This window comes from Streptomyces roseirectus, assembly GCF_014489635.1.
In the GTDB taxonomy this organism is placed as follows: Bacteria; Actinomycetota; Actinomycetes; order Streptomycetales; family Streptomycetaceae; genus Streptomyces; species Streptomyces roseirectus.
In genome coordinates, this window is record NZ_CP060828.1 from 230,687 (window position 1) to 287,034 (window position 56,348).

The window sequence follows — 56,348 nt, forward strand, 5'->3', positions numbered from 1 at the left end:
CGGCGGTGGCGCCGGACGCGGTGAAGCGGCTGCTGGCCGACGCGGAGCGGCTGCTGTCCGGGCACGGCGAGTGGTTCGGAGTGGTCCGTGACGACCTCGCCGACCCGGACTGGTGGTACGACCCGAAGACCGGGCGCCGCGCGCCGTGGGGGTACGCGTTCGACGTGCCCTACCGCGACGAGGACGCGATCGGGGACGTCAAGCAGATCTGGGAGCCCTCACGGCACCAGTACCTGACCGTGCTCGCCGCCGCCTACGCCCTCACCGGTGACGAGCGGTACGCGGAGCGGGTCGCCGCGCACCTCAGGTCGTGGTGGGCGGCGAACGCGCCGCTGCGCGGGGTGCACTGGACCAGCGGGATCGAGCTGGGCATCCGGCTGCTGTCGTGGGTATGGATCCGCCGTCTGCTGGACGGCTGGGCGGGCGCGGCGGCCCTGTTCGAGGGCAACCCGGTCGCGCTGAACCAGATCTGGCACCACCAGCGCTGGCTGGCCGCGTTCCCCAGCCGGGGCTCCTCGGCCAACAACCACGTGATCGCGGAGGCCGCCGGGCAGGTGGCGGCGGCGTGCGCGTTCGGCTGGTTCCCCGAGTCGCCGCGCTGGCGGGCCGACGCGCTGCGCTCCCTGGACCGGCACCTGCGGGCCAACACCTTCCTGTCCGGCGTCAACCGCGAGCTGGCCTCCGAGTACCACGGGCTGGTCCTGGAGCTGGGCCTGGCCGCGCTCGCCGAGGCGGACACCGCGCGCGTCCCGGTCCCGGCGACGGTCCGGCTGGTGCTGCTGCGGATGACCGACGCGCTCGCGGCCGTCGTCGACGACCGGCTGCGCCCGCCCCGGCAGGGGGACGCCGACGACGGGCACGGGCTGGTCCTGGACGGGGCGGGCACCGGCCGCTGGGGTTCGCTGCTGGCCACCGGCGAGGCCGTGTTCGGGCGGCTCGACTGGTGGCCGCGGGTGACCGGCACCGACGTCCGCACCCCGCTGCTGGCCTCGCTGGTGACGCCGTTCACGGCCGGGGTCCGTCCCGCGCGGCGGCCCGCGCACTTCGCGGACGCCGGGCTGAGCGTGCTGCGCGGGCCCGGAGGGATCTGGGTGCGGTGCGACGGCGGGCCGCACGGGTTCCTGTCGATCGCCGCGCACGCGCACGCGGACGCCCTGTCCGTGGAGGTGCGCCACGACGGGGTGGACGTGCTCGCCGATCCGGGGACGTACTGCTACCACGGGCAGCCCCTGTGGCGGCGGTACTTCCGCTCGACCCTCGGCCACAACACCCTCGAACTCGACGGCGCCGACCAGTCCCTCTCAGGCGGCCCGTTCCTGTGGACCCGGCACGCGCGCACGCGCGTCCTGGCCGCGACCGACCAGCGATGGTGCGCCGAGCACGACGGCTACCTGCCCTCCGTGCACCGCCGCCGCGTCGAGCTGACGGGCCGCGAGCTGAGGGTCGTCGACGAGGTGAGCGGCGAGCCGCGTGCCGTGCGGCTCGCGTTCCACCTCGGGCCGGACGTCCGCGCGGAGCTGGCCGGGGAGCGGGCCCGGCTGACTTGGAGCCGGGACGGCGAGGAGCGCTCGGCGACGCTCGACCTGCCCAGGGAGCTCCAGTGGCGGGCGCACCGTGGCGAGAGCGATCCGCCCCTGGGCTGGTACTCCCCCGGCTTCGGCCGCAAGGAGCCCGCCACGACGCTCATCGGCACCGGACACAGCGACGGCGCGCGGGAGTTCACGACCGTGCTCGCGTTCCACGGCCAGGACTAGGAGAGGGGAGGGGAGACGTGGGGATCTCGTGGCGGGCCTGGCCCGTGGCGGCGCTGGCGCTGCTGGCGGTGGCCGGCTGCGACGACGGACCGTCGGACACGCGCGCGGAGCGGGCCTCGGCCGCGCCGACCGCCGTCTCATCCGGTGTGGCCCAGGTGTGCGACCGGCCGGCGTCCGGTCCGGCGACGGCACCGAAGGGCGCGGTGAGCGTCGACCCCGCCGTCCCCGGTGACCTGGCCGCGAAGACCAGGGCGCACCCGGCGCGCACCACGTTCTGGCTGCGGCCCGGCGTCCACCGGCTCCCGCCGGACCGGTACGCCCAGGTGATCCCGAAGGACGGGAACGTCTATCTCGGCGCGCCCGGCGCGGTGCTCGACGGCCGCAAGGTGAACCAGTACGCGTTCGGGGGCGGCGCCCACGACGTCACCGTCCGGTATCTGACCGTGCAGGGGTTCGTCGCGCCGCACGACGAGGGTGTCGTCAACCACGACTCGGCCGACGGCTGGGTGATCGAGCACGCGACGATCCAGCACAACTCCGGGGCCGGGCTGATGGCGGGGGCCCGGCAGCGGGTGCGCGGGAACTGTCTGCGGAACAACGGGCAGTACGGCATGAACGCCTACAAGAACGGTGACCGGATCACCGGTCTGGTCGTCGAGGGCAACGAGATCACCGGCAACAACACCGGGGACTGGGAGCGGAGGAAGGAGGGCTGCGGCTGCACCGGGGGCGTCAAGTTCTGGGCGGTGGACGGGGCCGACGTGCGCGGGAACTGGGTGCACGGCAACCGGGGCACGGGGCTGTGGGCGGACACCAACAACAACGACTTCCTGATCGAGGGCAACCTGATCGAGGGCAACGACGGGGCCGGGCTGATCTACGAGACCAGCTACAACGCGGTGATCCGCGAGAACACGTTCCGGCGCAACAACTGGGTCGAGGGCCGCCGTTACGCCGAGCGGGGCGACACGTTCCCGTTCGCGACGCTGTACCTGTCCGAGTCGGGCGGCGAGCCGCGCGTGCCCGCCCGGACGGCGAAGATCGACGTCCACGGGAACGTCCTGGAGAACAACTGGTCCGGGATCACCCTGTGGGAGAACGCCGACCGGTTCTGCAACAGCCCGGCGAATACGTCGTCCGGTGACTGCACGCTGCTGGTGCGCGACACGGCCCGCTGTGTGCGGCCGGGGATCGCGCGGGCGCCGCTGTACGGGGACTGCCGGTGGAAGACGCAGCGCGTCGACATCCACGACAACCGGTTCGTGCTGGACAAGTCGGTCGTCGACTGCGCGGCGATGTGCGACCGGATGGCGGTGCTCGCCAACTACGGCACCTACCCGGACTGGTCGCCCTACCAGGGCGAGCGGGTCGCCGAGGCGATCACGGGCGCGCAGCACAACCGCTGGCACGACAACGAGTACGTCGGCCCGTGGACGTTCGTCGCGCACGACCCGAGCCGGGTCCTGGACGTCGGGCAGTGGCGGGGCGCGCCGTACCGGCAGGACACCGGCAGCACCTTCCGCACGCGGGACGGGGGCTGAGATGGGTACCGGGCGCACGTCGAAGGTGGTCGGGCTGGTGTGGGGGCTGCTGATCCTCAACACGCTGGGTTCGGCGGGGGCGAAGACGATCGTCCCGTTGCCGCGGTCGCTGATCCAGATGGCGACGATGGGGGCGCTGGTCGCGGCGTTCGCGCTGGCGCTCGCGGTGAACGTGCGGCTGCGGGTGCGGCCCAGCGCCTATCTGCTCCTGCTGACGCTGCTGCTGGTGCCGAGCGTGCTGGCGAGCGCGCATCTGGAGTCGGGGTTCGGTGCGCTGTTCCGGTGCGCGCGGCTGGCTCTGTTCGTCGGCACGCTGTGGCTGCTGAGCCGGTGGTGGGACGGGGGCGAGACGTTCGTCCGGCATCACATCCGGACGTACTTCGTGGTGCTGGGGTCGGTGGCGGCCGGGCTCGCGGTGTCGCCGGGGGCGGCCATGCCGGAGCTGTACGGGGGGCGGCTGGTGGGCGCGCTGTGGCCGCTGACGCCGCCGCAGATCGGGCAGTACGCGGCGGTGATCATCGGGCTGACGGTGCTGCTGCTGGTGGGGCGGCGCACGGGCGGCCGGAGCGCGGCGCTGGTGATCGTGCCGTCGCTGGTGTTGCTGGCGCTGACGCACACGCGGACGGCGACGCTGGGGCTGCTGGTGGGGCTGGTGGTGGCGGTCGGGTCGCTGGTGCTGACCAGCGGGGCCGCGCGGCGGTTCTTCACGGGGGCGGTGGTGATCACGGTGGTGGTGGCGGTGGGGTTCGCGCCGCTGGTCCAGGCGTGGTTCCTGCGCGGGCAGAGCCAGGAGAACTTCACGAGTCTCACCGGGCGGGCGAAGGTGTGGGACGCGCTGCTGGCCGCGCCCCGCTCGACGACGGAGCACCTGTTCGGGGCGGGGCTCGGCGACAAGTCGTTCGCGGGGCTGCCGATCGACAACAGCTGGCTGGCGGTCTACCACGAGCAGGGCATGACGGGGGTCGTCCTGGTGGGGGCGTTCCTGGTGGTGCTGGGTGCGGTGGCGCTGCTGCGGCCGCCGTCGCTGGGGCGGGCCTGCGCGTTGTTCCTGATCACCTACTGCGCGATCGCCTCGTACACGGAGGCGGGGCTCGGTGACGCGTCGCCGTATCTGCTGCACCTGGCGGTGGCGGCCTCGCTGCTCGCGACGCCCGCCGCCACCCCGGCCGACCGGCTCCCCCAGCCTCTCGGCCCTTCCCAGCCCCTCGGCCTTTCCCGGCCGCCCCTCGACACAGAGCGGAGGTGACGTGAGCATGCACGTCCTCGTGGTGCACAACCGGTACGCGTCGGCGCAGCCGAGCGGGGAGAACAGGGTCGTCGACCAGGAGGTGGCGCTGCTGCGCGGGGCCGGGCACCGGGTCGAGGTGTTCGAGCGGCGCAGCGACGACATCCCGGGCCGGTCCCTGCCGGGCAAGGCGGCGCTGCCGTTCCTGGTGCCGTGGAACCCGGGCGTCCGCAAGGAGCTGGCCGCGCGACTGCGGGCGGCGCGGCCGGACGTGGTGCACGTCCACAACGTGTTCCCGCTGCTGTCGCCGGCGGTGCTGGCGGCCTGCGCGGACGCCGGGGTGCCGGCGGTGGCGACGCTGCACAACTACACGCAGGTCTGTCCGCCGGGCACGCTCCAGCGCGACGGCCGCCCGTGCGCGGAGTGCGTCGGGGGTTCGCCGCTGCCCGCCGTGCGACACGGCTGCTACCGGGGGTCGCGGCTGGCGACGGTGCCGCTCGCGGTGAGCCTGTCGGTCAACCGGCGGCGCTGGTGGTCGGGGGTGGAGCGGTTCTTCTGCATCTCGGCGGCGCAGCGCGAGGTCCTGGTGCGCTCCGGGATGCCCGCAGGGCTGCTGGCGGTGAAGCACAACTTCGTGCCCGATCCGGGGAGTTGCCGCAGCGGGCCCGGGGAGCACGTGCTGTATCTGGGGCGGCTCGCCGAGGCCAAGGGCCTGCGGCTGCTGATGGCCGCGTGGGACGGCCTCGCCGCCGGCGGCGGGGTGGGCGTGCCGCTGGTGATCGCCGGGACGGGGCCGCTGGAGGCGGAGGTGCGGGCGTGGGCGGCGGGCCGGGACGACGTGCGTTTCGCCGGCCTGTACGACACGGCCCAGTGTCAGGACGCCGTCGCGCGGGCGGTCGCCGTGGTGGCGCCGTCGACGTGGCTGGAGACGTTCGGGCTGGTCGTCGTGGAGGCGATGGCGGCCGGGGTGCCGGCCGTCGCCGCGGGCCACGGGTCCTTCGTCGAGCTGATCGAGGACGGGGTCACGGGGCTCTTGCACCGGCCGGGCGAGTCCGGCTCGCTCGCCGCGTGTCTGCGCCGGATCACGTCCGACCCTGCGTTCGGCAGGGAGCTGGGCCGGGCGGCCCGGCACCGCTACGAACAGGGCTTCAGTCCGGCCGTCGGGCTGGAGCGCCTGCTGGAGGGGTACCGCGCCGCGATCGCGGGGCGGACCGGATCACTTGGGGGGCAACAGAAATGACAGGATGCCGGCTCTGCGGTTCGGCGGCGCTCGCGAGCGTCGTCGACCTGGGGGCGACACCGCCGTGCGAGAGCTTCCTCGCCGCGGACGAACTGGACCGGCCCGAACCGGCGTACCCGCTGCACCTGCGGGTGTGCACGGAGTGCTGGCTCGCGCAGATCCCGCCGCTGATCACACCGGAGGAGACGTTCACGCAGTACGCGTACTTCTCCTCGTACTCGACGTCGTGGGTGGAGCACGCGCGCGCCTTCGTCGACGGCGCCGTGCGGCGGCTGGGGCTTGGGCCCGACGCGTTCGTGGTCGAGGTCGCGAGCAACGACGGATATCTGCTGAAGCACGTGGTGGACCGGGGGATCCGCTGCCTGGGCGTCGAGCCGTCGGTGAACGTGGGCGCCGCCGCGCGCGAGGCGGGGGTGCCGACGCTGACCGCGTTCCTCGACCCGCGGACGGGGGCGGAGGTACGGGCCGAGCACGGGCCCGCCGATCTCGTCGTCGCCAACAACGTGTACGCGCACATCCCCGACGTCGTCGGTTTCACGCGGGGGCTGCGCGCGCTGGTCGCCGACGACGGCTGGGTGTCGATCGAGGTGCAGCACCTGCTGACGCTGATCGAGGAGAACCAGTACGACACGATCTACCACGAGCACTTCCAGTACTACTCGGTCGCCGCCGCGATCCGGGCGCTGGCCAGCGGCGGGCTCACGCTCGTCGACGTGGAGCTGCTGCCCACGCACGGCGGGTCGATCCGGCTGTGGGCGCGCCCGGCGGAGGTGGCCGGTGAGCCGTCGCGGAGAGTCGCCGAGGTCCTGGACCGGGAGAAGGCCGCCGGGCTCCAGGAGCTGTCCGGGTACACGCAGTTCTCGGCGCGGGTGGCGAAGGTGCGCCGCGATCTGCTGCGGTTCCTGATCGACGCGGCCGAGCGCGGGGAGACGGTCGTCGGGTACGGGGCGCCGGGCAAGGGCAACACCCTGCTCAACCACTGCGGGGTGCGCCCCGACCTGCTGCCGTACACCGTCGACCGCAACCCCTACAAGCACGGCCGGTTCACGCCGGGCGCGCGTATCCCGATCCTGGCGCCGGAGCGGATCGCCGCGGACAAGCCGGACTACGTGCTGGTCCTGCCGTGGAACCTGCGCGCCGAACTGACCGAGCAGTTGTCGTTCGTCCACGCGTGGGGCGGGCGGCTCGTCTTTCCCATACCGGAACTGAGCGTTGTCGGGGGCACCTCATGAAGGTCGTACTGTTCTGCGGCGGTTACGGGATGCGGATGCGCAGCGGTGCCTCCGACGACGTGCCCAAGCCGATGGCGATGGTCGGTCCCCGGCCGCTGATCTGGCACGTGATGCGCTACTACGCGCACTTCGGGCACACCGAGTTCATCCTGTGCCTGGGCTACGGGGCGCACCACATCAAGGACTTCTTCCTGCACTACGAGGAGACGACGTCCAACGACTTCGTGCTGCGCGGCGGGCGCACCGAGCTGCTGTCGACGGACATCGCGTCGTGGACGATCACGTTCGTGCAGACCGGCGTCGAGTCACCGATCGGGGAGCGGCTGCGGCGGGTGCGCGAGCACCTGGACGGCGACGAGATGTTCCTCGCCAACTACGCGGACGTCCTCACCGACGCCCCGCTGCCGGAGATGATCGAGAAGTTCGCGGCGCGGGACGCGGGGGCGTCGATGATGGTGGTGCCGCCGCAGTCGTCGTTCCACTGCGTGGACCTGGGCGACGACGGACTGGTGGGCGGCATCACCCCGGTGAGCGAGCTGCCGCTGTGGGAGAACGGCGGCTACTTCGTGCTGCGTCAGGAGGTCTTCGACCACATCCCGGAGGGCGGTGACCTGGTCGCCGACGGGTGCGCGGAACTCGCCAAGCGGGGGCGGCTGGTGGCGCACCAGCACCGGGGGTTCTGGAAGCCGACGGACACGGTGAAGGAGCGGGCCGCCCTCGACGAGGCGTATGCGCGCGGCCGGCGTCCGTGGGCCGTGTGGGAGCGGGTGTGATCCGGCTCGGCGCCGGGCCCCTGGAGCGGGTGGTCGCGGTGGGCGCGCACTGCGACGACATCGCGATCGGCGCGGGCGGCACCCTCCTCGCCCTGTGCCAGGGGCGTCCCGGCCTGCGGGTGGACGCGCTGGTCCTGTCCGGCGGCGGCGGTCCGCGCGAGCTGGAGGAGCGGGCCGCGCTCGCCGCGTTCTGTCCGGGCGCCGACCTGCGCCTGACGGTCCTGAAACTGCCGGACGGCCGGGTGCCCGCGCACTGGGACGAGGCGAAGGGCGCCGTCGAGGAGCTGCGCGCCCGCACCGAACCGGACCTGGTGCTGGCCCCGCGCACCGACGACGCCCACCAGGACCACCGCTGCCTGGCCAAGCTCATGTCGACGGCGTTCCGCGACCACCTCGTCCTCGGCTACGAGATCGTCAAGTGGGACGGCGACCTCGGCCGCCCCGCCGCCTACCAGCCGCTGTCACCGGAGACCGCCGAACGCAAGGTGGCCCTGCTCCAGGAGCACTATCCCTCGCAGCGCCACCGGCCCTGGTACGACCGGGAGGCGTTCCTCGGCCTCGCCCGGATCCGCGGCATCGAATGCCACGCCCGCTACGCGGAGGCGTTCGCCGTCACCAAACTCACTCTCGACCTGGGGGAATGAACTGTGCGCGTACTGCTGACCGGGCACCAGGGCTATCTGGGCACCGTGATGGCCCCGGTCCTCGCGGCGGCCGGCCACGAGGTCACCGGCCTCGACGCCGGCCTGTTCGCCGGCTGCGTCCTGGGCCCGGCGCCCGCCGACCCGCCGGGGCACCGCGTCGACCTGCGTGACGTCACCGCCGAGCACGTCGCCGGTGTCGACGCCGTGATCCACCTGGCCGCCCTCTCCAACGATCCGCTGGGCTCGCTGGCCCCGCAGCTCACCTACGACATCAACCACCACGCGTCCGTGCGCCTGGCCCGGCTCGCCCGGGACGCCGGGGTGAAGCGGTTCCTGTACGCGTCGACCTGCTCGGTGTACGGCGCGGCGGGCGGTGACGCGCTGGTCGGCGAGGACGCGCCGCTGCGCCCGGTGACGCCGTACGCGGAGTCGAAGGTGCGGGTCGAGGACGACCTGCACACGCTGGCCGACGGCGACTTCAGCCCCGTCTACCTGCGCAACGCGACCGCGTTCGGCTACTCGCCCCGGCTGCGTGCCGACATCGTGCTGAACAACCTGGTGGGGCACGCGCTGCTGTCCGGTGAGGTGCTGGTGCTCTCGGACGGCACGCCGTGGCGTCCGCTGGTGCACGCCGCCGACATCGCGCGGGCGTTCACCGCCGCGCTGGAGGCGCCGCGCGAGGCGGTGCACGACCGGGCGTTCAACATCGGCAGCGAGGTCAACAACGTGACCGTCGCCGAGATCGCCGGGCAAGTCGCCGAGGCGGTGGCCGGCGCGAAGGTCGTGATCACCGGGGAGAACGGCGCCGACCCGCGCTCCTACCGGGTCGACTTCTCCCGCTTCCGGGAAGCTCTCCCGGGGTTCGACTACGAGTGGACGGTGAAACGCGGCGCGCTCGAACTCGCCGACGCCTACCGGTCGTTCGAGCTGACGCGGGAGGACTTCGAGCAGCGCTTCACCCGCCTCGCGGTCCTGCGCGCGGCGTCCGAGGAGGGCGCGGTGGACGAGACGCTGCGGTGGCGCCGGTGAGCGGGCCCGGCGACGACATGTACGCGCTGGTGGAGCGGCTGTACCCGCTGTGCCGCAGCATCACCGGCGACGGGGTGCGCGCCACCTTGGAGATCGTCGGCGAACTCCTCCCGCTGACCGTGCACGAGGTGCCGACCGGCACGCAGGTCCTGGACTGGACGATCCCGCAGGAGTGGAACATCCGGGACGCGTACGTCGCCGACGCGGACGGCCGGCGCGTCGTCGACTTCGCCGCGTCGAGCCTGCACGTGCTCGGCTACAGCGTGCCGGTGCACCGGACGATGCCGCTGGCGGAGCTCCGCGCCCACCTGCACACGCTGCCTGAGCATCCCTCCTGGGTGCCGTACCGCACCAGCTACTACCAGCCCGCCTGGGGTTTCTGCCTGGCCCAGGAGACGCTGGACGCATTGCCGGACGGCGACTACGAGGTGCGGATCGACTCGACGCTGGCCGACGGCCACCTCACCTACGCCGAGCACGTGATCCCCGGTCAGGTCGCCGACGAGGTGATCGTCTCCTGCCACGTCTGCCATCCGTCGCTGGCCAACGACAACCTCGCCGGGATCGCGGTGGCGACGTACCTGGCCCGCGCGCTGGCCGAGGGCAACCCGTACTACACGTACCGGTTCGTCTTCGCGCCCGGCACGATCGGCGCGATCACCTGGCTGGCCCGCAACGCGGACCACGTCGACAAGGTCAGGCACGGCCTGGTGCTGGCCTGCGCCGGGGACGCGGGGCAGCTGACGTACAAGCGGTCCCGGCGCGGCGACGCCGAGATCGACCAGGTGCTGCGGCACGTCCTGGCCGCCTCCGGGCGCCCGCACCGCGTCACGGAGTTCACCCCGTACGGGTACGACGAACGCCAGTACTGCTCCCCCGGGTTCGACCTGGGTGTGGGCTCGCTCAGCCGGACCCCGTACGCGGGGTATCCCGAGTACCACACGTCGGCGGACGACCTCGGTTTCGTCTCACCGGCGGCGATGGCCGACACGCTCGCCGTGTGCCGGGAGGCGTTCGCGGTGCTGGACCGCAACCGGCGCTACGTCAACCTCAGCCCGTACGGGGAGCCGCAGCTGGGGCGGCGCGGGCTGTACGACGCGCTGGGCGGGCGCAGTGACGCGAAACAGGCCCAGATGGCGATGCTCTGGGTGCTGAGCCTCGCGGACGGGGAGCACGGTCTGCTGGATGTCGCCGAGCGCTCGGGGCTGGCGTTCGACACCGTCGCCGCGGCGGCCGACGCCCTGTGCGGCGCCGGGCTGATCAAGGCGTGACGGCGGTGCGCGCCACGACCGGGGCCGGGTCCGCGAAGTCCGCCGAGCCTGCCAGGTCCGCCCGGCGGGCCCTGGTCGGGCGGCTGTCGTGGGGGCTGGCGGACCAGGCGGCGTCCAGCGTCTCCAACTTCGTGGTGGGCGTCTACGTGGCCCGCTCGCTGGGGGTGACCGCGTTCGGGGTGTTCAGCCTGGCCTGGGTGACCTACGGCGTGGTGCTGAACGTGTCCCGGGGGCTGGCCACCGATCCGCTCGTGGTGCGGTTCAGCGGTGTGCCGGAGTGGTCCTGGCGGCGCGCGGTGGCCCGTGCGACGGGGACGGCGCTCGGGGTGGGGACTCTCCTCGGCGCGGTGTGCCTGGTGACGGGGCTCGCGCTCGGCGGGCAGGTGGGAGCGGCGTTCGCGTGTCTGGGCGTCCTGCTGCCGGGGCTGCTGCTCCAGGACGCGTGGCGGTTCTCGTTCTTCGCGGCGGGCGCCGGGCGCAAGGCGTTCGTCAACGACGTCGTGTGGGCGCTAGCGCTCGTCCCGGCCCTGCTGATCGCGGCTCGGGTGGGCGGCGTGGGCGCGTTCGTGCTGGCGTGGGGGGCGTCGGCGGCGGTCGCGGCCGGGTACGGCGTCGTGCAGTGCGGGGTGCGGCCCCGGGTCGGTCAGGCGCGCGGGTGGCTGCGCGAGCAGCGCGACCTCGGCTACCGGTACCTGGTGGAGAACGTCAGCCTCAGTGGGGCGAGCCAGGTGCGGGCGTACGGGCTCGGCGTGATCGTCGGGGTCGGCGCGGTGGGGGCGGTGCGGGGCGCGGAGCTGCTGCTCGGGCCGTTCCTCGCCGTCCTCATGGGCCTGTCGCTGGTGACCGTCCCGGAGGCGGCGCGGGTCCTGCGCCGGGCGCCGCACCGGCTGGGCCGGTTCTGTCTCCTGCTGGGCGGCGGGCAGGCCGGCGCGGCGCTGCTGTGGGGCGGGGCGCTGCTGCTGATGCCGGGCCGGGTGGGTGAACTCGCCCTCGGTGACGTCTGGCAGTCCGCGTCCGAGCTGATCGTGCCGATCACCCTGGGGGTCGCGGGCGCCGGGCTCGGCACCGGCGCGGCGGCCGGGCTGCGCGCCCTCGGCGCCGCCCGCCGCAGCCTGCGCTGCCAGCTCTACGCCTCCACCGCCTACGCCGGGGGCGGCCTCGGCGGCGCCGCGCTGGCCGGCACGGTCGGCTCGGCCTGGGGGGTCGCCGCCGCGACGCTCAGCGCCTCCGCCGTGTGGTGGCTCCAACTGCGCTCCGCCCTGCGCGCGCACCGCCCCGACACCGATCCCGAAACTCCTGAAGTTCCCGAATCGAGGACCTGATGACCGACCGTCCCAGGCTGAGCATCGGCCTGCCCGTCTACAACGGCGAGGAGTACCTGGCCGAGTCGTTCGACGCGCTGCTCGGGCAGACGTACGAGGATTTCGAGCTGGTCGTCTCCGACAACGCCTCGACCGACGGCACCGAGGACGTCTGCCGCCGGTACGCCGCGAAGGACTCCCGTATCCGCTACCTGCGGCTGCCCCGCAACATCGGCGCGGCCCCGAACCACACCTACGTGTTCACCCAGTGCCGCGGCGAACTCTTCAAGTGGGCCTCGCACGACGACCTGTACGCCCGCGACCTGCTGCGGCGCTGCGTCGAGGCGCTGGACGAGCGGCCCGAGGTGATCCTCGCCCACGCGGACCAGGCCGTCATCGACGGCGACGGCCGGGTGACCGTGCCCTACGCGTACACGCTCGCGACCGCCTCCCCGCACGCGCCGGAGCGGTTCCGCAGCTTCCTGTTCGAGGCCGGCGGCGACGACTTCTACGGCGTGATGCGCGCCGACGTGCTGCGCCGTGTGAAGCCGCACGACAGCTACCACCACGCGGACCGCACGTTCGTCGCCCAGCTCGTCCTCAGCGGGCCCTTCCACCAGGTGCCGGAGCTGCTGTACTTCCGGCGCGACCATCCCACGCGGGCCGAGCGGGCGAACCCCTCGAAGCGGTCCCGGTGCGTCAACCTGGATCCGCGCCGGGCGGGGTTGCTGCATCCGACGCCCCGGCTGCTCGCCGAGTACGTGTGGGGGTTCGTCTCGGCGATCCGGCGGGCGCCGCTGTCCGCGGCGGACCGGCGGGCCTGCTACAGGCATCTGGCGGCGTGGATGAGCAGCAGGGCGCGGCCGGGCGCCGGGGAGCGGGTGGAGGACCGGGCGCCGGTCGATCCGGCGTCGCTGACGGTGTCGGTGGACGCGCTGGTCGCGGGCCGGGAGGGGCGGGGGACGTGAGGTCTCGCACTCACCGGCCGTCCCGGCAACGCCCCGTGCGCGTCGGCGTGTTCGGGCTGCTCGGCTCCGGGAACCTCGGCAACGACGGGTCCCTCGAAGCGCTGCTCGGGTACCTGCGTGCCGCGCGCCCGGACGCGGTCGTGGACGCGCTGTGCGGCGGGCCCGAGGCCGTGTCCGCGCGGTTCGGGATCCCGGCGACGCGGCTGCACTGGTACCGGGGCGAGTACCGGACGGCGTCCCGCGCGGGCGCGGTCGTCGGCAAAGGGATCGGGAAGCTCGTCGACGCCGTCCGCACCGCCGCCTGGGTGCGCCGGCACGACGTGGTGATCGTGCCGGGCATGGGCGTCCTGGAGGCGACGCTGCCGCTGCGGCCCTGGGGGTTCCCGTACGCGCTGTTCCTGCTGTGCGCGAGCGGGCGGCTGACGCGGACGCCGGTCGCGCTGGTCGGGGTCGGGGCCGCCCGCATCGGGAGCCGGCCGGTGCGGACGCTGGTGCGCTGGTCGGCGCGGCTCGCGGCCCACCGCTCCTACCGCGACGACCTCTCGCGGGAGGCGATGCGGGCGATGGGCGTGGACACCTCGCGCGACGCGGTCCACCCCGACCTGGCGTTCGCCCTGCCGGCGCCGCCCGCAGGCCCGCCGTCGGACGTCGTCTGCGTCGGCGTGATGGCCTTCCACGGCGGCAACGACGACCGGGCGCGCGCCGAGGAGATCCACCGGCGCTATCTCGACGGGACGGTCCGGTTCGTGCGCGCGCTGGTCGCCGAGGGCAGGCCGGTGCGGCTGCTCACCGGGGACGGCGTCGACGCGGCCGTGGTCGAGACGATCCTCGGCGCGGTGGACTCGCCGCTGGTCAGCGCCGCCGAGACGGCGTCGCTCGCCGACCTGATGAAGGAGACGGCCGCCGCCGGCGCCGTCGTCGCGACCCGATACCACAACCTGATCTGCGCGCTGCGGGCCGGCACCCCGACGCTCGCCCTCACCTACGCGGCGAAGAGCGGCGCGCTCATGGACCGCATGGGGCTGGCCGCGTACTGCCACCCGGCCGACGAGGTCGACGCCGAGCGGCTGCTCGCGCGGTTCCGGGAGCTGGAGAAGAACGCCCCCGACCTGCGGCGGGTCCTCGCCGAGCGCAACCTCGCCGCCGCCCGGGAACTCGACGCGCACTTCACCGCCCTGACCATGGCCCTGTTTCCTGCGGAGGTTTCGTGAAAGCGACCGAAGTACCGGCGATCGCCGGCGCGTTCCTGTTCGAGCCGACGCCGTACGCCGACGAACGCGGCTTCTTCTGCCGCACGTTCGACGCCGAGGTGGTCCGCTCGGTGGGCCTCGACCCGGACGCGTTCGTGCAGGACAGCCTGTCGCGGTCGGTGCGGGGCGTGCTGCGCGGGCTGCACCTGCGCTCGGGCGCCGGGGAGGCGAAGCTCGTGCGGTGCTCCTACGGGCGGGTCTTCGACGTCGTCGTCGACCTGCGCCCCGACTCGCCGACCTACCTGGGGCAGGCGCACGTCGAGCTGTCCGGGGAGACGCAGGTGACCCTGTACGTCCCGGCGGGGTGCGCGCACGGGTTCCAGGCGCTCACCGAGACCGCCGACGTCTCGTACCGCATCGACCGGCCGCACGACCCGTCCGAGGACGTCACGATCGCGTTCGACGACCCCGAACTCGCCGTGCCCTGGCCACTGCCGGCCACCTCGGTGTCCCGGCGCGACCGCGAGGCACCGAGCCTCGCCGACGTGCTCAAGCGCAGGGAGGGCTGACATGGACGCCGGAGAACCGCGCCTGCCCCGGTCCCGGGCCGCCAACGAGCGGCTGCACGCCCTGGTCCCCGGGGGCGCGCACACCTACGCCAAGGGCGACGACCAGTACCCCGAGCACCTGGCGCCGGTCATCAGCCACGGGCTCGGCGCGCACGTGTGGGACGTCGACGGCAACCGGTACATCGAGTACGGCTCCGGTCTGCGCTCGGTCAGCCTCGGGCACGCCCACCCCCGGGTGGTCGAGGCCGTGCGACGGGAGGTCGGGCGGGGCACCAACTTCGTGCGGCCGTCCTTCGTCGAGGTCGAGGCCGCAGAACGGTTCCTCGCGACAGTGCCGACCGCCGAGATGGTCAAGTTCGCCAAGAACGGCTCCGACGCGACGACCGCCGCCGTCCGCCTCGCCCGCGCCGTCACCGGGCGCCCCCTCGTCGCGCTCTGCGCCGACCATCCGTTCTTCTCCGTCGACGACTGGTTCATCGGGACGACGCCGATGTCCGCCGGGGTGCCGTCCGCGACGGGCGCGCTGACCGTGACGTTCCCGTACGGGGACCTCGCCGCCACGGAAGCGCTGCTGGCCCGGCACGCCGGGGAGATCGCCTGCCTCGTCCTGGAGCCGGCCACCCACGCCGAGCCGCCGCCCGGCTATCTCGCCGCCCTCCGCGACCTCGCCCACCGGCACGGGTGCGTCCTCGTCTTCGACGAGATGATCACCGGGTTCCGCTGGTCCGAGGCGGGCGCGCAGGGCCTCTACGGCGTCACCCCCGACCTCTCCACCTTCGGCAAGGCCCTCGGCAACGGGTTCGCGGTCTCCGCGCTGGCCGGACGCCGCGAACTGATGGAACGGGGCGGGCTGCGCCACCCCGGCGAGCGGGTGTTCCTGCTCTCCACGACCCACGGGGCGGAGACCCACTCACTCGCCGCCGCCATGACCGTGCAGGCCATCTACACCGAGGAGGGGGTAACGGCCCGGCTGCACGCCCTCGGGGAACGGCTGGCCGCCGGGGTCCGGGAGGCGGCCGCCGCTGCGGGCGTCGGTGACCACGTCGTCGTGCGGGGGCGGGCCAGCAACCTCGTCTTCGCCACGCTGGACGAGGAACTGCGGCCCTCCCAGCCCTACCGGACCCTGTTCCTGCGGCAGTTGCTCGCGGGCGGGGTGCTGGCACCGTCGCTCGTGGTCAGCGCCGCGCTGGACGAGGCCGACATCGACCGGACCGTCGAGGTGGTGGGTCAGGCGTGCGCGGTCTACCGGAAGGCACTGGACAGCGGAGGGCCGGGGGCATGGACCGGGGGGAGGCCGGTGAAGCCGGTGTTCCGGAGGCTGGCGTGAGGGGGGCGGTCCGGGGCCGGGCGGTGTTCCGGAGGGCGGCCTGAGCAGGGCGGTCCGGGGCCGGGCGGTGTTCCAGAAGCCGGCCTGAGCAGGGCGGCCCGGGGCCGGGCGGTGTTCCAGAAGCCAGCCTGAGCAGGGCGGCCCGGGGCCGGGCGGTGTTCCAGAAGCCGGCCTGAGCAGGGCGGGCCGGGGCCGGGCGGTGAGGCCGGTGCTTCGTGGGTCGGCCGAGCGGGGCGGGCCGGGGGCAGAGGGTGAGGCCCGTGTTCCGGAAGCTGGCCTGAGCGGGATGGGCCGGGGGGCAGGGCCGTGACGGAGGCTGGCCTGAGCGGGATGGGCCGGGGCAGGACGGTGAAGCGGTGTCCCGGAGGCCGGCGTGAGCGGGGCGCTCCGGGGGGCCGGGCGGTGTTCCGGAGGGCGGCCTGAGCGGGGCGGTCCGGAGCCGGGGGGTGAGGCCGGTGTTCCGGGGGTCGGCTTGAGTGGGCTCGTCCGGGGGCGGTGGGGTGGGTGGCGTGGTGTCAGCGGGGGTGGTGTGGGCCGGTGTCGGGGGTTCGGTCCGGGAGTCGGGCCGCCGTGCGGTCCACCGCCCAGGCCGTCGCCGGGGTCGCCGCCAGGGCGGTGCAGCAGCCGCCGAGGACGTCGGTCGGGTAGTGGGCGCCGAGGACGACCTGTGCCCAGCCCATGAGGGCGCCGGCGGCCAGCGCCGAGCCGAGGACGAGTGCCGTGCCGGCCGCCCGTCCGAGGCCGAGGCGGCTCGCGGCGAGCAGGGCGACGGCCAGGGCGAGCGCCGTGAGGAAGGCGGTGTGGCCGCTGGGGTAGGACAGGTTGCCGGCGCCGTGGATGGTGCGCCCCGACACGTGCTTGAGCAGCGTCGCCGCGACGACACTCGTCCCGGTGCCGGCGACGACGAGCACGGCCGCCCTCGGCCGCCGCACCACCAGGCACCCGAGCACGGCGGCCCCGATCAGCGGCACCGCTCCCCCGGGCTCCCCCAGGAAGTCGACGGCGAGCGCGAACCGCCGCCACGGCTCCCCCACCCCCTCGACGGCGGCCCAGATCCGCTCGTCCACCGCGCCGGGCTCCCCGTCACCGGCGAACAGCACACCGAGCACGGCGACGACCGTCGCGGCGAGGACCGCGCACAGCACGAGCGGCACCCACAACACCGGACCGACGAGGGGACGACTCGCCCTCAGCTCCCCCGCAGCCGTACGCCCGCCGCCCATCAACGCCCCCTCGCCGCCGCCGACTTGGCCCTCCCCAGGAGCCACGGCCACCCTAACCGCCGCACGGCCCCGCCCCAGGGCCACGGCATCGGGTTTCCGTCATACCGGGGTCATCGGTGACGGACGGACTTGGCGCCCTGATCCGACCCGACACCCCCGCGACGCGGCTGCGGTGGGTCACCTGGCCACGCTCCCACGGCCCGCCGTCGGTTCACCCCCGGTCCGGGCACGTGCGCCGGTACGGGATGCCGGGCAGGTGCCGGCGCCACTCCGCCGCCGAGAGGCCGTCGGCCACTCGCCGGCAGACGTCCCGGGCCGCCCGGTCCGGGGCGAGGCCGTAGGCGCGCGGTGGGGTGCGAGCGCCCGCCACGCGGAGTTCCGTGCCGTCGGGGCTGAAGGCGAGGGCCCGGACGGTGTCGCCGGGGGTGAGGAGGGGGAGGCCGATGCGCTGGCGGGAGGCGGTGTCCCAGAGCCGGATGAAGCCGTCCTCGAAGCCGACGGCCAGCATCCTGCCGTCGGGTGAGAACGCCAGCGCCGACACGTACCTGTCCGCGACCCCGGCGAGGACACCCAGCCGGCGGGTGAGGCCGCCGTCCCACAGCATGGTCCGTCCGGACGCGTCCCCGGCGGCCAGGTAGTGCCCGTCCGGGCTGAAGGCGAGTGCCGAGGTCTGCCCGGGACTCTGTGCCTCGGGCGGACGCACGCCGCTGGGCAGGGCGACCGCCTGGCCGCTGGAGGTGACGAGCAGACGCCCGTTGGGGCGCAGCGCCAGGTCCCCGTTGACGTGGGGCATGGTCTTGACGAGGGTGCTGCGGGCCGGGTCCCAGACGTCCGTCGCGCCGTACATCGGGACCTGCGAGGTGATCAGTGACGCGTCACGCGGGCCGAACACGAGCGAGACGATCAGGTCCTGGTCGTAGGGATCGTCCTTCACGAGGCGCGGTGAGGCTGTCACACGGCGGCAGGACATGTCCCACAGCGATACCCGCGGGGGAGGCTTGAGGCTGAGGGGGTTCTCACTCACGCCGTAGGCGAGAGTCCTTCCGTCGGAACTGAAGGCCATGAGCACCTCGCAGTGATTCGGATGGTTCGCGCTCACCTTCCGGCACGGCACCGCCGGCAGTTCGACGTCGCCGACACGGAAGCGGACATGGCCGGTTCTCTCCATGACCTGGGCTGTCGCCAGCGTTCTTCCGTCGGGGCCGAAGAGCGCCTTCTGCGTGTCGGGACGCCAGTCGTCGGTGAAGACGTCGCGGAGACCGAGGGTCCGTACGGCGGATCCCCAGTCACCAAGTGGTCCGCCGATGTACCGGATCCAGCCTTCTCCCGGGTCGACTCTGAGGTCACTGACGGCCTCTGCGGGCAGCTCGTACCGGAAGACGGGGGCATCCGGGGTGTCCGTCCGCCACAGCTGGATCTCGTCGACGCCGGCTGCCGCCAGGAACCGGCCGTCCTCGCTGAACGCGATGGTCTGCACCGCCTCTCCTTCGAAGACCACCGCTTCCCCGCCTGACCGGATGTCCCACACGCGGACGTCGTCTTCGGTGACCAGGGCCAGTCGGTGACCGTCCGGGGTGAAGTGCACCCGCTCGTTCTGGCACTGGTACCGCGAGGGGCGAGGAGCCCACGGCGTGGGGAGCCTGCGGCGTTCGGCGATGTCCCAGAGTTGCAGAGGCTGTCCCGGGACGCACAGCGCCAACAGGCGGTCATCGGTGGTGACGGTGGCGTCCGGGTAACCCGCGCTGTCCGGGTATGTCCTCCTCTCTTTCCCCTTGCGCAATGCCTGGGCGATGGTGAGTTCCCTACCTGCGGCGGACGCTCGACGCGGCGTCCCGATATCGAGCAGGACTCGCCTGCGCTCCGTGTCCCACAGCCGGACCCGGTGCTCGGACCGGGTGTGGTCGTACGCGATGAGGCTGCGCCCGCTCGTCCCCATCTCGACCCCCTCGTCGGCGGGGCCCAGCGCATCGCCGTCCTGTCTGCCCGTGGACAGGTCCACGAGCGCGACCTTCCCGGCCATCTGGCCGTACGGGTCGACGAAGAACGGCAGCCACCCCCCGTCCGCCCGCATCGCCGCCACCGACTCCCGCCGCGCCCCCAACCCCGGCATCACCGCCACCTTCCGCCGCTCCCCCACATCCCACCGGGCCACTTCCCGCTCCCCGACGCTGACCAGCGTCCGTCCGTCCGCGCTGAGGTGCCGCATCGTCCCCGTGGAGCTGTCGGGGTCGGTGAACGCGTCCTGTTCGGGCTGGGCCATGGCCCCGAGGAGCGCGGAGCGGGTCTCGGGGAGGTCGGCGATGCGCCAGGCCGCGACGCTGAGCCGCATGGCCGTGCGGGGATCGGACGTGCGGAGGCTGTCCGCGACGCCGGCGACACGGCGGGCCTCGGCCTCGGTGCGGCGGCGTTCGCCGGCCTGGTTCTGCTGCCAGGCGACGAGGCCGGCGAGGAGGCTGAGGACGAGGAGGAGCGTCAGCGCGAGAGTACGGGCGCGCCGGTGGACGCGTTCGCGGTCCCGGGCGGCCAGCCCGGCGGTGAGGAACCGCCGCTCCAGGGGCGTGAGGTCGTCCCGTCCGCCGGACGCGGCGCAGTGCTGTTCGGCGAGGGTGAGGCGCAGACCCCGGTAGAGGGAGCCGGGATCGTGGCCGAGCGCCTGCCAGGTGCGGGCGGCCTCGGTGAGGTGGCGTTGGACGCGGAGCCGGTCGCGGTCCTCGTCGATCCAGGCACGCAGCCGGGGCCAGGAGGTGAGGACGGCCTCGTGGGCGAGGTCGACGGTGTCCCGGTCGAGGGTGACGAGGCGGGCGCGGGCGAGGCGTTCGAGGACGAGGTCGGCGTCGGCCGCCGGGCCGGGGCCGAGCGCGGTGACCTCGGCGCGTTCGGCGGGGCGGCGGGTGTCCTGGCTGCCCTGGCCCGGTGTGACCAGGCGGAGCAGGATCCGGCGGGCGGTCTCGGCCTGGCCGGGGGTGAGGCGGCCGTGGAAGTCCTCGGCGGTGCGGGCGACGGCGCCTCTGAGGCCGCCGGCGCCGTCGTACGCTGCCTCGGTCAGGACGCGGCCCCTGCGGCGGTGCCAGGTCTCCAGCAGGGCGTGCGACATGAGGGCGAGGCCGCCGGGCTCGTCGGTGACCTCGTCGGTGATGCGGGCGGTCAGGGCGCGTTCGACGACGAGGCCGCCGAGGGCGGCGGGTCTCACGACGGCCTCGCGCAGTTCGTCCTGGCTCATCGCGGCGACCAGCAGCGTCGCGTCCTGGGCGGCTTCGGCGAGGGGGCGGTGCCGGGCGAGGTGGCCGTAGAAGTCCCCGCGTACGGCGACGACGACACGCAGGCCGTGTTCGGGCCGGGCGGCGGTGCACAGCCGGTCGAGGAAGCGCAGCCGCTCGGTGGCGTCGGCGCACAGGGTGAAGACCTCTTCCAGCTGGTCCACCACGATCAGCGTGCCCCTGGGGGCGGTGTGCGGGTCGAGGGTGGCGGCATGGGTGCGGTCGGGGTGTTCGCCGGGGGTGAGAATCCGGATCGCGGCGGGCCCGGTCCAGGCCGGTCCGGTCTGCTGGGGGTCGGCCTGCTGAAGGCCGGTCTGCTGGAGGCGGGCGATCAGTCCGGCGCGCAGCAGGGAGGACTTGCCGCTGCCGGAGGGGCCGGCCACGACCACCAGGTGTCTGCGCCGGACCAGGTCCAGCAGCCGGCCGGTGAGCTGGTCCCGGCCGAAGAACCGGTCGGCGTCGTCGACACCGAAGCGCGCGAGGCCGAGGTACGGCGGCTCGGTGTCCTCGTCGGCGGCCCTGGCCTCCTCGGCGGCCTCCCGTGCGGCCTCGTGCCAGCGGCGCTCCCATTCCGCGCGGTCTCCGCCGCAGGCGCCGGCGTAGGCCAGGGCGACCGCGAGGGACGGCAGCCGGTCCCCGGCGGCGGCCTGCGCGAGGGTCGCGGTCGAGTAGTGGGCCTTGGCCGCCATCGCCCGGTAGGTGAGGCCGCCAGCGTCCCTGCGCAGCTTCCGCAGTTCGTGGGCGAAGCGTGCGGCCGGCCCGTCCGCCGGGTCCAGCGGTCGTTCACGACGCCCCATGACTCCCCCGTCGGCTCGGCGCTCTCCGGCCCGACGCTACGAACCCCCGTCGCCTGCGGACAAGACGCCGTCCCGCCAATCGCCCGGGGGCCACGGGATTGTCCGGAGCGGCGAAAGGGGTCTGCCGGACAATCGGCCGGCGGCGAAAGCTGAGGTCACAGCGTCCTGACCGACCACGATCGACGGGGGAGCAGCATCCGTGCGACACACCCTCATCGCGCTCGTCGCCCTCGGCGCGCTCAGCGCGTGCGCCGTCCGGGCGTCGGATCCCGCGCCTGCCCCGGAGCTGACGGCCGCTCAACTGGACCGGCTGGAACGGGCGGAGGCGGGCCTCGTCCGCACCTGCATGGCCGGGCACGGTTTCCGGTACTGGCCCGCGCCGCCGGCCGGGGACGAGGAGAAGTACCACGCCGACTTCGTGCTCGACGACGTCGCCTGGGCCCGCGTCCACGGCTACGGCAGCCGCAGCCCGCGCGTGGTGCGCGCCCGGCAGCAGCGCAACCCCAACCAGGTGTACGTGGAGTCGCTGTCGGGCGCGCGGCGGGCGGCGTACGCGGCCGCCCTTGACGGCACTTCGGCGGACGGTGTCCTCACCGTGCGGCTGCCCACCGGCGCGACGGCCGCGACGCCCCGTGGCGGCTGCCGGGCCACCGCGCAGCAACGACTCTACGGCGACCGGGAGACGTGGTTCCGGGTCAGCGGCGTCGCCATGAACCTCACACCTCTGTGGGTGCCGGACCTCGTCGGGGACCCGCGGTTCGGCACGGCGCTCACCGCCTGGTCGGCCTGTATGCGCCGCGCGGGGCACTCCTACGCCGACCCTCAGGAGGTCCGCGCCGCCCTGCCCGCGCTCACCGAAGGGCTCACCGAGGCGCAGGCCCGTGCCGCCGAGTCCGGGCTCGCGGTCACCGAAGCGCGCTGTGCCCGCGACGTCGCGCTCGCGGACACCGCGCGCGCCCTCAAACGCGTCTACCTCGCGCGGGTGAGCGCCCGGTACCGCACGGAGCTGGCCGCCTACGGCCGTCTCCAGCGCGAGGCCCTGGCCCGCGCCGACCGCGCCCGGGGCTGAGGCCCCGCCGCAGAAGCCTCCGCACACCGATGTGCGGACGTTCGTCCCGGTCACCGGGACGGAGATCGACCGAAGGAGAGAACATGCGCAAGACAGCCACCGCCGCCGCCGTCCTCCTGGCCACGCTCGGCCTCACCGTGCCGGTCACGGCCGCCCAGGCGGCTCCCGCCGCGCAGGCGCGCGTCCTGGCGGACTGCTCCCCGGCCGGTGTCAACGGCAGGGTGTACGCCTGGCGGGACGCCAACTGCTCGGGTCTGCTCGGTTCGACCGAGGGCAACGACGCGAACTGGGGCAACAGCTCGGGGGCGTTCCAGGGCAGCGACGACAACAGCGCCACCTCCGTGGCGAACAACGGCTACACCGGCGGGAGGGATGTAGTCGCGTTCTACCGGCTGACCGGGGGCAGCGACGCCTGGGCCGGCGGATACCTCTGCGTGGGCCCCGGAGTGGCCCTGCGGGACCTGCGCGGCTACACCTTCACGAACGGGGACAACGCGAACGACAGGATCTCCTCCCATGAGTGGGTGACCTCCGGCGGCTGCGGCGGCAGGGCCTTCATCAGCGGCTGACCGCCTCCCGGGAGGCCCGCCAGGACTCACCGGCCCTGGCGGGCCTCCAGGCGTCACCCCTTCACCGCCCCCTGCAACAGCGCGCTGACGAACTGCCGTTGGAAGAGGAGGAACACGAGGAGGGTCGGGGTGAGGATGAGGAGGGAGCCCGCGCACAGAAGGACGAGGTCGGTGCCCCACTGGCCCTGGAAGGCGCCGAGCGCTCCGGCCATCGTGCGTTTGGTGGGGTCGTCGACCATCACGATGCTCAGCAGGAACTGGTTCCAGGTCCACAGGAACAGCAGGATCGTGAGGGAGGAGATGGCGGGGCGGGCGAGGGGGACGTGGACGCGCCAGAAGAGCTGCCAGGTGGAGGCGCCGTCGACGCGGGCCGCCTCGGACAGCTCCTGGGGCACGTTGAGGAAGTGGGCACGCATCCAGTACACGGCGAACGGCATGTAGAGCCCGACGAGCGGGAGGATGATCGCCCACCGGGTGTCGAGGAGACCGAGGTCGCGCACCTGGTGGTAGATCGGGGTGACGACCGCCTCGAACGGCATGGTCAGGCCGAGCAGCAGGACACCCATGGCGAGACCCCCGCCGCGCACCTTCAGGTGACCGAGCCCGAAGCCCGCCATCGTCGCGAGGACGACGGCCGCGGGGACGACGCCGAGGACGATGAGGAGGCTGGACCTCAGCAGCGCGCCCATGTTCGCGACGTCGAAGGCGTCGGCGAAGTTCCCCCACTGGGGGTCGGAGGGCCACTCCAGCCCTGAGGGGACCGTCCCCCGGGGCTGGAGGGCGGCGGAGAGCATGCTGACGAACGGCAGGAGGGTCACGATCATCAGCAGGACGAGGAAGGCCCGGCCGGTGATCGCCTCGCGGCGGCTGGTGTTCATTCACTTGCCCTCTCGGGAGAGCCGCTGGATCGGCAGCACGCAGATCAGGACGAGCAGCATGAGGACGACGGCGAGCGCGGAGGCGAGCCCGACCTGCCGCTGGGCGAACGCCAGCCGGTAGATCTCCAGGCCCGGCACGGTCGTCGCGGTCCCGGGTCCGCCGCTGGTGGAGATGTAGACGATGTCGAAGCTGGCGAGCGCGGCGATGATCGTGACGGTGAGGCAGATGCCGATCTCGCGGCGCAGGCTCGGCAGGGTGACGGCGAAGAACTCGCGGACGGCGCCCGCCCCGTCGATGCGGGCGGCCTCGAACAGCGCGGGGTCGATCTTGCTCATGCCGGTCACCAGCAGGATCGTGCACAGGCCGAGCATCACCCAGGCCCCGATGATCCCGACGGCGGGCAGCGCGGTATCGAACTCCCCCAGCCAGGCGCGGGAGTACCGGCCGAGGCCGACGGCGTCGAGGACCTGGTTGACCATGCCGGTCGTGCTGAGGACCCAGCTCCAGGCGATGCCGGCGGCGACGAGCGGGATGACCTGCGGCAGGAAGAGGACCGTGCGGGCGGCCGTCCCGAGGGGGCCGGTGCTGACGCGGTGGATGAGGCTCGCGACGAGCAGGCCGAGGACGACGGGCACGAAGCTGAAGAAGACGATCAGGACGAACGCGTGGCCGATGATGCCCAGCAGGTCGGGGTCGGTGAGGACGGTGCGGTAGTTGTCGAGGCCGGCCCACTGCGAGGGGCCGATGCCGTCCCAGTGGTAGAGGGAGTACTGGAAGGTCGTCAGGAGTGGTCTGAGGACGAAGAATCCGTACACGGCGAGCGCGGGCAGGACGAACAGCCAGCCGTTCCATCGGGTCCGGCGCCGGGTGCGGGAGGCCGCGCCGGGTGGGTGCGGCGGGGACTGCGTGGAGGGTGCTTTGCGTGCGGGGGCGGTGGGGGCCGTCACCGCGACAGCTCCTTCTCGTACTCCTTCTGCACGGCCTTCACATAGCCCTCGGGGGTCTGCTGGCCGACGATCAGCTTCTGGAGTTCGGGGGTGATGGCGGAGGCGAAGATGGAGCCGGTCGCGTTGGCGGTGAAGTCGACGGCGCCGTTCTCGGCGGCGAGTCGCTGGGAGGCGGCCAGGGTCGAGGCGAGGAGCGTGCCCTGCTCGGCCTGCGGTACGGGGAGGTCCGCGGGTCCGCCGGGGCTGGAGCCGCCGACGTCGACGAGGATCCGGCGGGCCTTGGGGTCGGTGTGCAGCCAGTTGAGGAAGAAGGCGGCCTCGTTGGGGTGTTTCGAGCGGGCGCCGACGCCGAAGGTGTTCGGGGAGGACATCGCCACGTGCCGGGCGCCGGGCCGCTCCCCGGGGAAGAGGAAGAAGCCGGCGTCGCCGGGCATCTTCGTGTCGAGGTTCGCCGACTCCCAGTCCCCGTTGAACATGAACAGGCCCCGGCCCTCGGTGAAGTCGCCGACCATGGTGGTGTAGTCCATGGCGTTGGCGTCCTTGGTGAAGTACCCGGCCTTCGCCCACTTCTCGATGGTCCGCGCGGCCTTCAGGGAGGCCGGGGTGTCGAAGGTGGCGCCGTTCTTCTGGAAGATCCAGGCGTTGACGCCGGCCGGGTCGGTGAACTGGTTCTGCAGGGCCTGGTAGGGGAAGTTGACGCCCGCCGTGTTCTTGTTGAACTGCACGATCGGCTGGACGCCGGCCCGTTTCGCCCTCGCCAGCAGGTCCTCGAACTCGGCGACCGTGGCGGGCGGGCGGGTCATGCCGGCCTTCTTCGCGAGGTCCTTGTGGTAGAAGACGCCGGTGACGCTGTAGCCGAGTCCGACGCCGTACAGGGGGCCCGCGCCGCGCTGTCCAGCCTTGTCGACGCGGAGTTGGGCGAGCTGGGCGGCGGGGAAGGTGTCCCAGCCGTACGCGTCGGCGTACGGGTCGAGGTCCTTGAGCAGGCCGTCCTTGACGAGGTCGACCATGGTCGGCAGGCGGATGACGTCGGGCGGGTTGTCGCCGGCCAGGACGCGCGGCGCGTTCTCGACGAGGACGGTGAACTGGTCCTCGCGCACCTTGAACGTGACGTTCGGGTGCTGGCGGGTGAACTCGTCCGCGAGGGCCTTGGCCAGCGGGAACCCGGTCTCGGCGTACATCTGGAGCGTGACCTTGCCGGTCCCCAGGGAGGTGCTGACGGCCGTCTCCCCGGGGCCGGCGGCCGGGGCGCCGGAGCCGGGGGCGCTGCACGCGGCGCCCAGCAGCGCCAGGGGGAGCAGCACGGCCGGCAGGACGCGCAGCGGCCGGGGGACCGCCGTGCGCGGTGTCGTGCCTTCGTACATGGAGCACTCCTTGCCTGTGGGAGAGCCTGCGGGAAGAGCGCCGCGGCCGCCTTGGGTGGCCTCGGCGCCGCTCGTCCCAAGTGCGGCTTGCCAAGGGGGATTTCACCAGTGCTAAATAGATTTAGCTGCGAGCATGGGCCTGTGCCGCGGAGCCTGTCAAGGACCGTGCGGGGACCGCCAGGAGGAACGCCTTGAGCCGACGACGCGTCACCATGTCCGACGTGGCCCGCAGGGCGGGGGTGTCTCCGACGACGGCCTCGTTCGTCCTGGCCGGCCGCCGGGACATGCGCATCTCGGGCGACGCCGAGGAACGGGTGCGGCAGGCCGCGCGCGAACTCGGCTACCGGCCCAATCTGACGGCGCGCGGCCTGCGGACGTCGGTGACGAGGACGATCGCGCTGATCTCGGACACCATCGCGACGACGCCGTTCGCGGGCGAGGTGATCCACGGCGCGCTGGACGCGGCCGGCGCGCGGGAGCACGTCCTGTTCGTCGCGGAGACCGAGGGGGATCCGCAGACCGAGACGCGGCTCGTCGAGGGGATGCTGGACCGGCAGGTCGACGGGTTCGTGTACGCGGCGATGTACACCCGCGAGGTCCGGCTGCCGCCGGCGCTGCACGACGCGAAGGTCGTTCTGCTGAACTGCTGGGCGCGGGACACCCGGGCGCCGTCCGTCCTGCCGGACGAGGTGAACGCCGGGCGGGACGCGGCGCGGCTGCTGCTGGATGCCGGGCAGCTCGGCGGCGTCCATGTCGTGGGCGGGCGGCATGTCACGCGGGCGACGCCCGAGGGGGTGTGGGCCGGGGTGGAGCGGATGCGGGGGATCGAGGAGGTGTTCGCGGGGGCGGGGGTGCGGGTCGCCGGGGTGGCCGAGTGCGACTGGCAGCCCGAGGACGGCCATCGTGAGGTGCTGCGGCTGCTCGACGCGGGGGCCGTGCCGCGGGCGCTGGTCTGTCTCAACGACCGGCTCGCGCTGGGGGCTTACCAGGCGTTGCAGGACAAGGGGCTGCGGGTGGGGGACGACGTGGCCGTGGTGTCGTTCGACGACTCGGATCTCGCGGGGTGGCTGCGTCCGGGGCTGACGAGCGTGGGGCTGCCGCACTACCGGCTCGGCCGGACGGCCGTGGAGCTGCTGCTCGACGACGATGCCGGGCCGGGTGTCCGTCACGTGCCGATGCCGGTGGCGCTGCGCGCCTCGCACGGCCCTCAGTAGCGGGGGCGCAGCCCGCCGTCCTCGGTCCAGTGCACCGGGATGGGGTCGGAGAGTTCGCCGGTGAAGGTCTTGTCGCGTTCGTCGACGAAGCCGATGAGGTGCCAGGTGTTGTCGCCGGTCGGGACGAGGCGGGGGGCGTACAGGCCGGGGCAGGGGACGGGGCGCGCCCGCGTCAGGTCCCAAGGGCCGGTGAGGGTGGGGGCGGGGACCGTCCACAGTCGGCCCTCGGTGGCGCGGGGGTGGGGGGTGTCGGTGCAGAACAGCAGGAGGGGGCGGCCGTCCACGATCGCCGTCTGCGGCACCTCCAGGTGTCCGAAGCCGGCGGGCTCCGTGAGGGGCGGGCCGACCTCCCAGGTGAGCAGGTCCTCGGAGCGGGCGTGCCCGATGACACCCCGGCCGTCCTCCGGGCCGTCGGCCGCGCGGGCGGTGATCAGCATGTGCCAGCCCTCCCCCGCCGGGTCCTCGAACACCCACGGGTCCCGCCACGCCTCCTCGTGCCACGCGCCCCCACCGAGCCGTTCGTACCACGCCGGGTCGGCCTCCACGAGCGGCTTGTCACCGTGGCGGTGCCAGGTGTGCAGGTCGTCGGAGACGGCCAGGCCGATGCGCTGCACGAGACCGTCCTCGGCCCTGCTGACGCCCGTATAGAACAGGTACCAACGCCGATCCGGCCCCCGCACCACCGACCCCGTCCAGGTCGCGAGGTCGTCCCAGGCAGGTTCATCGGCGGCCACCAGCGCATCAGCGGCCACCCGCCAGTTCCGCAGATCCCCGGAGACCGCATGCCCTATCGAGGCTCGCCTGTGCCGCCGCGCGGGGTCGTGCAGCGCCCTGGACGCCCTCAGGTAGAAGGCGTGGTGCCGTCCCTCGTCGTCCCGCGCGTACCAGCTGTCCCACACCCAGTGATCGGGCAAGCGCAACATCGATCCGCCTCTCCCCTCACGTTCCCTTCCGGGCAAACTAACAGGCTAAATCGTTTTATCGCACCCATGCACGGGAGTTGGGGCCAGGAGTTCGGGACCGCTTCCCGCGGGGCCGGCACCCTGACCGGGCGGAGTCGGCCGGGCCGGGCGAGAGCAGGCAGGGGCAGGGGCAGAGCGGAGTCGGCCAGGCCGGGCGGGAGCAGGCCAGACGGGACGGGGTCAGTCAGGCCGGGCGAGAGCAGGCAAGCCGGGCAGGAACAGCCAACCCGCTCCACCACACACCGGACCCCAGTGCCGTGGAACCCAACCGCCGAGACACTTGCGGCGCGCGGCGAGCCGTTCGGGCTCGGCGCGCCGCGCGCGGGCAGGGCGGTTCGGCTGGATCACACCGGCCGGGCTCGGGCGGCCCGGCACGCCACACGCGGACAAGGCCCACCGGAGTCGGTGACCCGGCACACCTCACGCGGACAAGGCCCGCCAAAGTCGGTGACCCGGCGCGGCGGCCGGGCCTGTACCGCCGCCCGCGCAGCCCCGCCGCTCTCACCACCTCCCCTCCCCTCGTCGGCTCGCCCCTCCTCGTCCGGCTCACCCCTTCCTGCCGGCTCGCCCCTTCCCCACTCGATCGCCTGCCCCGAGCCCAAGCTCTCCCTGGCTCAGGCCGCCGCCTCCTCGACCCGTGTCACCCGGACCACAGGGCACCCCCAGAAGCGGGCCGCGTGGTCGGGGGGAGAAGTGCCCACCTCTTCATCGCCGACTTCAGTGTCCAGCAGGCCGGCGGTGCGCTGGAGGAGGCGACCGGCACGCCGAACGTCAACAGCGGCGGAAACCTCATCCGCGGCTTCGAGGCCGAGCAGGTCCTGGAGGCCGGTGCCGGATCGACGGAGAACGGAGCCACCATCAGCCAGTGGACGCCCCTGAACCACTCGTACCAGGCATGGACGATCCAGTGACCGGGTGACCCATCGCCACCGGTTTTCGCTCGGTCACGGTCCACCACCGACACTCCTGCGCCCCTCGCCCGTCTCCCGCGCGTCCTCGCTGTCAGAGAGCGGTCTGGCCGCCGTCCAGGATGAGGTCCTGGCCCACGGTGAAGGCCGAGGCATCGGAGGCCAGGTACACGACGGCTTCCGCGATCTCTCCGGGCCTACCCATGCGTTTCACAGGGATGCCGGAGCTGATCGCCTCCAGCATCGCCGCGCGCCGCTCTCCGTACTTGGAGTACAGCGGGGTGTCCACCGGCCCAGGGCTGATCGCGTTGAACCGGATGCCGTGTGATGCGAGGAGGTCCGCGTTCCACGACCGCATCAGGGAGCTGACAGCCGCCTTCGTCGCGGCGTAGGCGTTCGACTGCCCGTAGCCGCCGTGCGCGCTGTTGGACGCGTTGAGGATGACCGAGGACGAGTGGGCCAGCACGGGTATCAGGGCCTGTGTGAGGAAGAAGACGCTCTTGACGTTGATGTCGAAGAGCCGGTCGAAACTGTCCTCCGTGTGGTCCTCGAACGGCCGCCAGTCCGAGACGCCGGCGTTCAGAAAGGCCACGTCCAGCTCTCCGAAGTGCTCACGCACCCGCTCCGCCAGGCCGCGCTGCGCATCGAGATCGCGCGCATCCGCCCGGACCACCGGCACCTTGTCCCCGAGGACCTGTCGCGCGTTGTCGATGCCGGCCGGGGTCACACCTGTGACCAGCACGTCCGCCCCCTCTGCGACAAAACGCCGCGCGGTCTCCAGACCGATCCCGCTCGTGCCGCCGGTGATGAGGGCGCGCTTGCCCGCAAGACGGTTCATGTGTCTGTTCCTTGTCGAGACATGAGGTAAGTCGGTGGACTCACCAAGAAAGGGGATTGGTTGATCACGTGGACGTGGGTGAGGCGCCGCGCATGTGTGAGCCGCCGGAACCCACCGGCTGTTCACCGGCTCTTGCCGCAGCCGCCCAGGACCTGTCGGCGGTTCGGGGGCCGCGTACCGGCGTCGCGCCCGATGATCACGACTCGATACGCGCCCTAGACGAGGCGCGGGGCGTGCTGGATGTCGTCGGGGGTGAGGCGGAAGTCGTCGGGATAGGCGTCGGGGTCGGTGGCGGTGGCGGGTTCGGTGGACCGCCAGGCGTACCAGCACTGGGAGCAGGAGCGCATGACCCAGTGCCCGGGGACGGGCGACTCGGCGACCAGGCTGATGTCCGGCGAGCTGCAGCGGGGGCAGAGGTTGGGTGTGGTCGCGGTGGTCATCGCAGCATCTCCTTGAGGGTGCTCTCCCAGTCGGTGGTCTCCGGGTAGGGGGTGATGAGCTGGTCGTCCTCACCGCGGTTGTCCGGGGACCTGGGGGTCGTGGCGTCCAGGACGAGGCGGGTCGTGATTCCCTGGGGATCGCCGGCGGGGTCCAGGGGGTTGCCGAACATCCGGGGGATGCTGATGGCGTCGTGCTGGGGGTTGAACTTCACGGACAGGGCCCACATGACCTGTTCCAGGTTGAACGGGTCGACGGTCTCGTCCACGACGATGACGAGCTTGGAGTAGCCGATGCCGTGCGGGGTCGTCAGCGCGCGCAGGCCGACGACGCGGCCGAACCCGCCGTGGCGGACCTTGGTGGAAATGATGTTGACCATGCCATGGGTGTACATGGCGTTGACGGCCTGGACCTCGGGGAACGCCTCCTTGAGCTGCCGGTGGATCGGCACGGAGGTGTTGAGCGCCATCAGGTAGTCGATCTCGGTCCAGGGGAGGCCGAGGTAGAGGTGTTCGAAGATCGGGTCGCGGCGCATGTGGATGCGGTGGACCTTGACTACGGGCAGGGCGCGGCCGCCGGAGTAGTGGCCGGTGAACTCGCCGAAGGGGCCTTCGAACTCGCGTTCCCCGTAGATGACCTCGCCTTCCAGGACGACCTCGGATCCCCAGGGCACGTCGAGTCCGGTGTGCGGCGCCTTGACGATCGGGTAGGGGACGCCGCCGCGCCAGGCGCCGGCCATCTCGTACTCGGACTGGTCGTAGGCCAGCGGGGTGCTGGCGACCAGGGACAGGACGGGGTCGTTGCCGATGGCGATGGCGATCGGCAGGCCGGTCTTCTTGCCGTCGGAGGCCGTGATGTGGCGGCCGAAGTCGTGCGGGGGTCCGGACTGCAGGCCGAGGTGGTCGGGGCCTTTGACCTGCATGCGGTAGATCCCGACGTTCTGCTTGCCGAAGTTGTCCGGGTCGGCGGAGTCGCGGGTGATGACGGCCGCCTTGTCGATGTACGGGCCGCCGTCGGCAGGGTTGAGGCGGAAGACCGGCAGTAGCTCGAAGAGGTTGATGTCCTCGGAGACGGTGATCTCCTGCCACGGTGCCTCGGTGCGGCGGTCGACCGGCACAGGGAACTTCTGCCAGCGGTCGCCGAGCTCGAAGAACTGCTCCTTGAGGGAGGTCTCCTTGGGGAGGCCGAGCATCAGTGCGTGGTTGGCCCAGGAGCCGTGGATGTTGAGCGCGACGCGTGCCTCACTGAAGCCCTTGATGTTCTCGAACAGCAGGGCCGGTGCCGTGTTGCCGTCGAGGTTGGCGACGGCACGACCGGCGGCGCCGAGATCCGGCTCGGGCTTGACTTCACGGTCGATGTGCAGCAGCTGCTTGTTGGCTTCGAGCGCGCTCAGGAAGCCGCGCAGATCGTCATAGGGCGCTTGCATGAGATACCTCCCGGGAGGCGGGTGCGTCTGTCTCGGTGCGGATGGGGCTTGGAGGGGTGGCGGGAGCGTTCTTCCGAGGCGGCGGGCCTTCCCAGCGGCGGGTGTCGGGCAGTTCCAGGCCGAACTGGTCCAGCAGCCGCGCGACCGTGTGGTCGACGATCTCGTCGACGGATTCGGGGCGGTGGTAGAAGGCCGGCATGGGCGGCACGATGGAGGCGCCCATCCGGGACAGGGCCAGCATGTTGTCCAGGTGGATCTCGCTGAGCGGCGTCTCACGGGGAACCAGCACCAGTCGGCGCCGTTCCTTGAGGGTGACGTCGGCGGCCCGCCCGATGAGCCCTTCGCCGTACCCCGTACGGATGGCGGCCACCGTCTTCATGCTGCACGGAGCCACGACCATGCCGTCGGTGCGGAACGATCCGCTGGAGATGGCGGCGGCCTGGTCCTTCGGGCCGTAGGTCCGCGTGGCGAGCGCGCGGACGTCGCGGACGGAACAGTCGCACTCCATCTCGATCGTGGTTCTGGCCCACTGACTGAGCACGAGATGGGTCTCCACGTCGAGTGTGCGCAGCGCCTCCAGCAGCCGTATGCCGATGATCGCGCCCGTGGCACCGGTCATGCCTACCACCAGTCGCATCGGCCCTCCCTTCCATAACACTCCGTACTCGGAATGTAAGAACACGGAATGTCCGTGCCTGGACTAAGGTAGGGGCAGGGAAGCATGAAGCGCAAATGCCGATGCGCAGAAGTGAAGGGCTGGACATGCGGGACACGAACAGGCCAGGTCAGGCGGGGCTTGACTCTCTCGACCCCCTCAAGGCGACAGGTCACCTGCTGCGACGGGCCAATCAGCGCTTCGCAGCGCTCTGGTCCGGCGCCATGCCCGGAGGCCCGACATCGCCCCAGCTCGCCGTCCTGGCCCTGCTCGCCGTCGAGCAGCCGCTGGACCAGCAGACCATCGGGGAACGCGGCGGCTTCGACAAGTCGACCTGCGGCTACCTCATCGACCGCATGGACCGCGCCGGCCTCATCCACGCGGCCGTCGACCCCGCCAACCGGCGCCGCAAGCTCGTACACCTCACCCCGGAAGGCCGTAGCACCCTCGACGAGACGCTCCCTGTGACACGCCAGGTGGAAGACACCATGACGGCATCACTGACCCAGAGCGAGAGAACTGAACTCAACCGCCTGCTCGCCAAAATGCTCACCCTGCAGGGCGCCGGCTCTGCACCCTGAGGTTCCCTCACGGGGTGAGGCCCTTTCCGTCGGCCACCCCACGTGCAGCCAGACCTTCCCGTGCGAGCCGTCCATGGCCGAGCCCGGCACCTCGACGGCCTCGCCGACCGTGTCTCGCTGATCATCACGGAGCTGATCGCGAACGCCTCCAGGCATACTCCGCGCCCCGAGACCCGCCTCACGGCTGGGAGGCGGGGCGCGACATGGCCGCGTGTCGGGGTCGTGGACCGCGTACCACGCACCCCGTAGGCCATGCGCACGGCGACGAGGCCGCCCCCGCTTCGGACGGCCTCTCCCGCGACGATCTGGCGTGGGCCCTACCGCGCGTCCTGGGCGGCATGCTGAACCCCGGCTGACGCGACGGCCGCCGCGTGGCCGACGACCCCGGCGAGCACCGGGCCCGCGCTCCGCGCCACGACGGAGCCGCCGAAGCCCCAGGCGCCCAGACCGACCACGGCGACCTCGGCATCCCACTCACTCACTCACGGTCATCCCGCCTCTCCCATCCGTGACGCACTCCGGCGACCGGTCACCGTAGCCGGCACCGTGATCGCGGCCGGGGCACAGCGGCGTCTTCCGGCCACGGCCGTCCGTCGCACCGGCGCACTCCCTGGGCCCGCGCGCGATCCACGCGCCGCCCGAGGCGCCCTACACGCTCCCCGCACCCGGCACGGAGCATGACAACCGGTTCCCCCCGGCCGTCGTCCGGCGGATGCCCTTTTCCCCGTTCCGTGACCCGAGAGGTGTCCATGCCGCGCTGTGTTGTCCTGTTCCCCGGCCAAGGGGCGTACGTGCCGGGCGCGTTGGGCGCGCTCGCCGAGACGGAGTCCGTGGTGGGCGAGGTGCTGGCGGAGGTGGACCGCGCGGCGGCCGGGCTCGGGCGCGACCCGGTGTCGCGGCTGCTGCTCGACACGCGGGCGCCGACGCTCGGGGAGCTGGTGGAGGGCGCCCCGCAGGATCTGCACCTGGCGATCTTCGCGTCCGAGGCGGCGCTGTTCCGACTGCTCACCGAACGGCTGGGGGTGCGGCCGGACGTGCTCCTCGGGCACAGTTTCGGGGAGCTGGTGGCGCTCGTGGCGGCCGGGGTGCACGGCCTCGCGGACGGGGTGGCGCTGGTCGCGGCGCGCGACGAGGCGTTCGCGGCGTGTCCGCCCCGGGCGGGCGGCATGGTCGCGCTGGAGGTCTCCGCCGTACGGGCGGCGCATCTCGTGGCGGCGCTCGCCGAGAGCGAGGTGTGCGTGGCCGCCGACAACGGGCCCCGGCAGAGTGTCGTGTCCGGCCCCAAGGGGGCGCTGGGGCGGGTGCGCAAGGCGGCGGAGGCGGTGGGGATCGGCGCGACCGAGCTGCGGGTGCCGTACGCGTTCCACAGCCACGGACTCGCCGGTGTCGCCCACGACTTCGCCGCCCGCGCGGGCCGGCTCGTCCCGCGTCCGGCGCGCCACCTCCTGTACTCCGCGATCCTCGGCCGGTACGTCGACGGCGGCCCCGCCGACCACGCCGCCCTGGCCTCCGCCCACCTCGTCCGCCCCACCCGGTTCGCCGACGCGGTACGCGTCCTGCACGCCGAGGGGGCCGACGTCTTCGTGGAGTGCGGGGCGAAGGGGGTGCTGACCGACCTGGTGACGTCGATCGCACCCGGGGTGCGGGCCGTGGCGCCGTTACGGAGGCGGGTGGGGGGTGAGGAGTTCGCGGAAGCGGTGCGCAGGGCGGTTGGGGCGGAGGACGTGGCGGGGGTGCGGAGCGGGGCGGGGGCGGAGAACGTGGCAAGGCTGCGGAGCGGGCCGGGGGCGCGGGACGTGGTGGCGGCGTGGAGAGAGCCGGTGGTGGACGGGGCGGCGGCCCGGCGAGGGCCGGCAGCGCCGGGCGGTGCCCGGGAGTGGCCAGCGCACACGCCTCGTCCGGCCCCGGAAACCCCACCCCGGCCGGTGGACCGCACACCCCACTCCCCCGCCCTCCCCACTCACCCCGAACTCGTCGGCGTCTTACGCGACCTGTACGCCCAAGCCCTCGGCTACCCCCCGGACGTCCTCACCCCCGACGCCGACCTGGAAGCCGACCTCGGCGTCGACTCCATCAAACAGGTCGAACTCTTCTCCCAGGCCCTGGACCGCTACGGCCGCGCCCTCCCGCCCGACGGCCACCGTCTGACCAGCCACACCACCCTCGACGCCCTGGCGGAGCTGCTGCTCACCCTGCCCGGGACGGCCGCCCGGTGACGCGCGCGCAGATCCCGGCGGCCCGGGACCTGGAGGGGCGGATCGCGCTGGTGACCGGCGGCGGCAAGGGCGTCGGCGCGGCGATCAGCCGTGAACTGGCCCGGCACGGCGCGCATGTGATCGTGAACCACTTCCACTCCCCGGACCGCGCCGAGGAGACCGTCGAGGCGATCAGGGCGGCGGGCGGCTCGGCGCAGGCGCTGCGCGCGAGCGTCGCCAAGCCGGACGAGGTCGCGGAGATGTTCCAGGCGATCGCGCGGGCCCACGGCGACCTGGACGTCCTGGTCAACAACGCGGCCCGGGGCGTCTTCGCCCGCTACGACGAGCTGACCGACCGCGAGTGGCAGCGCGCGCTGGACACGAACGTGCACGGCGCCCGCTGGTGCGCCCTGAACGCCGTCCCGCTCATGCGCGGCCGGGGCGGCGCCGTCGTCAACGTCTCCTCCATCGGCGCGGGCCTCGCCATGGACAACTACCTCCTGGTCGGGGTGTGCAAGGCGGCGCTGGAGGCGCTGACGCGGTATCTCGCGGCGGATCTGGGGCCGCTCGGCATCCGGGTCAACACCGCGTCGGCGGGGCTGCTGGACAACACGACGGCCGAACTGTTCCCGGGGGCGCGGGAGTTGCGGCAGGTGTGCGCGGACGCGGCCCCGCTGGGCCGGGTCGGCACGGAGGAGGAACTGGCGCGGCTGGTGGCGTTCCTGGCGTCGCCGCAGAGCGGCTGGGTCTCGGGGCAGACGTTCCTCGCGGACGGCGGCCTTTCGGTGGGCCGGGCGATGCTCACGCCGCGTTCCACTCCCCCGCCGCCGGAACCGGCCGAGGAGACCGTCGCGATCGTCGGCATGGGCGTCGTCGCCCCCGGCGTCCACGGCCCCGACACGCTGTGGGAGCGGCTGGTCGAAGGGCGGCCGGTGTTCACGGAGCCCGGGGAGCGGTTCGCGCTGGACCACTTCTGGTCCCCCGGGCGCAGGACCGCCGACCGTACGTACAGCAGGGTCGCGGGCTACGCGCACGAGGAGGGCGACACGTCGGACTTCCTCACGACATGGCTGCGGGCGGCGCTCCGGCAGTGCGGCGCGCCCCCGCCGGGTGCGCGGGCGGCGTGTTTCGTCGGGGCGTGGAACGAGGGCAGTCAGCACGTCGAGCAGAGCGTCCTCGTCGAGGCCGTCGCCGAGCAGGCCGGGCGGGAGCTGCGGGACCTCCTGCGGCGCCACTACCCGTACGCCGGGGCGGTCGCGGACCACCTGCCGTACGCGGCCGTGCGCGCCGCGCTGCGCGGGGTCCTCCCGGAGCGGACGCCCGTGCGGGTGGTCGACACCGCGTGCTCGTCGTCGCTGTACGCGATCGACCTGGGGGCCAAGAGCGTCCTGGACGGGGAGTGCGACGTCGCGTACTGCGGGGGTGTCTTCTCGCAGGGGCCGCGCTACAGCGTGCTGTTCTCGCAGCTGGGCGGGTTGAGCGCGAGCGGCCGGGTGCGGGCGTTCGACGCGGGCGCGGACGGGGTGCTGTTCTCGGACGGCGCGGGCCTGGTCGCCCTGAAACGGCTGGACCGGGCGCGGGCCGACGGGGATCGGGTCCTCGCGGTGCTGGCCGGGTTCGGGGCCGCGTCCGACGGGCGGGGCAAGGCCGTGCACGCGCCGCACCGCACGGGTCAGGAGCGGGCGCTGCGGCGGGCGCGCGGCGTGAACGCGGTGCCGGCCGGGCAGCTCGACTGGGTGGTGGCCCACGCGACGGGCACCCCGGTGGGGGACGGGGTGGAGCGGGCGGTCCTGGAGGAGGCGCATCCGGGCGCGCTGTGCACGTCGAACAAGTCCGTGCTGGGGCACACCGGTTGGGCCGCCGGGGTGGTGTCGGTCGTGCACGCCCTCCAAGGACTCGCCCACTCGACGGTGCCCGCACAGGTCCCGTACGAGGCCGGCGGGCCGTCCGCGCCGCGCGTCCCCGCGCACGCGACGCCCCTGCCGCGCCGCCCCGGCCGGCCGCGCACGGTGGGGGTGTCGGCGTTCGGGTTCGGCGGGACCAACGCGCATCTGCTGCTCCAGGACGAGTCCGGGCCACGTTCGCAGCCCCCAGTTCTGGAGGGTGATCCGGTGGTCGTGGTCGGCTGGTCCGCGCACCTGCCCGGCGCGCCCGGCGAGGCGGAGGTCCTGCGGCGCCTGCACGCCGGACTCCCGCTCGCCGAACGACACTTCGGGACGCCGTACCCGGTGCCGCCGCCGGCCGAGGTGCGGATGCCGCCGCGCACCGCCGCCGCGATCGACCCGGCGCAGCTGATGGCGCTCCAGGCCGCCGCGCGCCTCGCTCCCTTCTGGGCGGGGCTGACGGAGACGACGGGGGTGATCACGGCGCACACCGGGGTGCCGGCGAGTTCGGCGGACCTCAGCGTGCGCTGCTACGCACGGTCACTGACGGAAGAGGTGGCCGCCGAGCCGGTGAAGGCGCTCGTCGAGGCCGTCCTCGACCGCACCCCGGCCACCGGCGAGGACACCCTCGCCGGGGTGATGCCCAATGTGATCCCGGCCCGCGTCGCCGCCGTCCACGACCTGCACGGGCTGACCATGACCGTGGACACGGGACCGACCTCCGGCCGCAGCGCCCTCACGACCGCGCGCGCGTACCTGAGGCGGGGGGAGCTGGACCTGGCGGTCGTCCTCGGTGTCAACGGCGGCAGCTCCGCGCTCTTCGCGCACCTGCACGGTCTCGCCCCGGACGTCCCGGCCGAGGGCGCCTTCGCGCTCGCCGTGACCCGTGCCTCCGTCGCCCGCGCGCACGGCTGGTCCGTCCTGTCCCCGCTCGACGACCTCGTGGCGGGCCTCCCTGAGCGGGCCGCGCTCGGCCCCTACCTGGCGGCGGACGACCTGGTCGAGGCGGTGCGCCGCCTCCCGCTCCCCGCGCCGCGCACGACCTCCCGGCACACCGTCGTCTGGGAGCCCGCCGGGACGGTCCCGTCCGCCGCGCCCGTCCTCTCCCCCGGCACCCTGGTCATCACCTCCCCCGCGTGCGCGGGCGCGTTGCGCGACGCCGTCCGCGCGGTGCCCTCCTGTCGGCTGCTGGCCCCGCGGCCCGGCGAGGATCCGCAGGAGGCCGTCGCGGGGCTCCTCGCCGACAGTCCGCACGGCTTCCGGCACGTGCGGGTGGTCGTGCCGATGCGGACGTCGCCGCAGTGGCCCGCGCCGCCGGAGGGCGCGCTGCTCGCGGTGCAGGAGGCGGCGTTCGTCGCCGTCCGGGAGCTGCGGGACGCGCTGGTGGACGGCGGGACGCTGGGGGTGGTGGTGCTGACGGGGTTCCCGAAAGGGGTGGCGCCGCCGCACGCGCACCTGTTCACCGGGTTCGTGAAGAGTCTCGCCTGGGAACTGGTGGGCTGCACGCCGGTGGCGTTGCTGAGTGACGCGGCGTCGGCGCTGGACGCGCTCGGTGCGGTGGGGGTGGAGCTGGGGCGGGTGCGGGGGTTGCCTGTCGTCGTGCACCGGGAGGGGGTGCGGCTGGTGCAGCGGCTGCGGGCGAGTGACGTGCCGGCGGGGACGGTCGCGCTGGCGCCGGGGGCGGTCGTCGTGGCGACCGGGGGTGCGCGGGGGATCACGGCCGCGTGTCTGCTGGGGCTGGCCGAACGGGTGCCGGTGCGGGTGCACCTGATCGGGTCGAGCCGCCTGGAGGACGTGCCGGAGACCCTGTTGCGCGCGGACGACGACCAACTCCCCGGCCTGCGCGCTCAGTTCATCGCCTCGACACGGGCCGAGGAGCCCGAGCTGTCCGTGCGGGAGATCAACCAGCGGTTCGAACGGCTGCTGCACGCCCGCGAGTCGCGGCTCACCCTGGACCGGCTGCGGGAGCTGTGCGGCGCGGACGCGGTGCGCTTCCACACCGCCGACGTCACCGACCGGAAGGCGGTGCTGCGGACGGCCGAACTGGTCGGGAGCGCCGAGGGGCGGGTGGATCTGCTGGTCAACGGAGCCGGGGTGCACCATCCCGGCGACATCGTCCGCAAGGACCTGCCGGGGATGCGGCGGGTGCGGGACGTGAAGCTCGCCGGCTACCACCATCTGCGCGAGGCGTTCGCCGGGGCGCTGACACCCCGGCTGTGGTGCAACTTCGGATCCGTGACCGGGCTCGCGGGGCTGCCCGGCGAGAGCGACTACTCGCCGGCGAACGACTTCCTCGCCGGGGCGGCGTACGCGGCGGCCGAGGAGCGGGGGGAGTTCACCGTCGCCTGGACCGTGTGGGACGAGACCGGGCTCGGCTCCGGCAGCGTCGTCCAGTCGTACACGGCGCGCACCGCGCGGCTCAGCCGGATGACGACGGCGGAGGGGGTGGCGCACTTCCTCGACGAGCTGGCGCGGCCCCGGGGCGAGCGGCTGATCACGTTCGTCGGGGAGGCCGAACACGCCTCGTTCGAGCGGCTGTTCCCCGGGTTCCGGGAGACGTCCGGGCTGCTGGGCGAGGCGGACGGGCCCGGCCGGTGGCGGCTGACGCTGGACGTGGAGCGGCACGGTTTCCTGCGGGACCACCTGGTGGACGGGCGGCCCACGCTGCCGGGGGTGATGCTCGCGGACGTCGCCGTGCAGGCCGCGCGGCGACTCGTGCCGGGGCTCGCTGTGCGCGCGGTGGAGAACCTGGTCTTCTCGGCATGGGTGCGGGCCCGGGAGGGGGCCCCGGCGGAGTACCGGGTCACGGCGTCGGTCGTCGGCGCGGAGCCGGAGCGGGCGGCGTCCGTCGCGGTGTCCGTGCGCTCGGACACCGTCGCGCCCGACGGGCGGGTGCTGGCCCGGGACCGTGAGCACTTCCGCGCGGTCGTCCGGCTGGGAGGTCCCGAGCCGCTGCCGGCCCCCTCCGGTGAGCCGGATGACGGCGCGGGGTGGCGGCCCGTCGCCGACCCGTACTACGACGCCGCCTCGCCCGCCCTGCTCACCGGCGTGTTCCGGGCCACCGCCGAGGCGCGCGGCGGGCCCGGGGGCAGCGTCTGCCGGTGGCAGCCGGACGCCGCCCTGCTCGCCGCGCTGCCCGGGACGGCCACGCCGTGCGTGCTGCTGGACAGCCTCGCCCGGACGCGGTGGCTGGTCCCCGACGCCGAGGGGCGGGTCGGCGTGGCGGTGCCGCGCCGGATCGCCCGGATCGGCCTGTTCGCGCCCGGCACCGACGCCGCTCTCGCCCGCGACTGCGCGGACGGCATCGTCCTCGGCCACTGCGCCGCGACCGGCGTGTCCACCGCGCGGACGGCCGACGGGCGGGTCCTCGCGCAGATCAGCGGCCTGTACGGCACCGAACTCGCCCGGCTGGACGCCTGACCGACTCCGCGAAAGGCAGCACCCCTCATGGACCTCACCGGACAGACCGCCCTCGTCACCGGCGGCACCCGGGGCATCGGCCTCGCCATCGCGCACCGGCTCCTCGCGGCGGGCGCCCGCGTGGTGATCTCCGGCCGCGACGAGGACACCGGCCGAGCGGCCCTGGACCAGCTCGCCGCCGGGGACGACGCCGCCTTGTCGACCGGCGACGCCACGTCCCGCGCGGACGCCGAGCGCGCCGTCGACACCGTCGTCGAACGGTTCGGGCACCTCGACATCGTCGTCAACAACGTCGGCGGGGCGGCGGACTTCGCGACCGTCGCCGACATCTCCGACGATCTCTGGCACCGCACCCTCTCCCTCAACCTCGACCCCGCCCTCTACACGACCCGCCGGGCCCTCGCCCACCTCGTCCCGCAGCGCTCGGGCCGCATCATCAACATCTCCTCCATGGAGGGCCGCGACCCCGACCCCGGGCTGTGCGCCTACGCCACCGCCAAACACGCCCTCATCGGATTCACCCGCGTCCTCGCCAAGGAGGTCGGCGTCCACGGCATCACCGCCAACTGCGTCTGCCCCGGCGCCGTCCTCACCGACTGGGTCCGCGACAAAGGTCCGGTCGCCGCGCGCGTCCTCGGCACGGACTACACCGGACTCCTCGGGCACTTCACCGGCCGCGCGGTGACAGGCCGGCTGACCTCGCCGCAGGAGGTGGCGGCGGCCGTGGAGTGGCTGGCCTCCGAGGGCGGGGCGGGGGTCACGGCGGCCTGCATCTCGGTGGACGGGGGGTCGACGGTGCTGTGAGCGACAGTCAGTTGCACCCCCCCCTGGCTCAACGCGTCCCGGAGGCGGTCCCGGACGGCTGTCTGCGCGGCGATACGTGCGTCGAGGACCGCCAGCCGCCGCTCGGCGACCTGGAGTCCCCGGGCGGACGGCGGTGCCGTGGTCATGTCCCCGTCCAGGCAGGGGAGGAACACCTGGACGTCGTCCAGGGTGAGCCCGGCGGCCAGGAGGTGGCGGATGTTGCGGACCCGGCCCACCGCCCGCTCGTCGTAGTGGCGGTAGCCGTTGGGGGCGCGCTCCGAGGTGATCAGCCCGGCCTGCTCGTAGTGCCGCAGCGCGCGGGCGCTCGCCCCGGTCGCGCTGGCCAGCTCACCGATCCGCACCCGTCGCCCCCTTCTCCGGGGGCCATTCGTATCACGCGACGACCGCCCCGCCGTCGACCGGGAGGACCACCCCGGTGACGAATGAGGCGTCAGGGGACGCGAGTTGAGTGATCGCCCAGGCCACTTCCCGGGGCCGGCCGATCCGGCCCAGCGGGGTGTGCGCCAACTGCCACTGCCGTACGGCGGCGCTCTGTTCGGGCGTCAGTCCCTGGTGCTCGCCGATCGGGGTGTCGATCGCGCCCGGCGCGACCGCCGCGACGCGGATCCCGCGCGGTGCCAGTTCGACGGCCCAGCTGCGGGTCAGCGTCTCCAGCGCGGCCTTCGTCGCCGCGTACACGGAGTTGCCGGGCCAGGCCCGCCGGTCCACCGACGTGCTCACGTTGACGACGACACCGCCGGACGCCTCCAGCGGCGCCAGCGCGGCCTGGGTCAGCAGGACGGGGGCGATGAGGTTGGTCGCGATCTGCGGGGCGATCGTCTCCGGGGTGAGCGCGCCGAGGGCTCCGGCGCGCACGATGCCGGCGTTGTTCACCAGCACGTCCAGCCGGCCGTGCGTCTCCAGCGCCGTGCGGACGATCAGCTCGGGCCCGCCGTCCGCGGTGATGTCGACGGGCAGCGGGGTGATCCGGGCGTGTCCTGCGGCCGTCTCGTGGAGGGGTTCGGGGCGGCGACCGACGGCGAGGACGTGGGCGCCCTGTTCGGCGAACGCGTGGGCGGTGGCCCGGCCGATGCCGGTGCCGGCTCCGGTGACGACGACGGTCCTGGTGGTGCGCGGTGCGGTGCTGGTGTCCATGCCGGGCATCGTCCGACCCTGACGCCAGCGGCAAGGTCAAGCGCGGTGCCGGTTCCTTCCACGGGGCGGTCCTCCTCCGGCGCCGCCGAGGGGAAGCAGGGACAGCAGGGGCGCGCCGTTGTTCCACGAGCCGAACAGGTCGCGGTTGAGGGCGGTGATGCCGTGCTTGAGCGCGAGGGCGCGGGCGGCGGCGCTGTACTCGCAGGTCGTGACATACAGGGCGACGTCCGCATGGTGCTCGGCGTAGGCCATGCCGACGAACTTCTGCATGTCACCGCTGGGCACCTTGCGGTGCGGCGCGTAGTGCTTGACCTGGACGACGAGCCGCCGCCCATCGGGAAGCCGGCCGATCACATCCGCCGCGAGGTCACCCGCCCCGCCGACCACCGTGACCCCGGTACACCCGTCCCGCCGGCACAGCTCGGCGACGTACCGCTCGAAGTCCTGCCAGCTCATCGCGTCGATGCCCGCCATGGACCGCTCCAGCTCGATCCGCCGCTCGCGGCTGCGCCAGGCGAGGTCGCCGAGACGTTCACGCCGGTGCGCGGCCCACAGACACCAGCCGCCCCCACCGGCCACCGCCACACAGACCAGCCCGACAACCACCCACGGGTACTGCCACACGAGATAACCGACACCGACCAGCACCCCACCCCCGACCCGCACAAGCCGCCGCTTCCGCGCCCGCGTCAATCTCCGCCTCGCCATCCCCCACGCCCCCGTTCTCCCTGCTCCGCAGGCCAGTGTGGGAGAGCGGAGGGCCCACGCCAAGAGCACCTTCTCAGCCACGGAGCGGATGAGTTGGGGACGGACGGTTCGGCGCACAGCCCCCCCCATTACCGTCTTCGTAGCCCCGCAACGGGGTTACCGGCCTTCGGAGTTGGCATGACTACCTCCCCTTGTCGAGTGCATGGCCTTGGGGGGTGGTGTCACCAGCTCCGGAGGCACTGACAGACCGCTGATTAGGGGCATAACCACCGACTTCTTCGCAGGTCGGGAGGCTCTTCGTAATGTGGATGTGGCGATCAGTGCCGTGGCAGGGCCGGGTGAGTACGACCGGAGGACTCCGCACGTGATCGATACCGGCGGCATCGACGTCTACCTCGGCCTGGACGTCGGCAAGGGCGAACACCACGCCACCGCACTCACTCCGGCCGGGAAGAAGACCTTCGACCGCAGACTGCCCAACAGCGAGCCCAAACTCCGCGAGGTCTTCGCCAAACTGCAGGCCAAGCACGGCACCGTCCTCGTCATCGTCGACCAGGTCGCCTCCATCGGCGCCCTGCCCCTGGCCGTCGCCCGCGAGCTCGGCTGTCATGTCGCCTATCTGCCCGGCCTGACCATGCGGCGGATCGCCGACCTCTACCCCGGCGAGGCCAAGACTGACGCGAAGGACGCGTTCATCATCGCCGACGCGGCCAGGTCGATGCCCCACACGCTGCGGTCGGTCGACCTCGACGACGAGACGATCGCCGAGCTGCAGATGATCGTGGGGTTCGACGACGACCTGGCGTCCGAGGCAACTCGCCTGTCCAACCGGCTGCGGGGCCTGTTCACACAGATTCATCCGCACCTGGAAAGGGTCCTGGGCCCGCGCATGCAGCACCCGGCCGTCCTCAGGCTGCTGGACCAGTTCGGCTCGCCGGCCCAGATACGCAAGGCCGGACGCCGACGGCTCGTCACCCTGATCCGGCCGAAAGCGCCCCGCATGGCGGAGCGGCTGATCGATGACGTGTTCACCGCGCTGGACGAGCAGACCGTTGTCGTCCCGGGCACGGATGCGGCCGCGCTGATCGTTCCCAGCCTCGCCTCCTCGCTCCAGGCAGTGCTCGACCAGCGCAAACTGCTGGCCCACCGGATCGAGGAACTGCTGGAGGCCCACCCTCTTTCCAAGGTCCTGATGTCCATGCCGGGCATCGGCATCAGGACCGGAGCCCGCATCCTCATCGACGTCGGTGACGGCACCGCGTTCCCGTCCGCCGCCCACCTTGCCGCCTACGCCGGCCTCGCCCCGGCGACCCGGACCTCCGGGTCGTCCATCCGCGGCGAACAGCCCTCACGGAGAGGAAACAAGCAGCTCAAGCGGGCCTTCTTCCTCTCCGCGTTCGCCGCACTGGCCGACCCGGCCTCCCGCACCTACTACGACAAGAAGATCGCCCAGGGAAAGCACCACACCCAGGCCATCCTCTGCCTCGCCCGACGCCGAGCAGACGTGCTCTTCGCGATGCTCCGCGACGGCACCTTCTACCAACCACCAACCCCAGTTGCCCCTTGACCGAAGTCATAGGGGCACCCCCCCCTTTCAGGGGCATCGATCCGGCAGCGGCCCGGCACCGTGGCGAAAGCCGTCGCGCGTGACGTACATGTCGTACAGCCGCCCGGCGAGGACGTCAGGGCTGCCGCACTCGGCGTCGGGGCGAATCGCACTGGGGATGATCAGCCGGCCGGCGTGGATCTTCTCGGGGGCGAGGGCGTCGTGAAGCATCCGGGCGTACAGCACTGCCGCCGTTGACGAACAGGAGCGTGCCACGGCCGAGTGCGCGCATGCCGGGCAGGACGGCATTCACGGCGGTGACCGGGCCCTTGACGGAGAACGACAGAGGCGCGTCAAGCACGTCGGCAGTGGCCCTGGACCTGGACGCCGTCGCGGGCGAGGACGGCGGTCAGCGCGTCCAGTTCCTCCTTGCGAAGAGGTCGCCCAGCTCGCCGGCAGGACGGCCACGCGGCCCTGCGGCCGGGGGCGGCAGAAGGTCCAGCCCCAGTTGCAGTGTGCGCTGGACGACCTCGCCGGGGCCACAGCGATCGTGCGGGGCCGGCGGGGTGACGTCCTGGCGTGGAACGCTCTCGCCCACGTGCTGGTCACCAGCTCCTCCCGCGTTCCCGAGTCGAACCCGTCGGCGAACTCGCGCTCCAGGACGAGCAGTTCGGCCAGGACACCCTCGCCACCTGACGGCCTCCTCCCGTTCCGGGTAGGTTCTGCGGGACGGCGGGCGCGTCGGGTCCGGCGAGAGGGGGCGCGGTGATGGGTGACGCGGTGGTGGAGCGGCGGAGTGGAAGTGTTCCGGTGCAGTACCACCAGTTCGACATCAAGGACGAGGCCGGTCCCGTCGGGCCTGAACTCGGCTGGGGGGAGGCCGGGTTCGTCGTGGTGATGGACGGGGTGATCGTCGTCGTGACGGGGGTTCATACGGGGTCGGTCGAGGTCGAGGTCGCCTTGTACGAGGCGGAGCCCGGGGTCGGGGACGGGGTGTGGGAGGAGGTCGTGGAGATCTCCGCCTGCTCCGTCTCCGGTGATCTCCAGGTGCGCGGGATGATGGACGACCTCGACGAGGAACTGCCCGTTCTGGCCTTCCGGGGCGCCGGGGAGTACCGGCTGCGGGTGCACGCGCGTGGACGGGAGGACGGTGGTGACCTGGACGAGGGGTATCTCGTCCAGGTCTGGCCGGCTCCCGTGCGGGCGGTGGCGGTGCCGCGTCAGGAGTCGCCCGGTACGGCCCGAGCGCTGCGGTAGGCGGAGATGCCCAGGGCCAGGAGCCAGTAACTGAGGAGGGCTCCCATGAGGGCGGTGGTGCCCCAGCCGTTGGCCGCGTAGAAGTGGGCGGGGGTGTTGCCGAAGAAGAGGGAGGGGACGAAGGCGAGGTTGACGGCGGCGAGGGTGTAGGCGGAGCGGGCGGTCCAGGGCGGGAGCAGGCCGGTGCGGGTGATGATGAAGGCGACGGCGGCCAGGAAGAGGGCAAGGAGCAGGCGGGAGATCGTGCCGTAGAGGATGTAGGTGCCGCTGACGTCGATCGTCGGGTCGATGGCCTGGTCCGCGGCGATGACGGCACCCGCTTCGAGCCCGCTGGAGACGAGCGTGACGGTCGCGTACACGAGTCCGGCGGTGAAGGCGATCGATGCGGCCCACTCGTACGCCGGGCTCACCCGTCTCACCAGTTCCCGCAGAGCGGTCACGAAGACGAGCAGACAGACCAGCGCGACGATACCGATGAGCAGCCTACTGAGGACGTTCGCGTCCGGCGGCGGCCCCGAGTAGACGAAGTACAGGGGTACTTCGACGATGAGGCAGGCTGCGGCGGCGATACCCGCGACGCCGGTCAGGCGGCGCGCGAAGGTCTCGGTCATGGGGGTCCCCGGTGAGTGTGAGTGGTCGTTTCCGGCTCGTCACATCCTGTCCTCGACCGCACCCGCCGTCGCGGGCCCTGAACACCGGACCCGGGGGTGTCCCCAACACCACCCCCACACACCGGCCCGACCACCCCACCCGGGGCCGAGTCCGGCTGTCGCCGATCTTCCGGGCCGTGTCCGGTGAATCGTTCAGGACATGGCTAACCTTCGGCCGTGGACCTCTACTTCGATCCGGTGCCTCTGCTCGACGACGCGCGAGGGGCATTCCTCGGACAGTGGCCGGACCGGAAGTGGCTCAATGTGCCCGGACCGTTCTACGGGGCCGCGACCGACAACTGCGGCACAGGCCGTATCCACGCCCCCGGGCTCGTGCTCTACGAGGCCGACCACTTCACCGAGTACGTGTACCGACAGCCCCGGACGCCGGAGGAACTACAGCAGTTGGTCGACGCGGCGGAGGCCGAGGCGTTCTCCGGCTACGGTTGCGACGGCGACACCCACTGGACACCGTCAGCGGTCCGGGAATGGTGGCGCGACCGAGGGCGGATCAGGGAGTATCTGGCGAACCGGCGAGCCGACTGGGAGGCCGACGACGCGAAGGCAGGGCAAGGTGTGGCCGCCGCTGCCCTGAAGTACGCCGCATACCTCGACGGCGAGCTGGCATCGCACCTCCGCGTCTATCTCTTCTGGCTTGAACAGCGATGCCCTCCCACAGTTGCGGACCGACTGCCGCACCTCTGACGGCGGGCGGTGGCGGCATCAGCCGCGGAGCCCGCGACGGATCGCGGCAACGGCCACGGCGCCGTGGAAGACGTAGGCGCGCTTGTCGCAGCGCGATCGAAGGAGGGTGGCCGCCCCGGCGTGGAACTCGGGCCTCGGCCATGCCTTGCTCGAACATGCTCCCGTCGCAGGCTTGGCCGGGAGTGACGAGCAGGCCGAGTGGGCGGCGACGGCCTTCCCCGACCAACCGTGCGGATGACGGGAAGAGCTCGTCCGGCTTCCACAAAAGTGGAGGGCGGCCTTGGGTCCCGGTGCGGCCATGATCAGGCAGCGGCGCTCATACGCGCTTGAACTGAATGCCGTAGTAGGAGCTGGGGCTGCCGATCTGCTGGATCCTGCCGCTGATGTAGTTGCGGTTCCAGCCGTGCGGGAAGATGTAGTCCAATTTCAGAGTGGTCGGCTGGGGGTCCGGGGTCGTGTAGAAGCCTTCCAGGAGGATCCGCTGTTGCGAAACCGGCTGCCTTTGGACATCGGCTTCCCAGTTCCAGGCGAACCAGGACGTGCCCCGGTCCGTATCCGAGATGACGCGCTCCACAGTCGGTTTCAGCGGCGAACCCGCTTGCGACGGATCCGGACGCTGGCCCCGCGAGACCACCAGTCGAGCATTACGCCCGTCGAGGAATCCGGCGTAGTCGCCGAAGTAGTCGGTGTAGCCCGTCCATTGGGGGCCCGGGGTGAACGGATCGTTGACGGTCGACCTCGTCCAGGACATCGGGTAGACGCCCGAGTTCCACACGGAGAATCCCGAAATGTAATCCGTGTTCCACGTGTGCAGCAGAAGCCCCTGCCAGTCCAGTTCGCCGTTGGCGCCGAGCTTGAAGTACGGGAGGTGGTAGGTGCTCGCCGCGATGTTCTGCAGAGTGCCGGAATACGAGGCACCGCTCTCGTCGGTGAAGGTGAAGAAGAGTGTGTAGCGATCGCTCGGCGGCTGCCCCTGGACTCGAATGGTGAGCCGGGAGCTCCGACCGTCGTACGAACCGTTCCACGTGCCCTGGAACTGCCTGATGTCCGTGAAACCCCCTGCTGCTGCGGCCGAGTTCGCACCCGCCAGGGAGAGGCTGCCGAGGCCCGCGGTGAGTGCCGTCCCCGCGACGGTCTTCAGCGCGGCACGCCGCGACACCGTGTTGCCGGTTTGCTCCATGTCGTCCGTTCCCCTCGAGATGGTCGTTCCGATCCCTTCAGCTGCGGGCCCCTTGGGCTCTCCCCAGCTCATGAGCCATACCCACAACCATGCCCAACAGTCGCGATGAATGCCGCAATATCAGGAATATCCCTCCCATCGGGACAGGAGCGGCCCGGCCGTAGCGCGTCGACGTCCGTGGAGAGAACGGCGAGCGCGTTCCGGGCGCGGACGTTCCGCAGGACGCGCGCGGCGACGGGGCCGTTCGGCGTGGCAGGTGTCGAGGAGGCCGTCCGGCGCGACGGCCTCGGCGCCCGCTTCGCCGGCCTGCTCGGCATCGTGCTGAACGGCACCGCCGCCCCCTGCCGTTCAGCCCCGCACAACCGCCGGTTCGAGCAGTGTCAGTGTCCGCTCCCCCGCGTCCAGCCCGGCGCGTACGCCGAGCGGCATCGGGAGGTTGGGGCCGGCGTGGCCGAAGTCGGCGTTGGCGAGGATGGGGATGGCGCGGTCGCCGAGGACGTCGAGGACGATCTCGCGCAGGCTGGGCGACTCGCCGAGCCCGGCGATCTCGTGGGGGACGCCCACGACCATGCCGGAGATCCGGTCGAGGATGCCGGCGTGCCGCAGGACGTGCAGGTAGGTCCACAGGTGTGAGGCGGGGACGCCCGCCTCTTCCCAGAACAGCACCGCGCCGTCGAACGCGTCGAGGGGCAGCGCGAACGGCGTGGCCTGTACCAGCGTGACGCGGTTGATCACCCCGCCGATGAGCCGTCCCTCGGTGCGGCCGGGGCGCCAGCACTCCCACGCCGGGCCGGTCGGCAGCGTGCCGATCGCCTCCGTGCCGGTCAGCAGCGTCGCGTACAGCTTCTCCAGTTCCGTCCGGCGCGCAGCGGGCGCCCGCTGCCAGCTCCCGCCGATGCCGGGGGTGGCGACGTCGGTGTGGAAGCCGACCAGGCCCGTGCGCGCGTAGAGGGCGAGGTGCAGCAGCGAGATGTCGCTCAGGCCGAGGATCGGCTTGGGGTCGGCGGCGACCGCCCGGAAATCGATCAGGTCGAGGTAGCCGAACACCGTCTGCCCGCCGTCGTGCGCGACGATCGCCCGCACCTCGGGGTCGCGCAGCAGCCCGTTGAACTCCTCGGCGATCTCCTCGGGCCGCGCCGCGCTCCACCAGCGGCGCCGCCCCACTTCGAGCAGCGGCGCCCGGCGGACACGGAAGCCCATCCGCTCCAGCACGCCCACCGCCTGTTCGAGGTCGGGCTCGTACTCGGCGTGCAGCGGTCCGGAGAGGGAGGCGATGACGACGAGGTCGCCGGGGACGAGGGCGCGGGGGCGGAGCAGGGGTTTCAGGGTCACTGGGGCAGTGTTCCGGGGAACTCGGCGAGACGACCACTCATTTCGGGGCGCGGCGAGAACCGTCGAGACGGCGGCCCGTCACGGCCGAGTACGCGGCAAACGCGAGGGCGGTGTCGTCAGGTTCCTCGGCCCGGCCGTCCAGCAGCCGGGCGGCGAGATGAACCCCGGCGCCACCTCTGTTTCCTGGGCGACCTCGCGGGCGAGGAGTACGCCGCCGGCCTGGAGATGCCGGACGCCGACCCGCTGCGCCTGGCGACCCGCGAGGGCGCCACCGCCCGGGGCCAGGCGCACGCTGGAGTTGCTGGGCCTGACCCCGACGGACGTTCCCCGTCTGCACGACGTCCCGGCGGATCGGCTGCTCGCGAGCCAGCGGTCCGAGGCCGCGAACGGCGTCCCGCCCTGGGCGAGCCCGGCGCGCTGCCAGGGTTCGGGGCGTTCGTCGATGGCACGGTCGTCCCCCGGCACCCCTTCGCCGACGGCGTCGCGCCCTTCTCGGCGCACGAGCCGCTGGTGTGCGGCACCTGCCGTGACGAGACGGTGTACTCCAGCCTGTTCGGGCCGCCCGACATCTTCCGCATCGGCGACGCCGGCCTGCGCAGGGAGCTGGGCCGGACGTACCAGGGCGCCGAACTCGACCGGTTCATCGGCGTGTTCCGCGCCTCACGGCCCGACGCGGCGCCCGCGCGGCTCTGCTTCGCCATCACCACCTCCCCGATCCGGCGCGACGCGATCAAGGTCGCGGAGGCCAAGGCGGCGCGGCGGGCGGCGCCGGTGTTCATGGACCAGCTCGCCTGCCCGAGCCCCACGCTCGTGCCGGGCACCGACTTCCCCATCGGTTCGCCGCACGCCTCCGACATCGCCCTCGAGTTCGCCCACGCCGACCAGGACCCCGGCTCCCTCCTGAACGCGGACCGGTCCCCGGCCTGGCCCGCCTGCACGCCGGCCGGCCGCGCCACGATGTGGCTGGACGCCGAGTGCCGGATCGTGCGTGATCCGGACCGGGCGGAGCGGCTGTACTGGCACAGCGTCCGCTGAGGTCAGCGCGGGGCGCGGATGCCGTCGATGATGCGGGTCCAGTTGTCGCCGCCGTGTCCGTCGTCGATCGCGCGCCGGTAGTGCGCCTGCACGGTCAGCGGGAGCGCGAGGTCGATGCCGAGGGCCCGGCTGGTCTCGACGATGTGGTCGGCCGTCGCGCCCATCATGGTGACCGTGCTGAGTTCGCCGGGGTGTTCGCCCGCGTCGAGCGCGGTGCCGGGGTGTTCCTCGCCGGCCCTGAGCATGGCGCCGATCGAGTCGGCGAGGGGAAGCAGCTCGGGGAGTGCTTCCCTGGCCGGGATGCCCGCCGTGCCCAGCATCGCGGTGGCGTGCATGAGGCCGGACAAGGTGGCGAGGAACAGGGCGAGTTGGGCCTGGTACATCAGCTGGGCCAGGCCCGGGTCGTCGCCCAGGTGTTTCGGCGCGCCCAGCAGGGCCAGCGTCGCCCGGTGGCTGTCCAGCAGGTCGGCGGGGCCGCTGTAGTAGACGTAGGCGGCCTCCGTGCCGACCATCGGCGCGGGGGTCATGACGCCGCCGGTGAGGAAGCCGGCGCCGTGGCCGGCCGCCCAGTCGGCCGCCTCGCGCGAGCGGTCGGGGGTGTCGGAGCTGAGGTTGACCAGGGTCCGGCCGGCGAGGGAGTCGGTGGCGCCGTCGAGGATGTCGTACATCGCCCGGTAGTCGGTGAGGCTGAGGATCACGAGGTCGCTCGCCTCGACCGCCTCGCGGGGTGTCGCCGCGTGCTTGGCCCCGTCGGCGACGACGCCGTCCGCCCTGCTCGCGGTGCGGTTCCAGACGGTGACCTGGTGGCCGGCCTTGAGGAGGGTGCGGGTCATCGCCTGGCCCATCGGGCCGAGTCCGATCACGGTGACGGTCGTGGTGGTGGTGTTCTGTCGTTCGTTCACCCCTCCATGCTCGAAGATCGTCACGCCGCCCGGAAGTACCTACTATTTACTGCGGTACTTACCAAGAAGTAAGGGGGATCGGCGATGGCGAAGGCACCGAGGAACGGGCCTTACATCTGCGGCATCGACGCCGCGCTCGACGTGGTGAGCGGCAAGTGGAAGGGGCTGATCCTGTGGGAGCTCGACGCCCACCGCGTGCGCCGCTTCGCCGAGCTGCGCCGCGCGCTGCCGGGGGTCAGCGAGAAGATGCTCACCCAGCATCTGCGCGAGATGGAGGAGGACGGCCTCGTGCACCGCGAGGTGTACGCCGAGGTGCCGCCGCGCGTGGAGTACTCCCTCACCGAGCACGGCCGCACCCTCAACCGGGCCCTCGGGCCCCTCGGCGCGTGGGGCAGCGAACGGATGCGCCGGGAGGGCCACGAGACGGTCGGGGTCTCCCCCGCGTGAGGGCCCTCGGGTGAGGTTCTTGGTGAAGAACTCGTCGAGCGTGTCGAACTTCGGCGCGTCGAGGTCACCGGCGACCTCGACGCCGTAGCGGTTCCTGAACTCTCGTCCGTCCGGCTCTGCCTCCCTCGTCAGGCGGGTCGGTGTGCCGTGTAGACGGTCGCGGTCATCCGCGCCGTCACCGGTCCGGTGCCGAGGGCGTCCGTCATCCTGCGGGTGACGGCGGCCCGGACGGCGGGGGCGTCCGCGCGGGGTTCCAGCGCGGCGTGCACCGGGGTGCCGGTGAGGAAGCCGGTCGCGACGGAGGCGGCTGACTCGGCGGTGCCGGTGAGGGTGATCTCGTCGGCGTCGTCCGGGGTGAGGCCGGCGGACGTGAGGTCGGCGGTGACCGTGCGGCGGTCGGTGTAGCCGTGGGGGACGTCCCTGAGGAACGTGGGCGCGCCGTCGGGCAGGGACTCCTCCAGGGCGGTCTGGAAGGCGGCCCCGAATCCGTGGGCGGGCAGCGGGCCCCAGCTGTTGAACAGGAACCGTCCCCCGGGGGCCAGGACTCTGCGCACCTCGGCGTACGCGGCCGGCCTGTCGGGGAAGAACATCACCCCGAACTGGCAGACGACGAGGTCGAACTCGCCGTCCCCGAAGGGTAGTTCCCGAGCGTCGGCCCGGCGCCACCGCGCACGCGGCTCGCGCGCCGACCCGGTGGCGACCATGGCCTCGTTGAGGTCGGTCGCCACGATCGTGGCCGTGGGCAGGGCGGCGACCAGGGCCGACGTCAACACGCCTGTCCCGGCGGCGAGTTCGAGGACCCTGCGGGGGTGCGGCGGCGCCGCTCTGGCCGCCAGGTCGGCGGCGAAGGGCCGGAAGAGGGCCGGCACCAGGTGGCGTTCGTAGGCGTCGGGCATCGAGCGGGTCCAGCGCCGGGTGGCGTCGTCTGCGGTCACCCGGCAGAGACAACCACGCCGGGGGCACCCGGGTCCCGTGTCCGCGCCGGTGAGGCTGCCGGCCGGCGTGGGACCGGCGGCGTGTCAGGCGCCTCCGCGCAGCCGGCGCAGTGCCGACCGGGCCGCGAACGCCCCGCACATGCCGTGCGCCCCGGCGCCGGGCGGTGTCGCGGCGGAGCACAGGTACATGCCGGGGACGCCGGTGCTGTACGGGTCGGGGGTGAGGCGGGGGCGGCCGACGAGGCTCAGCAGCGTGTTCGCGCCCCCGACGATGTCGCCGCCGACGTAGTTCGGGTTGTACGCCTCGAACCCGGCGGGCGAGCGCTGCGCCCGGCCCACGATCCGGTCCCGGAATCCCGGCGCGAACCGTTCGATCTGCCGCACGATCGCCTCGCTCGCGTCACCGTCGTAGCCGTGCGGGACGTGCGCGTACGTCCACACGGGGTGGACGTCGCCCCGGGAGCGCCCGGGGTCGGCCAGGTACTGCTGGCCGACGAGGACGAAGGGCCGCTCGGGCAGCCGTCCGGCGTGGACGTCGCGCTCGGCGGCCGCGATCTCCTCGAAGGTGCCGCCGAGATGGACCGTCCCGGCGCGCCGCGCCTCCTCGTTGGTCCACGGCACTCCGCCCTCGACGGCGAAGTCGGCCTTGTAGGCGGCGGGGCCGTGCCGGTAGCGGCGATAGGCTCGGGCCACGCGCGGGGGCAGGCGGTCGCCCAGGATGTCGGCGACCGCGCGCGGGGCGGTGTCGAACAGCACCGCGTCGGCCGGGGGGAGCTGGGCGGCCGTCCGGACGTGGACGCCGGTCTCGATGCGTCCGCCGAGTTCGGTGAGCAGGGCGGCGAGGGCGTCGGTGATGGCGCGTGAGCCGCCCTCGGCGACGGCCCAGCCGTGGCGGTGTCCGGCCGCGATGATCGACAGGCCGATCGCGGCGGTCGCGGGCTTCTCCAGCGGCCGGAAGACGTGCGCGGCCACTCCCCCGAACAGCGCCCGCGCGGCGTCCCCGCGCCACAGTCCGGCCACGGCGGCGGCCGGCAGCAGCGCCGGGATCCCGAACCGGGCCAGGACGAGGGGGTGGCGGGGGACGCGCGCGAGGGGGCCCAGGATGCCGTCGGCCAGGTCGTCGAAGCGGTCGGTGAGCGGTCCGAACAGCCGTTGCCAGCGCGGGCCGTCGACCGGGCCGAGTCCGTGCGCGGTCTTCTCCGGCGACCGGTGCAGCACTCCCGCCTCGCCGGTGTCCAGCGGGTGCACGCAGTCGATCTCCGGCAGCCGCCAGCGCAGGCCGTGCCGTTCGAGGTCCAGTTCGCGCAGGAGGGGGGAGCCGGCCGCCATGGGGTGGGTCGCGGAGCAGTGGTCGTGCAGGAGGCCCGGGGTGAGTTCGCTGGTGCGCGTTCCCCCGCCGATCGTGTCGGCCGCCTCCAGGACGGTGACGTCGACGCCTTCGCGGGCCAGCAGCACCGCCGCCGCGAGTCCGTTGGGGCCGCTGCCCACCACGACTGCCGTGCTCATGGCGCTCCCCTTCACACCTCGGGGAGGGGTTCGGTGTTGCGGCTGCTGAGGCCGTCGAGGGAGATGCGCAACAGGCGGCGCCACTGGCCGGGGTGGCTGTCGCCGGTGGTCAGGACGGCCTGGCTGAGGGTGCCGCTGAGCAGGAGCAGGTCGTCGGTGGTGACGTCGGGGCGCAGGCGGCCGGCGGCCAGGCAGCGGGTGCGCAGTTCGTCGATGAAGGTGCGGCAGCGCCGGGCGCAGTCGGGGGTGGGGCCGCCGTGGGTGGTGTAGCTCTCGACGACGGCGCGGTTGCCGGCTTGCGTGGTGAGCATCTGCTCGAAGAACCCGGTCAGCGCCTGCCAGGGGTCCTCGACGCCGGTGGCCCGCTCGTGGGCCTCGGCGAGCCAGGCGGCGAACTGTTTCTCCAGGACGGTGAGGAGCAGGTCGTCCTTGGTCGGGAAGTGGCGGTAGAGCGTGCCCATGCCGACGCCGCTGCGCCGGGCGATCTCGCGGACGTCCACGGCGCCGCCGTGCTCGGCGAAGACGGCGTCGGCCGCGTCGAGGATCGCGGCCCGGTTGCGCTCGGCGTCGGCTCGGCGGACGCGCGGGGTGGGCGGTGCGGGCGGTGCCGGTGCGGGGGTGGGCTGGTCGGCGGGAGTCACGGCGTCCAGGGTACAGGGAACGCCACCGTTACGGAGCAAGCGCTCCGGTTGTGTTACGTTCAAGAGGAACAAGCGCTCCGGTTGGGTGTGGCGGTCCTGCTCTCCCCGAACACCCCCTTGTCCACGACGTATCCGTGACCAGGAGACCCCATGGCAACACTCGGCTTCATCGGCAGCGGCAGCATCGGCACGAAGATCGCCCGGCTCGCGGTCGACGCGGGCATCGACGTCGTCCTGTCCAACTCCCGGGACCCTCAGTCCCTGTCCGAGACCGTGGCGGGGCTCGGTGAGCGCGCCCGCGCCGCGACGCCGGAGGAGGCGGCCCGCGCGGGCGACTGGGTGGTGGTGAGCATCCCGCTCGCCGCCTACCGCGACCTGCCCGCCGCCGCGCTGGCCGGCAGGACCGTCCTCGACACCATCAACTACATCCCGATGCGCGACGGCCGCGTCGACGCCCTCGACACCGGCGCGACGACCGCCGCCGAACTCGTCCAGGCACACCTGGCCGGGGCGCACCTCGTCACGGCCTTCGGCAACATCTGCGACTTCCACCTCCTCCCCCTCGCCCGCCCGGCAGGCGCCACCGACCGCACCGCCCTGCCCATCGCCGGCGACGACCCGCGTGCCAAGGAGGAGGCCGCGGACCTCATCGGCCGGCTCGGCTTCGACACCGTCGACGCCGGTCCCCTGAGCGAGAGCTGGCGCTTCGAACCCGAGACCCTCCCCTTCGCCACGCCCTACGCCGCCGACCCCGACGCCCTCTGGGCCGCCTACGCCGCCTACGCACGCCTCGCCGAAGACCCTGACAACGGCAACCCGCCACAGTGGCCGCCCGCCGATCCCGGCACTCCGCTGC

At 73.1% G+C, this 56,348-nt stretch carries 50 protein-coding genes and 3 pseudogenes (2 of these 53 running past the window's edge); 30 read left to right on the top strand and 23 right to left on the bottom strand.

What is annotated here, in order from left to right; all coding sequences use genetic code 11:
* The 14 genes in view from IAG44_RS00755 to IAG44_RS00820 are tightly spaced (at most 17 nt apart) and all read left to right on the top strand, a layout consistent with a single transcriptional unit that may run on beyond the window.
* Positions 1-1,754 carry the 3' portion of a heparinase II/III family protein gene (locus tag IAG44_RS00755; RefSeq protein WP_187745184.1) on the top strand. Its footprint begins 172 nt before the window's first position, so only the last 1,754 of its 1,926 coding nucleotides appear in the window; the start codon falls outside the window, past its left edge; the stop codon is at positions 1,752-1,754.
* Between the two features lie 17 nt (positions 1,755-1,771).
* A complete protein-coding gene (locus IAG44_RS00760; RefSeq protein WP_187745185.1) occupies positions 1,772-3,295 on the top strand; it encodes a right-handed parallel beta-helix repeat-containing protein in 1,524 nt (507 codons plus the stop codon).
* 1 nt (position 3,296) lies between these two features.
* A complete protein-coding gene (locus tag IAG44_RS00765; RefSeq protein ID WP_187745186.1) occupies positions 3,297-4,541 on the top strand; it encodes an O-antigen ligase domain-containing protein in 1,245 nt (414 codons plus the stop codon).
* Positions 4,542-4,548: 7 nt separating this feature from the next.
* The gene (locus tag IAG44_RS00770; protein WP_187752433.1) at positions 4,549-5,760 is read left to right on the top strand and encodes a glycosyltransferase; all 1,212 of its coding nucleotides are present in this window, start codon (positions 4,549-4,551) and stop codon (positions 5,758-5,760) included.
* Positions 5,757-6,992 (top strand): class I SAM-dependent methyltransferase, encoded by a 1,236-nt coding sequence (locus IAG44_RS00775; RefSeq protein ID WP_187745187.1) that lies wholly within the window; start codon positions 5,757-5,759, stop codon positions 6,990-6,992. The genes IAG44_RS00770 and IAG44_RS00775 overlap by 4 nt, the downstream gene beginning before the upstream one ends.
* Complete coding sequence (locus tag IAG44_RS00780) at positions 6,989-7,765, top strand: sugar phosphate nucleotidyltransferase (RefSeq protein ID WP_187745188.1); 777 nt, start codon at positions 6,989-6,991, stop codon at positions 7,763-7,765. The genes IAG44_RS00775 and IAG44_RS00780 overlap by 4 nt, the downstream gene beginning before the upstream one ends.
* Positions 7,762-8,409, top strand: a complete 648-nt coding sequence (locus IAG44_RS00785; protein WP_187745189.1) for a PIG-L deacetylase family protein — start codon at positions 7,762-7,764, stop codon at positions 8,407-8,409. Before IAG44_RS00780 ends, IAG44_RS00785 begins: the two co-directional genes overlap by 4 nt.
* A 3-nt stretch (positions 8,410-8,412) precedes the next feature.
* The gene (locus IAG44_RS00790) at positions 8,413-9,438 is read left to right on the top strand and encodes an NAD-dependent epimerase/dehydratase family protein (RefSeq protein ID WP_187745190.1); all 1,026 of its coding nucleotides are present in this window, start codon (positions 8,413-8,415) and stop codon (positions 9,436-9,438) included.
* Between the two features lie 17 nt (positions 9,439-9,455).
* Positions 9,456-10,709, top strand: coding sequence for a DUF4910 domain-containing protein (locus IAG44_RS00795; protein ID WP_425508509.1), 1,254 nt, complete (start codon positions 9,456-9,458; stop codon positions 10,707-10,709).
* On the top strand, positions 10,706-12,031 hold the full coding sequence (locus IAG44_RS00800; protein ID WP_425508416.1) for an MATE family efflux transporter: 1,326 nt from the start codon (positions 10,706-10,708) through the stop codon (positions 12,029-12,031). Before IAG44_RS00795 ends, IAG44_RS00800 begins: the two co-directional genes overlap by 4 nt.
* Positions 12,031-12,978 carry a glycosyltransferase family 2 protein gene (locus IAG44_RS00805; RefSeq protein ID WP_187745193.1) on the top strand — a complete coding sequence of 316 codons (948 nt, stop codon included), beginning with the start codon at positions 12,031-12,033 and terminating at the stop codon, positions 12,976-12,978. The genes IAG44_RS00800 and IAG44_RS00805 overlap by 1 nt, the downstream gene beginning before the upstream one ends.
* A complete protein-coding gene (locus tag IAG44_RS00810; protein WP_246561344.1) occupies positions 12,975-14,189 on the top strand; it encodes a polysaccharide pyruvyl transferase family protein in 1,215 nt (404 codons plus the stop codon). Before IAG44_RS00805 ends, IAG44_RS00810 begins: the two co-directional genes overlap by 4 nt.
* Positions 14,186-14,737: a dTDP-4-dehydrorhamnose 3,5-epimerase gene (gene rfbC, locus IAG44_RS00815; protein WP_187745194.1), complete on the top strand. Its 552-nt coding sequence runs from the start codon at positions 14,186-14,188 to the stop codon at positions 14,735-14,737. Before IAG44_RS00810 ends, rfbC begins: the two co-directional genes overlap by 4 nt.
* A 1-nt stretch (position 14,738) precedes the next feature.
* Positions 14,739-16,064 (top strand): glutamate-1-semialdehyde 2,1-aminomutase, encoded by a 1,326-nt coding sequence (locus IAG44_RS00820; RefSeq protein ID WP_187745195.1) that lies wholly within the window; start codon positions 14,739-14,741, stop codon positions 16,062-16,064.
* Between the two features lie 515 nt (positions 16,065-16,579).
* Here the strand turns inward: IAG44_RS00820 and IAG44_RS00825 are convergent.
* Positions 16,580-17,287: a phosphatase PAP2 family protein gene (locus tag IAG44_RS00825; protein ID WP_187752435.1), complete on the bottom strand. Its 708-nt coding sequence runs from the start codon at positions 17,285-17,287 to the stop codon at positions 16,580-16,582.
* Between the two features lie 211 nt (positions 17,288-17,498).
* Complete coding sequence (locus tag IAG44_RS00830; protein ID WP_187745196.1) at positions 17,499-21,341, bottom strand: nSTAND1 domain-containing NTPase; 3,843 nt, start codon at positions 21,339-21,341, stop codon at positions 17,499-17,501.
* A gap of 199 nt (positions 21,342-21,540) precedes the next feature.
* On the opposite strand from IAG44_RS00830, the gene IAG44_RS00835 reads away from it, so the two are divergent.
* Together IAG44_RS00835 and IAG44_RS00840 are read left to right on the top strand one after the other, a co-directional pair.
* Positions 21,541-22,410, top strand: a complete 870-nt coding sequence (locus tag IAG44_RS00835; RefSeq protein ID WP_187745197.1) for a hypothetical protein — start codon at positions 21,541-21,543, stop codon at positions 22,408-22,410.
* An 83-nt stretch (positions 22,411-22,493) separates the two neighbouring features.
* The gene (locus IAG44_RS00840) at positions 22,494-22,979 is read left to right on the top strand and encodes a hypothetical protein (RefSeq protein WP_187745198.1); all 486 of its coding nucleotides are present in this window, start codon (positions 22,494-22,496) and stop codon (positions 22,977-22,979) included.
* A 53-nt stretch (positions 22,980-23,032) separates the two neighbouring features.
* On the opposite strand, the gene IAG44_RS00845 is transcribed toward IAG44_RS00840, so the two are convergent.
* The 3 genes from IAG44_RS00845 to IAG44_RS00855 are packed head-to-tail and all read right to left on the bottom strand — an operon-like array spanning position 23,033 to position 26,169.
* Positions 23,033-23,857, bottom strand: a complete 825-nt coding sequence (locus IAG44_RS00845; RefSeq protein WP_187745199.1) for a carbohydrate ABC transporter permease — start codon at positions 23,855-23,857, stop codon at positions 23,033-23,035.
* A complete protein-coding gene (locus tag IAG44_RS00850) occupies positions 23,858-24,805 on the bottom strand; it encodes a carbohydrate ABC transporter permease (RefSeq protein WP_246561345.1) in 948 nt (315 codons plus the stop codon).
* On the bottom strand, positions 24,802-26,169 hold the full coding sequence (locus IAG44_RS00855; RefSeq protein ID WP_187745200.1) for an extracellular solute-binding protein: 1,368 nt from the start codon (positions 26,167-26,169) through the stop codon (positions 24,802-24,804). Before IAG44_RS00855 ends, IAG44_RS00850 begins: the two co-directional genes overlap by 4 nt.
* A 191-nt stretch (positions 26,170-26,360) precedes the next feature.
* Here IAG44_RS00855 and IAG44_RS00860 point away from each other — a divergent pair, with 191 nt between their 5' ends.
* A complete protein-coding gene (locus tag IAG44_RS00860; RefSeq protein WP_246561347.1) occupies positions 26,361-27,383 on the top strand; it encodes a LacI family DNA-binding transcriptional regulator in 1,023 nt (340 codons plus the stop codon).
* Here the strand turns inward: IAG44_RS00860 and IAG44_RS00865 are convergent.
* Positions 27,377-28,306, bottom strand: a complete 930-nt coding sequence (locus tag IAG44_RS00865; protein WP_187745201.1) for a glycoside hydrolase family 68 protein — start codon at positions 28,304-28,306, stop codon at positions 27,377-27,379. The two genes, IAG44_RS00860 and IAG44_RS00865, sit on opposite strands and share 7 nt — an antisense overlap.
* A gap of 716 nt (positions 28,307-29,022) precedes the next feature.
* Here IAG44_RS00865 and IAG44_RS00870 point away from each other — a divergent pair.
* On the top strand, positions 29,023-29,256 hold the full coding sequence (locus IAG44_RS00870; RefSeq protein WP_187745202.1) for an RICIN domain-containing protein: 234 nt from the start codon (positions 29,023-29,025) through the stop codon (positions 29,254-29,256).
* 91 nt (positions 29,257-29,347) lie between these two features.
* Here IAG44_RS00870 and IAG44_RS00875 read toward each other — a convergent pair whose 3' ends face one another.
* From IAG44_RS00875 to IAG44_RS00890, 4 genes are all read right to left on the bottom strand, one after another.
* Entirely contained in the window at positions 29,348-30,091 is a 744-nt protein-coding gene (locus tag IAG44_RS00875) for an SDR family oxidoreductase (RefSeq protein ID WP_187745203.1), read from the bottom strand.
* A gap of 215 nt (positions 30,092-30,306) precedes the next feature.
* Positions 30,307-30,531, bottom strand: a complete 225-nt coding sequence (locus tag IAG44_RS00880; RefSeq protein WP_187745204.1) for a non-oxidative hydroxyarylic acid decarboxylases subunit D — start codon at positions 30,529-30,531, stop codon at positions 30,307-30,309.
* On the bottom strand, positions 30,528-31,955 hold the full coding sequence (locus IAG44_RS00885) for a non-oxidative hydroxyarylic acid decarboxylases subunit C (RefSeq protein WP_187745205.1): 1,428 nt from the start codon (positions 31,953-31,955) through the stop codon (positions 30,528-30,530). Before IAG44_RS00885 ends, IAG44_RS00880 begins: the two co-directional genes overlap by 4 nt.
* Complete coding sequence (locus tag IAG44_RS00890; protein ID WP_187745206.1) at positions 31,939-32,592, bottom strand: non-oxidative hydroxyarylic acid decarboxylases subunit B; 654 nt, start codon at positions 32,590-32,592, stop codon at positions 31,939-31,941. The genes IAG44_RS00885 and IAG44_RS00890 overlap by 17 nt, the downstream gene beginning before the upstream one ends.
* A gap of 242 nt (positions 32,593-32,834) precedes the next feature.
* On the opposite strand from IAG44_RS00890, the gene IAG44_RS00895 reads away from it, so the two are divergent.
* Both IAG44_RS00895 and IAG44_RS43105 read left to right on the top strand, forming a co-directional pair.
* The gene (locus IAG44_RS00895) at positions 32,835-33,191 is read left to right on the top strand and encodes a MarR family winged helix-turn-helix transcriptional regulator (RefSeq protein WP_187745207.1); all 357 of its coding nucleotides are present in this window, start codon (positions 32,835-32,837) and stop codon (positions 33,189-33,191) included.
* Positions 33,181-33,428, top strand: a pseudogene (locus IAG44_RS43105) (hypothetical protein); the annotation flags it as partial. The gene IAG44_RS00895 and the pseudogene IAG44_RS43105, both read left to right, overlap by 11 nt.
* A gap of 80 nt (positions 33,429-33,508) precedes the next feature.
* Here IAG44_RS43105 and IAG44_RS00900 read toward each other — a convergent pair.
* Entirely contained in the window at positions 33,509-33,673 is a 165-nt protein-coding gene (locus tag IAG44_RS00900) for a hypothetical protein (protein WP_187745208.1), read from the bottom strand.
* Positions 33,674-33,940: 267 nt separating this feature from the next.
* Here IAG44_RS00900 and IAG44_RS00905 point away from each other — a divergent pair, with 267 nt between their 5' ends.
* Genes IAG44_RS00905 through IAG44_RS00915 form a run of 3 tightly spaced genes read left to right on the top strand, consistent with a single transcriptional unit; the run spans position 33,941 to position 41,493 of the window.
* A complete protein-coding gene (locus IAG44_RS00905; protein ID WP_187745209.1) occupies positions 33,941-35,407 on the top strand; it encodes an acyltransferase domain-containing protein in 1,467 nt (488 codons plus the stop codon).
* Complete coding sequence (locus IAG44_RS00910) at positions 35,404-40,689, top strand: SDR family oxidoreductase (RefSeq protein ID WP_187745210.1); 5,286 nt, start codon at positions 35,404-35,406, stop codon at positions 40,687-40,689. The genes IAG44_RS00905 and IAG44_RS00910 overlap by 4 nt, the downstream gene beginning before the upstream one ends.
* Positions 40,690-40,716: 27 nt before the next feature.
* On the top strand, positions 40,717-41,493 hold the full coding sequence (locus tag IAG44_RS00915; protein ID WP_187745211.1) for an SDR family NAD(P)-dependent oxidoreductase: 777 nt from the start codon (positions 40,717-40,719) through the stop codon (positions 41,491-41,493).
* A 23-nt stretch (positions 41,494-41,516) separates the two neighbouring features.
* Here IAG44_RS00915 and IAG44_RS00920 read toward each other — a convergent pair.
* The 3 genes and pseudogenes from IAG44_RS00920 to IAG44_RS00930 form a co-directional block, all read right to left on the bottom strand.
* A pseudogene (locus IAG44_RS00920) lies at positions 41,517-41,855 on the bottom strand (MerR family transcriptional regulator); the annotation flags it as partial.
* Positions 41,856-41,886: 31 nt separating this feature from the next.
* A complete protein-coding gene (locus IAG44_RS00925; RefSeq protein ID WP_187745212.1) occupies positions 41,887-42,657 on the bottom strand; it encodes an SDR family NAD(P)-dependent oxidoreductase in 771 nt (256 codons plus the stop codon).
* Between the two features lie 27 nt (positions 42,658-42,684).
* Positions 42,685-43,356, bottom strand: a complete 672-nt coding sequence (locus IAG44_RS00930) for a restriction endonuclease (RefSeq protein WP_187745213.1) — start codon at positions 43,354-43,356, stop codon at positions 42,685-42,687.
* A 364-nt stretch (positions 43,357-43,720) separates the two neighbouring features.
* Between IAG44_RS00930 and IAG44_RS00935 the strand changes: the two genes are divergently transcribed.
* Positions 43,721-44,923 carry an IS110 family RNA-guided transposase gene (locus IAG44_RS00935; RefSeq protein WP_187745214.1) on the top strand — a complete coding sequence of 401 codons (1,203 nt, stop codon included), beginning with the start codon at positions 43,721-43,723 and terminating at the stop codon, positions 44,921-44,923.
* Between the two features lie 27 nt (positions 44,924-44,950).
* On the opposite strand, the pseudogene IAG44_RS00940 reads toward IAG44_RS00935, so the two are convergent.
* Positions 44,951-45,272: pseudogene (locus IAG44_RS00940) on the bottom strand (SDR family NAD(P)-dependent oxidoreductase); the annotation flags it as partial.
* A gap of 180 nt (positions 45,273-45,452) precedes the next feature.
* Here IAG44_RS00940 and IAG44_RS44465 point away from each other — a divergent pair.
* A complete protein-coding gene (locus IAG44_RS44465; RefSeq protein ID WP_343075768.1) occupies positions 45,453-45,671 on the top strand; it encodes a hypothetical protein in 219 nt (72 codons plus the stop codon).
* The gene (locus IAG44_RS00950) at positions 45,671-46,159 is read left to right on the top strand and encodes a hypothetical protein (RefSeq protein WP_187745216.1); all 489 of its coding nucleotides are present in this window, start codon (positions 45,671-45,673) and stop codon (positions 46,157-46,159) included. The genes IAG44_RS44465 and IAG44_RS00950 overlap by 1 nt, the downstream gene beginning before the upstream one ends.
* Here the strand turns inward: IAG44_RS00950 and IAG44_RS00955 are convergent.
* Positions 46,123-46,770, bottom strand: coding sequence for a hypothetical protein (locus IAG44_RS00955; protein WP_187745217.1), 648 nt, complete (start codon positions 46,768-46,770; stop codon positions 46,123-46,125). The genes IAG44_RS00950 and IAG44_RS00955 overlap by 37 nt on opposite strands.
* A gap of 216 nt (positions 46,771-46,986) precedes the next feature.
* Between IAG44_RS00955 and IAG44_RS00960 the strand changes: the two genes are divergently transcribed.
* Entirely contained in the window at positions 46,987-47,514 is a 528-nt protein-coding gene (locus IAG44_RS00960; protein ID WP_187745218.1) for a ferredoxin family protein, read from the top strand.
* A gap of 316 nt (positions 47,515-47,830) precedes the next feature.
* On the opposite strand, the gene IAG44_RS00965 is transcribed toward IAG44_RS00960, so the two are convergent.
* The 3 genes from IAG44_RS00965 to IAG44_RS00975 all read right to left on the bottom strand — a co-directional run bounded on the left by IAG44_RS00965 (position 47,831) and on the right by IAG44_RS00975 (position 50,527).
* The gene (locus IAG44_RS00965; RefSeq protein WP_187745219.1) at positions 47,831-48,694 is read right to left on the bottom strand and encodes a hypothetical protein; all 864 of its coding nucleotides are present in this window, start codon (positions 48,692-48,694) and stop codon (positions 47,831-47,833) included.
* Between the two features lie 348 nt (positions 48,695-49,042).
* Positions 49,043-50,026 carry a S66 peptidase family protein gene (locus tag IAG44_RS00970; RefSeq protein ID WP_343075711.1) on the bottom strand — a complete coding sequence of 328 codons (984 nt, stop codon included), beginning with the start codon at positions 50,024-50,026 and terminating at the stop codon, positions 49,043-49,045.
* Between the two features lie 78 nt (positions 50,027-50,104).
* Entirely contained in the window at positions 50,105-50,527 is a 423-nt protein-coding gene (locus tag IAG44_RS00975) for a hypothetical protein (protein WP_187745220.1), read from the bottom strand.
* Between the two features lie 9 nt (positions 50,528-50,536).
* Here IAG44_RS00975 and IAG44_RS00980 point away from each other — a divergent pair, with 9 nt between their 5' ends.
* Positions 50,537-51,061, top strand: coding sequence for a hypothetical protein (locus IAG44_RS00980; protein ID WP_187745221.1), 525 nt, complete (start codon positions 50,537-50,539; stop codon positions 51,059-51,061).
* A gap of 2 nt (positions 51,062-51,063) precedes the next feature.
* Here the strand turns inward: IAG44_RS00980 and IAG44_RS00985 are convergent, their stop codons facing one another.
* Positions 51,064-51,963: an NAD(P)-dependent oxidoreductase gene (locus IAG44_RS00985; protein ID WP_187745222.1), complete on the bottom strand. Its 900-nt coding sequence runs from the start codon at positions 51,961-51,963 to the stop codon at positions 51,064-51,066.
* 84 nt (positions 51,964-52,047) lie between these two features.
* Here IAG44_RS00985 and IAG44_RS00990 point away from each other — a divergent pair, with 84 nt between their 5' ends.
* Complete coding sequence (locus IAG44_RS00990; protein WP_187745223.1) at positions 52,048-52,410, top strand: winged helix-turn-helix transcriptional regulator; 363 nt, start codon at positions 52,048-52,050, stop codon at positions 52,408-52,410.
* Between the two features lie 128 nt (positions 52,411-52,538).
* On the opposite strand, the gene IAG44_RS00995 is transcribed toward IAG44_RS00990, so the two are convergent.
* The 3 genes from IAG44_RS00995 to IAG44_RS01005 all read right to left on the bottom strand — a co-directional run bounded on the left by IAG44_RS00995 (position 52,539) and on the right by IAG44_RS01005 (position 55,492).
* Positions 52,539-53,306, bottom strand: coding sequence for a class I SAM-dependent methyltransferase (locus IAG44_RS00995; protein WP_187752439.1), 768 nt, complete (start codon positions 53,304-53,306; stop codon positions 52,539-52,541).
* Between the two features lie 123 nt (positions 53,307-53,429).
* On the bottom strand, positions 53,430-54,851 hold the full coding sequence (locus tag IAG44_RS01000; RefSeq protein ID WP_187745224.1) for a phytoene desaturase family protein: 1,422 nt from the start codon (positions 54,849-54,851) through the stop codon (positions 53,430-53,432).
* Between the two features lie 11 nt (positions 54,852-54,862).
* Positions 54,863-55,492, bottom strand: coding sequence for a TetR/AcrR family transcriptional regulator (locus IAG44_RS01005; RefSeq protein ID WP_187745225.1), 630 nt, complete (start codon positions 55,490-55,492; stop codon positions 54,863-54,865).
* A 150-nt stretch (positions 55,493-55,642) separates the two neighbouring features.
* Here IAG44_RS01005 and IAG44_RS01010 point away from each other — a divergent pair, with 150 nt between their 5' ends.
* On the top strand, positions 55,643-56,348 hold the 5' portion of the coding sequence (locus tag IAG44_RS01010; RefSeq protein WP_187745226.1) for an NADPH-dependent F420 reductase. It continues 71 nt past the right edge of the window; only the first 706 of its 777 coding nucleotides appear in the window; its start codon is at positions 55,643-55,645; its stop codon lies off the right edge, out of view.

Bases quoted from the DNA above. Each gene is read 5' to 3' on its own strand.
- IAG44_RS00765 (WP_187745186.1), top strand. From the start codon at position 3,297: ATGGGTACCGGGCGCACGTCGAAGGTGGTCGGGCTGGTGTGGGGGCTG.
- IAG44_RS00770 (WP_187752433.1), top strand. From the start codon at position 4,549: ATGCACGTCCTCGTGGTGCACAACCGGTACGCGTCGGCGCAGCCGAGC.
- IAG44_RS00775 (WP_187745187.1), top strand. From the start codon at position 5,757: ATGACAGGATGCCGGCTCTGCGGTTCGGCGGCGCTCGCGAGCGTCGTC.
- IAG44_RS00780 (WP_187745188.1), top strand. From the start codon at position 6,989: ATGAAGGTCGTACTGTTCTGCGGCGGTTACGGGATGCGGATGCGCAGC.
- IAG44_RS00795 (WP_425508509.1), top strand. From the start codon at position 9,456: ATGTACGCGCTGGTGGAGCGGCTGTACCCGCTGTGCCGCAGCATCACC.
- IAG44_RS00805 (WP_187745193.1), top strand. From the start codon at position 12,031: ATGACCGACCGTCCCAGGCTGAGCATCGGCCTGCCCGTCTACAACGGC.
- IAG44_RS00820 (WP_187745195.1), top strand. From the start codon at position 14,739: ATGGACGCCGGAGAACCGCGCCTGCCCCGGTCCCGGGCCGCCAACGAG.
- IAG44_RS00825 (WP_187752435.1), bottom strand. From the start codon at position 17,287: ATGGGCGGCGGGCGTACGGCTGCGGGGGAGCTGAGGGCGAGTCGTCCC.
- IAG44_RS00830 (WP_187745196.1), bottom strand. From the start codon at position 21,341: ATGGGGCGTCGTGAACGACCGCTGGACCCGGCGGACGGGCCGGCCGCA.
- IAG44_RS00840 (WP_187745198.1), top strand. From the start codon at position 22,494: ATGCGCAAGACAGCCACCGCCGCCGCCGTCCTCCTGGCCACGCTCGGC.
- IAG44_RS00845 (WP_187745199.1), bottom strand. From the start codon at position 23,857: ATGAACACCAGCCGCCGCGAGGCGATCACCGGCCGGGCCTTCCTCGTC.
- IAG44_RS00855 (WP_187745200.1), bottom strand. From the start codon at position 26,169: ATGTACGAAGGCACGACACCGCGCACGGCGGTCCCCCGGCCGCTGCGC.
- IAG44_RS00865 (WP_187745201.1), bottom strand. From the start codon at position 28,306: ATGTTGCGCTTGCCCGATCACTGGGTGTGGGACAGCTGGTACGCGCGG.
- IAG44_RS00875 (WP_187745203.1), bottom strand. From the start codon at position 30,091: ATGAACCGTCTTGCGGGCAAGCGCGCCCTCATCACCGGCGGCACGAGC.
- IAG44_RS00880 (WP_187745204.1), bottom strand. From the start codon at position 30,531: ATGACCACCGCGACCACACCCAACCTCTGCCCCCGCTGCAGCTCGCCG.
- IAG44_RS00885 (WP_187745205.1), bottom strand. From the start codon at position 31,955: ATGCAAGCGCCCTATGACGATCTGCGCGGCTTCCTGAGCGCGCTCGAA.
- IAG44_RS00890 (WP_187745206.1), bottom strand. From the start codon at position 32,592: ATGCGACTGGTGGTAGGCATGACCGGTGCCACGGGCGCGATCATCGGC.
- IAG44_RS00895 (WP_187745207.1), top strand. From the start codon at position 32,835: ATGCCCGGAGGCCCGACATCGCCCCAGCTCGCCGTCCTGGCCCTGCTC.
- IAG44_RS00905 (WP_187745209.1), top strand. From the start codon at position 33,941: ATGCCGCGCTGTGTTGTCCTGTTCCCCGGCCAAGGGGCGTACGTGCCG.
- IAG44_RS00915 (WP_187745211.1), top strand. From the start codon at position 40,717: ATGGACCTCACCGGACAGACCGCCCTCGTCACCGGCGGCACCCGGGGC.
- IAG44_RS00925 (WP_187745212.1), bottom strand. From the start codon at position 42,657: ATGCCCGGCATGGACACCAGCACCGCACCGCGCACCACCAGGACCGTC.
- IAG44_RS00930 (WP_187745213.1), bottom strand. From the start codon at position 43,356: ATGGCGAGGCGGAGATTGACGCGGGCGCGGAAGCGGCGGCTTGTGCGG.
- IAG44_RS00950 (WP_187745216.1), top strand. From the start codon at position 45,671: ATGGGTGACGCGGTGGTGGAGCGGCGGAGTGGAAGTGTTCCGGTGCAG.
- IAG44_RS00955 (WP_187745217.1), bottom strand. From the start codon at position 46,770: ATGACCGAGACCTTCGCGCGCCGCCTGACCGGCGTCGCGGGTATCGCC.
- IAG44_RS00965 (WP_187745219.1), bottom strand. From the start codon at position 48,694: ATGGAGCAAACCGGCAACACGGTGTCGCGGCGTGCCGCGCTGAAGACC.
- IAG44_RS00990 (WP_187745223.1), top strand. From the start codon at position 52,048: ATGGCGAAGGCACCGAGGAACGGGCCTTACATCTGCGGCATCGACGCC.
- IAG44_RS00995 (WP_187752439.1), bottom strand. From the start codon at position 53,306: ATGCCCGACGCCTACGAACGCCACCTGGTGCCGGCCCTCTTCCGGCCC.
- IAG44_RS01000 (WP_187745224.1), bottom strand. From the start codon at position 54,851: ATGAGCACGGCAGTCGTGGTGGGCAGCGGCCCCAACGGACTCGCGGCG.